The organism is Pseudomonas sp. ZL2, from assembly GCF_054788455.1.
On sequence record NZ_JBGOGX010000021.1, the window covers coordinates 53,214 to 98,838 of the forward strand.

Consider the following 45,625-nt stretch of genomic DNA (forward strand, 5'->3'; position numbering starts at 1 on the left):
TAACCACATCCCACGGAATAAGTTGTAGTGGGGTCGGTACTTCGTGTTATGTCCCATTGCTTGATATAACAACTTCTCCGCGCCCTTATTGGCAAATGAAGTCAATCGATTAGTTTGATTGCTTTGCAGGCCTATTATCATGAAAAGTTTATTTGCACTTGCCCTGGTTGCCATGTCGTCGTTCGCCATGGCGGATGAAATCAATAGTGCTGCTGCGCAACCTGTTGTTGAGCAGTATGACTACAGCACTAACCTGGATATTGCCAAAGTCATCAGTTTGTCGACCATTCCCAATGTCTGTGAAGTGGTACCGGCAACCATGACCTACGAAGACCATCAGGGTCAGCGCCACACCATCGCATACCGCGCCATGGGCGACGGCTGCAGCAACGGTTGATACCGTTTGGCGCCTCTGGGTTGCGCATTGCAGGGCTTGAGCTAGGGTGAATCGTGTCCAGGGTGGACAGGTTTTTCTATCTCACAAGGAGTGAATGCAATGAACAGCCCTGAAAAGAATCTGCGTCACGGTCGGGTCATTTCACCGGCCAGCCGTGGTTCCAAGACTGTCGAACTGGGATTGCTCGGCAACTGGCAAGTCAACGAAATGGAAGGCGGTAAAAACTTCCCCAGCCTGGTGGGTGGGCCGGTACCCGCGCCCTTCCAGTCGGATGTCGCCAGTGTCGTGCCACCGGCGGATGGATATATTCTAAGTGGCGGCAAAGAGGATGCTCGCGACGTCGTCAATTACACCAATGCCGAAATGTCCGCCAAACTGGGCTCGCCCTTTACCTGGCCGTTGTTGAATGTCACGCCAGGCCAGACCTTTCATGTGAAGTGGGAATACACGGCCCCGCACACCACCCGTGGCTATCGCTGGTTTATTACCAAAGATGGATGGGATGTGAACAAACGCATCAGTCGTGCCCAGCTCGAGACGGCGCCGTTTGCCGACGACCTCTATCCGTATACGCCGTATTTCGATCATAAGGACAAGCTCAAGGCCAAGGTCGAACACGAGGTCAAGCTACCCGGCAACAAGCGCGGCCATCACGTCATCGTGCTGCTGTGGCTGGTCGCTGATACCGGCAACGCCTTCTACCAGGCCTTCGACGTCAACTTCCAGTAACCCGCCTCACTGGCTCTCGCGCGCCAGCAGTTCACGCTTGCGCTCCACGCCCCAACGGTAGCCCGAGAGGTTGCCGTCGCTGCGCACCACCCGGTGACACGGGATGGCCACAGCCAGGGCGTTGGCCGCGCAAGCCTGGGCCACGGCGCGCACCGCCCTGGGAGAGCCGATCCGCTGGGCGATCTCGGCATAGCTGGCCGTACAACCAGCCGGGATCGCCCGCAAGGCCTGCCAGACGCGTTCCTGAAAGGCTGTGCCGCGCAGGTCCAGCGGCAGGTCCAGGCCGATGCCCGGTGCCTCGATAAAACCCACGACCCTGGCAATCAGGCTTTCGAAGCCTTCGTCGCCGCCGATCAGGTTGGCCTTGGGGAATTTGTCCTGCAGGTCATTGAGCAGCGCCTGCGGATCGTCACCGAGCAGGATTGCGCAAATCCCCCGTTCACTCTGCGCCACCAGAATTGCCCCCAACGTGCACTGGCCGATGGCAAAGCGGATGTCGGTATTGGCACCGCCGTCACGATAGGCGCCCGGGGTCATGCCCAGGCGTGCATTGCTCGATTCGTAGAAGCGGCTGTTGGAGTTGAACCCGGCCTCGTACAAGGCGTCGGTGACCGTTGCCGACTGCTGCAGTTGAGTGCGTACCTTGCGCGCACGGTGAGCCGTGGCATAGGCCTTGGGCGTCAGCCCGGTCACGGCTTTGAACACCCGGTGAAAGTGGAACGGGCTCATCTTCAGTTGTTCAGCCAGCTGGTTCAGGCTGGGCGCCGGGTCGGCGCTTTCGATCAAGGTGCAGGCGCGGGTGACCTGGGCCCGGTGCTGTTCGGCGACATCGGTCTGGTTGGCGCCGCGGCGCTTGCTCGGCCGGTAGCCGGCGGCTTCGGCCAGTTCGGCAGTGTCGAAGAATTCGACGTTGTCGATGCGCGGCAGGCGCGAGGTGCTGCTCGGCCGGCAATAGACGCCCGTGGTACGCACGGCATAGACGAAGGCCTGGTCCGCAGCCGGGTCGCGGGCCAGGATGGCCTGCCAGCGCGGGTCGGATTCGCTGATCCGTGGTTTGCCTGTACTCATGACGGTTTGCTCCTGGCGGTGATCGATGGGTTCAGGCTACGGGGTCGGGCTACAGGAATAACTCCGGGTCTTGCGTTCAAACTCGCTTGGCCGGTACGCGCCAGAGGTACCAGGCGGCAACGGTCCGGTAGGGGCTCCAGCGCTTGCCCAGGTCGATCATTTGCCGGCGCGTCGGCTGCGTCTCCAGGCCTTGCAAGCGGCGGTAGCCCTCGCGCACACCGAAGTCGTCGGCCGGCAGGATGTCCATGCGTTCCAGGGTATAGATCAGCAGCATCTCGACGGTCCAGCGGCCTACGCCACGCAGGTTGATCAGGCGCTCGACCAGCGCTTCATCTTCCAGTACCGAGGCCTGTTGGTAGTCTGGCACCCGCCCTTCGACACGTGCCCTGGCGATACCCTGGATGGTTGCCAGTTTGCTCGCCGAGAATCCGCAGCCGCGCAATTGCTCCGGGGTGGTCGCCAGCACCTGCTCGGGGCTGGGAAACCCGCACCCCGGGTAGAGCGCCAGAAAGCGTCCGAGAATCGCATCGCCCGCCTTGGCATGCAGTTGCTGGTAGGCAATGGCCCGCACCAGTGCCTGATACGGGTCACGGGTGGGTTTGGGTTGATGCAGGCAAGGGCCCACCGCCTCGATGTGTGCGGCCCACTGCGGGTCCATCGCGGCGAGGTAGGTTTGCGCCTCGGTATAGAAAGCGTGCTTGCTCATCAGGCCTCCAGCGCCTTTGCCACGTGCTCCAATGCCTGCTTGAGTTCGGCCCGGCTGGCAGCCGCCGACAGGCTGATGCGGATCGCTGCCAGGTCATGCTGTTTTACCGCGAACACCTCGGCTGGCACCACCGCCACGCCATTGGCCCGGCAAGCCTCGGTCAAGCGTGCGGCGCTGTGCCCGGCCTTGACCCAGATGTGTGGGGCAGGCTGGCTGCTGTTGACCAGGTAGCTGCCCAGAATCCTGCAGGCCAGGCGCCAGCGTTGGCGGACTTCCTCGCGCTGCCAGGCCAGACGCCTTTGCGCCGTGCCATCGGCAATCCAGCGACAGGCAATCTGCAGGTTCAGCGGCGACACCTGCCAGTGAGTGGCCTGGGCATGGGGATCGACCTGCGCCAGTAACGCCGGGTCAGCCACGATCCAGCCCAGGCGCAGGCCGGCGCCGACGGTTTTCGACAGGCTGCTGATCAACAGGCCGCGCCGCCCGAGCAACCGCCACAGCGGTGGCTGGTCGGTCAGCGCACCGTAGACATCGTCTTCGATCACCAGCAGGTCATGCCGCTCGACCACCTCGGCAATCGCCTGCTGGCGAGCGCTGCTCATGCATGCACCGGTAGGGTTGTGCAGGCTCGGGGTCAGCACCATGACGCGCGCGCCGGTGGCACGGGCGACCCGATCCAGATCATCGGCAACAATGCCCTGATCGTCCAGGGCGATGCCATGCAGCGGCAGGCGCAATTGCCGGCAGGCGGCCTTGATGCCGGGGGCCGTGAGGGCTTCGACCAGCACTGCTTCGCCCGGTTGGCACAGTGACAGCAAGGTCGTGAACAAGCCCTGCTGGGCGCCGCCGCACAGCAGCAGTTGCCGGTCGTTCAGTTGCAGGCCGCGATTGGCCAGCCAGGCGGCGCCGTGCACACGGCCGCGCAGCAACTCTTCGGCGCTCAGGTAATGGTCCAGGCAGCCCGCCTGACCGTCCTGCAACAACGCCTGCAAGGTCGTTTCGCTGTCGCGGTTGGCCGGGTCGATCACGGGCACATTGGTCGACAGGTCGATCAGGCTTGATTGCACGTCGCGCTGCTTGAGGCGAAACAGCGTAGCCTCCTTGCTGCCGGCCAGCACATAGGTGCCACGCCCGACTTCGCCCGAGACCAGGTGCCGTGCCGCCGCCTCGCGGTAGGCCTGCTGAGTGGTGCTGGGGTTCAGCCCCAGGTTCCAGGCCAGGCGCCGTTGTGGCGGCAGACGTTCGCCGACTTTCAGCTCGCCGCGCTCGATGGCGGCGGCAATAGCGTCGACCAGGGCCAGGTAGCGCGGCTGGGCATCCTCGGTGAGGGCAGGGGTCCACATTTATTGTTGGCCATGCAATATAAGAATTTACCCATACAATGCGCGGCGACTAGGATCAGGTCAAATCCGATCCTGCCGAGGTGCTTCATGTTCGATCTGCCTGCCCTGCGCGATGCTGCCCGCCTGGTTCATGCCAGCGTACCCGCCACCCCGCAATATGCCTGGCCGCGCCTGGCGCAACGGCTGGGCTGCGAGGTCTGGGTCAAACATGAAAACCATGCACCGACCGGCGCCTTCAAGGTGCGCGGCGGGCTGATGTATGTGCAGTGGTTGCTGGCGCAAAAGCCGACGGTTCGCGGCCTGGTCACCGCGACCCGTGGCAACCACGGCCAGAGCATGGCGCTGGCCGCACGCAATGCCGGGCTGCCGATCATCATCGTGGTTCCCGAAGGCAACTCACAGGAGAAGAACGCGGCGATGCGTGCCCTTGGCGCCCAGTTGATCGAGCACGGCGCCGACTTTGACCAGTCCCGCGAAGAGGCCGCGCGCCTGGCCCAGCTGCACGGCTACGAGAGCGTCCCGCCGTTTCACCCCGAGTTGATCCGCGGCGTCGCCACCTATGCGCTGGAGCTGCTGGAAGCGGTACACGAGCTGGATTGCGTCTACGTACCGATCGGCATGGGCTCGGGCATATGCGGCCTGATCCAGGCGCGCAACCTGCTTGGCCTGCGCACCGAGATCGTCGGCGTGGTGTCCAGCGCCGCGGACGCTTTTGCCCAGAGCCTGGAGCAGGGCCGCATCGTCACCACCGCCACGGCCAACACCTTCGCCGACGGCATGGCCTGCCGTATGCCGTTGCCCGAAGCCTTCGAAATCATCCGCCAGCACGCCGCGCGCATCGTGCGCGTCAGCGATGAGGAAATTGCCCAGGCGATGCGCATCTACCACGAAGACACCCACAACACCGCCGAAGGCGCAGGCGCCGCCGGGCTTGCCGCGCTGATCCAGGAGCGCGAGCGTCAGCAGGGGTGCAAGGTGGCGGTGATTCTCAGTGGGGCGAATGTTGATCGGCAGCGGTATGCGCAGGTGTTGGCGGGTGATTGAAAAATCCTGAATTGAAGCATTGGAAAAAGTGCTATCTTATTTTGATAGCATTTTCCGATGAACAATCGATATTGAACGATCCTCGACAGCATCTTCCGCACACCGACCAGCGCCAGCCTGGGGTTTACCGACATCGAGGCGCTAGTGCTGTACCTGGGCGGGCAAGTGCAGGAACGTGAGGGCTCCAGGGTCAAGTTGATCCTGGGTGATCAGCTTTGGCGCTGTCACCGGCCGCACCCGGGCAAAGAGGCCAAGCGATATCAGGTGGAAGAAGCCCGCGAGTTTCTTCTACGGGCAGGAGTTCAACCATGAACACTATGAGCTACAAGGGCTACACCGCCCGAGTCGAATACGACCCACGGGACGATATTTTCGTCGGTCGTGTCCTGGGTGTGCGTGACATCATCAGCTTCCACGCCAGCGCCGTCAGGCAGTTGCACGAGGCGTTTCACCTGGCGCTGGATGACTACCTGGCCGATTGCGCCGAGCGTGGGGTCAAGCCGGAAAAACCCGCTTCCGGCAAGGTCATGCTGCGTATCAGGCCAGAAGTCCACGCCGCGGCGACCATCGCAGCTCAGTCGGCAGGCAAGAGCCTCAACCAATGGGCCGATGAAGTTTTTGAGCGTGCAGCACAAGCCTGAATAAAGGCAATTTCTTCCAATACAGCCCGGCGAAAAACCGTTTAAATAGCGCCTGCCCTCAACAGCGGTTACGGAACGTCGATGCCTTTTTCAAATGGATTTCTGCTGAGTTTGTCGTTGTGCCTGGATATCGGCATTGCCAATATCGCCATGATCACCCTGGCCATGCAGCGGGGGTTCCTGCAGGGCTTCTGGCTGGGGCTGGGCACCTGTGTCGGTGATCTGCTGTATGCCATTGCGGCGTTGGCGGGGATGACCGTGTTGCTGCAATTTGAAACGGTACGCTGGGTGCTGTGGTTGGGCGGGTCGGTGTTGCTGGTGTGGTTTGCCATCAAGATGCTGCTGGCGGCGCTGCGCGGCAACGCCCACCTGGAGACCCGTGGCGAGGTGGTCGTGGAATCGGGCTGGCGCGAGTTCATGCGCGGGATCTTCCTGGCCATGTCGTCACCCAGCGCCATTCTCTGGTTTGCCGCGGTCGGCGGGGTGCTGATTTCCCGTTCCGGTGGCGGCAGCCTGTTCGAAGCCGGGCTGTTTCTCTCCGGCTTCTTTGCCGCCGGGCTGATCTGGTGCCTGTCGTTGTGCGGCATTGCCAGCCATGGCGGGCGGTTGTTGGGTGACCGCTTGCTGACCTGGTCGTACCTGCTGTCGGCGGGCATCTTCTGTTATTTCGCCGGCTACGTGGTTCTTTCCGGTTACCGCGAGTTCATCCTCGCCGTGCCTGCGGCCACCCCGGGTCTATAATGATTCGAGACACCGGTGCGCAGGTGCCGTCAGGCAGGAGGATCTTCGATGAAAGGTCTTGATGCGAAAAAGATGACGAAGAAAAAACCACTGAAAACCGCCAAAGAAAAACACGCCGCCAAACGCGCCAAACGCTCCGGCGACAGTTTTCTTCCGCAATAAGGCCAAGAGCTCCGCAAGGGGCTCTTTTCGTCCGGGGCAGAACCTCAAGCAGATTACGAGAATGGGTAATTGCCGCTACTCTAGCGGTGGGTACGGATGCGCTGTGCCCATTACCCTGGCGAACGAGGCAAAGGACATGACTCTGCAGACTCCCCCGATCAAACCCGCGCGTTTCGAAGATGGTCGTACCTTCACGGTTGCCGGACTTGGTAAGCGCTATGGCCAGGCCACCCTCCAGCAAATCCCCACCCTGTGGCAACGCTTCGAGCAGCACATTGGCCGGGTACCCGGGCAGGTGGGCGAGGAAGCCTACGGGGTGTGCTGCAACGGTGATGGCAAAGGCAATTTCGACTATATCGCCGGGGTTGAAGTGCAGGGCACTGAGCCGCTGCCTGCAGAGTTTCGGCATGTCGAGCTCAAGGCCCGGCGTTATGCGGTGTTTGAGCACCACGGTAGCCTCGACAATCTCAAGGCTACCTTTCAGGCGATCTGGCAGGACTGGGTGCCGGTGTCCGGCGAAACCGTGGCCAACGCGCCTGAGTTCGAGCGTTATGGCCGGGACTTCAACCCCAACGACAGCCACAGCGTGATGGAAATCTGGTTACCTTTGGAAGACAAATGATCGAACGCTGTAGCGCTGCACAACAAGCCAGGCGCTTTGGCCCGATTGCCCGCTGGAGGACCACCGTCAGTCTTTTCTGGTTCTTCGCGTATGTGATCCTTGGGTTGGGTTTCTGAGGCTCGCAATCAGTTTCCCCAGTCTGTCGATTTCAGCCGCTGCCATTCGACCATCTGTGAACGCGCCGAGTTGTTCGGCGCCTGATCGCGCAGAGGACACGACCATGAACAGTGCCGCCGAGAACGAAATCCGCCAACTCATCGAACAATGGCTTCCCGCAGTACGCTCGCGGGATGTCGAGGCCATTACCGCGCCTTACGCCGAGAACATTCGCGCTTTCGATGCGATCCAGCAATTGCAGTTCCAAGGCAAGGCCGCCTATCGCGCCCACTGGCAGGCCTGCATGGATCACTGCCCCGGCGAAATGATCTTCGAAATCGAGCAATTGCAGATCCAGGCCACCCCGGAACTGGCTTTGGCCCACTGGCTCAATCGCTGTGGCCCGGCCAGCAGCGAAGGGGGTGAGGATCAAGGCTGCTACATGCGCGCGACCGTGGGCTACCAGCGGATCGACGGGCAATGGAAGGTGATTCATGAGCACTGGTCAGCGCCGTTCGACATGGAATCAGGTGCCGCGCTGTTCTCGCTCAAGCCTTGAGCTTAGAACCCCGAGAGTTATGCCGAATCGCGCTTTCTAAGGCGGTGTGATCTACCGCCATAGTATCCCCAGCTGTGGAGACGACGATGAAATACCTGTGCCTGGTCTACTGTGACGAAAGTCTGCTGCATAGCCTGCCCGAAAGCCCGGCCGACGCCGAGTGCATGGCCTACGCCGAATCGATCCAGGGCAGCGGCCGAATGCTCGCCGCGGAGGCGCTCCAACCGGTGCAGACCGCAACCACCGTGCGTGTGCGCGGCGGGCAGATGAGCCTGACCGACGGCCCTTTCGCCGAAACCAAGGAGCAACTGGCCGGCTTCTATCTGGTTGATGCGCGGGACTTGAACGAGGCCTTGAACATTGCCCGCGGCATTCCCGCTGCGCGGGTCGGCAGTGTCGAGGTGCGGCCAATCCGCGAGTTGCAACCCTGAAACCAAGGAGAACAACACGATGAGCCTTCTACACCCCGAGCAGCCCAAGGCGCAGCATGAGCTGTCGTTGACGCGCCTGATCGACGCGCCGCGGACCAAGGTGTTTCGCGCCTGGACCGAGCCGCAACTGCTTGCCCGGTGGTGGGGCCCCAACGGCATGACTACGCCGGAATGCGAAATGCAGCTGTGGGTGGGCGGCTTGTTTCGTACTGTGATGCGTGCACCTGACGGCAGCGAGTATCCGAATCAGGGGGTGTTTCTGGAGATCGTGCCGCCGGCGCGGATCGCCTTTACCGATGCTTTCGGCCCGGGTTGGGTCCCGTCGAACAAGGCTTTCATGACCGTTGTCGTGACCTTCGACGACATTCACGGCAAGACCCAGTACACCGCCCGCGCCTGGCACTGGAGTGCCGCCGATTGCCAGGCCCACGAAGAGATGGGCTTTCACCGTGGCTGGGGTGAGAGCCTGGATCGCCTGGTGGCGCTGGTGACTACGCAGATGCCCGACTGATGGCCACGCTTGCTACGGTACGGGCACAACTGGAGACGGTCTATCGCCAGGAGTCGCGGCGCATCCTGGCGACACTGATTCGCCTGCTGGGCGACTTCGACCTGGCTGAAGAGGCCATGCACGAAGCATTTTTCATTGCCGTCGAACGCTGGCAGCGTGACGGTATTCCTGCCAGCCCCAGGGCCTGGCTGGTGTCCACCGGGCGCTTCAAGGCGATCGACAGCCTGCGCCGGCGTGCGCGTTTCGACCGTTCCCAGGCGCAGTTGGTGCAGGCGCTGGAGTCGCTCGAGGAGGCTCAGGTGAATGACGAAGAGCTGGAGGACGACCGCCTGCGCCTGATCTTCACCTGCTGTCACCCGGCGCTGGCCGCCGATGCCCAGGTGCCGCTGACCTTGCGCGAAGTCTGTGACCTGACCACCGAAGAAATCGCCCGCGCGTTTTTGCAGAGCCCGGCGACCATCGCCCAGCGCATCGTCCGCGCCAAAGCCAAGATCCGCGATGCGCGAATTCCCTATCAGGTGCCGTCTCTGGCCGAACTGCCGGAGCGTCTTGATAGCGTGTTGCGGGTGATCTACCTGGTGTTCAACGAAGGCTACTCGGCGTCTTCGGGGGAGAGCCTGATGCGCCACGACCTGAGCGATGAAGCGATCCGCCTTGGGCGTTTGCTCCAGCAATTGCTGCCCGATCCGGAAGTGCTCGGCCTGCTGGCGCTGATGCTCCTGCAGGCTTCGCGGCAGCAGGCGCGCAGCGATGCCCAGGGCGAGCTTGTGCTGCTGGATGAGCAGGACCGCAGGCTGTGGAACCGTGAACTGATTGCCGAAGGCTGCCAGCTGGTGCAGCAGGCCCTGCGTAGCCAGCAGTTTGGCGTCTATAGCTTGCAGGCAGCGATTGCCGCCGTGCATGCGCAAGCGGCCAGTGCCGAGGACACGGACTGGGCAGAAATCGTCGGTCTGTACGATGTACTGTGGCAGCGCTGGCCGTCGCCGGTGGTCGAACTCAACCGCGCCGCTGCCCTGGCCCGGCGCGATGGCGCCCAGGCGGGGTTGGCGGCGGTGGAGGCGATTCTGGCCCGCGGTCAGTTGCAGGACTACCACCTGGCCCATTCGGCCCGCGCTGAACTGTGCCGCCAGCTAGGCCTGCTGGATCAAGCCCGCGAGGCCTATTGCAGAGCTCTCGAACTGACCCGTCAGGGCCCCGAGCGGCGCTTTATCGAGCGCCGCCTGAGCGAGTTGTGACACTCAGCCGATGGTGATCGGCGGCGGGCTGACCAGCTCGACGGTCTGTTGCTTGCGCGGGGCGAGAATCTCGGCCTCGCCGTCAACCACCAGCTCGTCGTTCTGGTTGAACACGCGGGTGGCGATGCGCACCTTGAACTTCGGCAGTTTCTCGAGGATTTCCAGGCGCACGGTCAGGGTGTCGCCGAACTTGACCGGCTTCTGGAAGCTCATGGTCTGGCCCAGGTAGATGGTGCCCGGTCCAGGCAGTTCGCAGGCCACCGCGGCGCTGATCAGCGCGCCACTGAACATGCCGTGGGCGATGCGCTCCTTGAACATGCTCTTGGCCGCGAACTCGGCATCCAGGTGCACCGGGTTATGGTCACCGGACATTGCAGCGAACAGCTGGATGTCACGTTCTTCGACGGTCTTGCTGAAGCTGGCGGTCTGGCCGACTTCGAGGGCTTCGTACGGGGTGTTGGTGACCTGGGTCATCGCTTGGCTTTCCTTCTATCGTACGGGGCGGTCGTCATTCGCTGCGGGCGGGGCGGCCAATAGCCAGGGCCTGGTCCAGCCAGTCGATGATGGCGGCCGTGACCTCGTCACGGTTGGTTTCGTTGAGCAGCTCATGCCGCGCCTGGGGGTAGAGCTGCAGCTGCACATGCTGATTGCCGGCCAGGCGCAAGGCACCCGCCAGATCCTTGAGACGCTTGCCGGCACTGACCGGATCACATTCACCGCCCATCACCAGGATCGGCAGGTTCGGATCGATCTGCGCCAGGTTACGCGGCTGGCTGATTTGCTCCAGGCCCATCAGCAGGTCGATCCACAAACGGTTGCTGCAGCGAAAGCCGCACAACGGATCGGCAGCATACTTGTCGACTTCGTCGTTGTCGCGGCTGAGCCAGTCGAAGGCGGTGCGGTTGGGCTTGAAGGCCTTGTTGAACGAGCCGAACGACAACCACTCGATCAGCGCGCTGTGCCCCAGCGGACCCTGGCGCCAGGCTTCGAAGCGGGCAATCAGGCAAGCCGTTCGGTACAGGGCAGGGGGTTGGAAGTTCGAGCCGCTGAGAATCGCGCCTTGCAGGCTGGCGCCATGGTGCATCAGGTAAGCCTGGGCGATGTAGCTGCCCATGCTGTGGCCAAACAGGAATACCGGTGTGCCCGGAAACTGCTGGCCGATGTGCTGGCTGAGCGGGCCCAGATCGTTGACTACGCTGTTCCAGCCATTGTGTCGGGCGAACAGGCCTAAAGTGCCAAGTTCGGCGGTGCGCCCATGGCCGCGCTGGTCATGGGCGAACAGGGCGTAGCCGGCCTTGCTGAGCGCCTCGCCCAGGCGTTGATAGCGCCCGGCATGCTCGGCCATGCCGTGGGCCAGCAGCACCACCGCCTTGATCGGCGTGGCCGGCAGCCATTGATAAACGTAGAGGCTGCAGTGATCGCTGGCCGGAAGCCAGAACGCGTCGTGGTGCATGGCGGGTCCTTGTGCACGCAAGTCGGTGAGTCAGCACAGTGTATAACCCAGGCACACAATCGCAGGGTCATCAGCAATAAGATTCACAATGTTAATGACAGCGCTTGGCGTATTTGCCACCTGCGACATACCTGCTAACGTCGGCAGAGCACCTTCTTCGCCAAGCAGGCAAGGGGGCCGGAACGGCTCAGGTATGAGGACAAGAATAAATGCAAGCTGATTTCTGGAATGACAAGCGCCCGGCAGGCGTTCCTTCGCAAATTGACATAAACGCTTACAAGTCAGTGGTCGAAGTGTTCGAACGCTCCTGCAAGAAGTTTGCTGACCGCCCGGCGTTCAGCAACCTCGGGGTGACCCTGAGCTACGCCGAACTCGAACGCTATTCCGCGGCCTTCGCCGCTTACCTGCAGCAGCACACCGACCTGGTGCCGGGCGACCGCATCGCGGTACAGATGCCCAACGTGCTGCAGTACCCCATCGCCGTATTCGGCGCCATGCGCGCCGGGCTGATCGTGGTCAACACCAACCCGCTGTACACCGCCCGCGAGATGCGCCACCAGTTCAAGGACTCCGGCGCCAGGGCGCTGGTGTACCTGAACATGTTCGGCAAGCTGGTGCAGGAGGTGCTGCCGGACACCGGCATCGAATTCCTCATCGAAGCGAAGATGGGCGACATGCTGCCGACGGCCAAGGGCTGGCTGGTCAATACCATCGTCAGCAAGGTCAAGAAGATGGTCCCGGACTACCGCCTGCCACAGGCTGTGCCATTCAAGAGCGCCCTGGCCCAGGGCCGTGGCCAGTCGCTCAAGCCGGTATCGCTGAGCCTCGACGACATCGCCGTGTTGCAGTACACCGGCGGCACCACGGGCCTGGCCAAGGGCGCGATGCTGACCCACGGTAACCTGGTGGCCAACATGCTCCAGGTGCTGGCGTGTTTCTCCCAGCATGGGCCTGATGGCCAGCGCCTGATCAAGGAGGGGCAGGAGGTGATGATCGCACCGCTGCCGCTCTACCATATCTATGCCTTCACCGCGAACTGCATGTGCATGATGGTCACCGGCAACCACAACGTGCTGATCACCAACCCGCGGGACATCCCCGGCTTCGTCAAGGAGCTGAAAAAGTGGAAGTTCTCTGCACTGCTGGGGCTTAACACCCTGTTCGTGGCGCTGATGAACCACCCCGAGTTCAAGAACCTCGACTTCTCGGCGCTGAAAGTGACCAATTCCGGTGGTACCGCACTGGTCAGCGCCACCGCCGAGCGTTGGGAGAGCATCACCGGTTGCCGCATTGTCGAAGGCTACGGCCTGACCGAGACCTCGCCGGTGGCCAGTACCAACCCTTATGGCCAGCTGGCGCGCCTGGGGACCGTGGGCATTCCGGTGCCGGGCACGGCGTTCAAGGTCATTGACGATGAGGGGGAGGAGCAACCCTTTGGAGAGCGCGGCGAGCTGTGCATCAAGGGCCCGCAGGTAATGAAGGGCTACTGGCAGCACCCCGAGGCGACCGCCGAGGCGCTGGACAGCGAAGGCTGGTTCAAGACTGGCGATATTGCCGTGATCGACCCGGATGGCTTTACCCGTATCGTCGACCGCAAGAAGGACATGATCATCGTCTCGGGTTTCAACGTGTATCCGAACGAGATCGAAGAAGTGGTGATGAGCCATCCGCAAGTGGCCAGTTGCGCGGTGATCGGCGTCCCTGATGAGCGTTCGGGCGAGGCGGTGAAGCTGTTCGTGGTGCCGCGCGAGGGTGGGGTGAGCCTTGAAGAGCTGAAGGCTTATTGCAAGGCCAACTTCACTGGCTACAAGGTGCCCAAGCACATTGTGTTGAGGGACTCGTTGCCGATGACGGCGGTGGGCAAGATTTTGCGCAGGGAGCTTCGGGATATAGCCTGACGGCGGCGATGAGTCATTGTGGGAGCGGGCTTGCCCCGCGATGTGCCGTGCCAGACAGGGCGCTATCGCGGGGCAAGCCCGCTCCAACAGTGTGCTTTAGAATTTTTACTCTAAAAATGACTACGGCATAATCAAGAGTCATTTCCGTGACTGTTCGGGCTACTTTAGCTCTAGGCGGCCCTTGGCAAAGCTGCTACTCTCGGCCCGCTTCGGATTATCAGGTTTGCAATAAACCGTAATCTTATATCAATAATAATCGCATCGACTGCGGTGAAGAATTCGCTGCTGCTGGAGGAGTGGGCTTCCATGATCGAAAATTTTTGGAAGGATAAGTACCCAGCCGGGATTGCCTCGCAAATCAATCCTGATGAGTATCCGAATATTCAGGCGGTATTGAAGCAGTCTTGCCAACGCTTTGCCGATAAACCGGCCTTTAGCAACCTGGGCAAAACCATTACATACGGCGAGTTGTATGAGTTGTCGGGGGCCTTTGCCGCTTACCTGCAACAGCATACCGACCTGCAGCCGGGTGATCGTATTGCCGTGCAGCTGCCCAACGTTCTGCAATACCCCGTTGCCGTCTTCGGTGCCCTGCGTGCGGGCCTGATCGTGGTCAACACCAACCCGTTGTATACCGCGCGGGAATTGGAACACCAGTTCAACGATTCCGGCGCCAAGGCGCTGGTCTGCCTGGCGAACATGGCGCACCTGGCCGAGAAGGTGGTGCCCAAGACCCAGGTCAAACACGTTATTGTCACCGAAGTGGCCGACTTGTTGCCACCGGTTAAACGCTTGTTGATCAACAGCGTGATCAAGTACGTGAAGAAAATGGTCCCGGCGTACAACCTGCCCAAGGCGGTCAAGTTCAACGATGTGTTGAGCAAAGGTCGTGGCAAGGCTGTTCAGGAAGCCAATCCGGACAGTAACGACGTCGCCGTGTTGCAGTACACCGGCGGTACTACCGGGGTGGCCAAGGGCGCAATGCTGACCCACCGCAACCTGGTGGCCAACATGCTGCAATGCCGGGCGCTGATGGGCTCGAACCTCAACGAAGGTTGCGAGATCCTGATCACCCCTCTGCCGCTGTACCACATCTACGCGTTCACCTTTCACTGCATGGCGATGATGCTGATCGGCAGCCACAACATCCTGATCAGCAACCCGCGCGACTTGCCGGCGATGGTCAAGGAACTGGGCAAGTGGAAGTTCAGCGGCTTTGTCGGTTTGAACACCTTGTTCGTCGCCCTGTGCAACAACGAGAATTTCCGCAAGCTGGATTTCTCCGGCCTGAAGATCACCCTGTCGGGCGGTATGGCGCTGCAGATGAGTGTCGCCGAGCGCTGGAAGGCAGTGACCGGATGCGCCATCTGCGAAGGTTACGGCATGACCGAAACCAGCCCGGTGGCAGCGGTCAACCCGGCCGAGCAGAACCAGATCGGCACCATCGGTATTCCGATGCCCTCGACCCTGTGCAAGATCATCGACGACGCCGGTGTCGAACTGGCCCTGGGCGAAATCGGCGAGTTGTGCGTGAAAGGGCCGCAGGTGATGAAGGGCTACTGGCAGCGTGAAGACGCCACCAACGAGATCCTCGACAGCGATGGCTGGCTGAAGACCGGTGACATCGCCCTGATCCAGACCGACGGCTACATGCGCATCGTCGATCGCAAGAAGGACATGATCCTGGTCTCCGGTTTCAACGTCTATCCGAACGAACTCGAAGATGTGCTGGCGGCCTTGCCGGGCGTGCTGCAGTGCGCAGCCATCGGCGTGCCGGACGAGAAGTCCGGTGAAGTGATCAAGATCTTCATCGTGGTCAAGCCGGGCATGACGGTGACCAAGGAGCAGGTGATGGAGCACATGCGTGCCAATGTCACCGGCTACAAGGTACCGCGCTTTGTCGAGTTCCGCGATGCGCTGCCGACCACCAACGTTGGCAAGATCCTGCGCCGTGAACTGCGTGATGAAGAGCTGAAGAAGCTGGGCCTGAAGAAGATCGCCTGAGTTTCAGGCGAACGCTTCGCGCTCGATCGCTGGCAAGCCAGCTCCCACAGGTACGGTGTAATTAGACCTTGTGGGAGCTGGCTTGCCAGCGATGGTTTCAGCGCAGTTTTTCGAGCATCTGGTAATACCACATCCCCGCCGCCAGCAACGGATTGCCCAGCACATCGCCCATCGGCACCTTGATGTGTTTGCAGCCGGCAAAGGTATCGAATTTCTCCAGTGTCCCGGTCAGTGCTTCGGCCATGATTTCGCCCATGATATGGCTGGTGGCGATGCCGTGCCCGGAATAACCCTGGCAGTACCAGACGTTATCCGAAAGCTTGCCCAGCTGCGGGATGCGGTTGACCACGATACCCATCGCGCAACTCCACTGGAACTCGATCGGCACGCCCTTGAGCACCGGAAACGTGCGCTCGATGCACGGGCGCAGTTCACCGGCGATATCCCGTGAATCGCGCCCGGAATAGTTGGCACCACCGCCGAACAGCAGGCGGCCATCGGCGGTCAGCCGGTAGTAGTCGAGGACGAAGCGGCAGTCGTACACCGCCAGGTCGTGGGGGTTGATCTGCGCGGCCAAGTCACCCAGTGGTGCGGTGGTGACGATGCCGCCCATGGCCGGGAAGATCTTGCCCTTGAGCTGGCGCTTTTCCAGTTTGTGATAGACGTCGCCGGCCAGCAGGATCTGCTTGGCCTCGACCCGCCCGTGGGCAGTCACCAGCGCCGGCTGATCGCCATGAACGATGTCCAGCACCTCGGAGTTTTCGAAGATCAGTGCGCCCAGGCTGTGCGCGGCACGGGCTTCACCGAGGCACAGGTTGAGCGGGTGCAGGTGCAGGTTGCGGCGGTTCTTCAGGGCGCCGAGGTACAGCGGGCTTTGCAGGTGTTCGCGCATGGCGCTCTGGTCGAGCAGCTCGACCTGATCAGCCATGCCGCGGCGCTCGGCCTCGGCGGCGAAGGCGCGTAGTTCGCCCATGTGCGAAGCTTTCATCGCCGCGTGCAGGTGGCCGCGCTTGAGGTCGCAGTCGATGCCGTAGCGTTCAACCCTTTGCTCGATGATCTGGTGGCCGCGCCAGCGCAGGTGCCAGATGAAGTCATCGACCTCGTCCCCGAGCTTGTCGCGCATCTGCTTGCGCATCGCTTCATCGCCCGAGAGGCTGCCGGTGACCTGGCCGCCGTTGCGCCCGCTGGCGCCCCAGCCGATGCGATTGGTTTCGACAATGGCGACCTTCAGGCCGCGTTCGGCCAGCTCCACGGCGCTGGCGACCCCGGTAAAGCCACCGCCGATGATTGCCACATCGACCTTCACCGTGCCCTTGAGGGTCGGATACTGGGTGGCGTCGTTGAGGCTTGCGGTGTAGTAGGAGGCACTGCGCTGGGCAGGGCCGGCATTCACGGCTGCATTCATGACAAAAAATCCTTGGCGCAAAAATAAAGAGTCAGGCCTGGGTCAGGTACCAGCGCCAGTCCTGTTCGCCGACCTCGGCCATGAACTGGCGGTACTCGGCACGCTTGACCGCCAGATAAACACCGAGGAATTCGGCGCCGAAGGCCTCGCGGGCCCAGCTCGAGCGCTCCAGGGCGGTGAGCGAAGTCAGCCAGTCGGTGGGCAGCAGTTCGGTGGCCTGGGCGTAGCCATTGCCCTCGACCGGCGCGCCCGGGTCGAGCTGTTGGCGGATGCCGTGATGCAGGCTGGCAAGGATGGCTGCGGCAGCCAGGTACGGGTTGGCGTCGGCGCCGCAGATGCGGTGCTCGATGTGTCGGCTGTTGGCCGGGCCGCCTGGCACTCGCAGGCTGACGGTACGGTTGTCGACCCCCCAGGTCGGTGCCAGCGGCGCATAGCTGTTGGCCTGGAAGCGTCGGTAGGAGTTGGCATTGGGGCAGAACAGCAGCAGCGAATCGAGCAGCAGCTTGAGCATGCCGGCCACCGACTGGCGCAGCAGCGGCGTGCCGGCCTTGTCTTCACTGGCGTAGAGGTTGTTGCCCTGGGCATCGGCCAGGCTCACGTGCATGTGCATGCCGGTGCCCGCCAGGTGATCGAACGGCTTGGCCATGAAGCAGGCCTGCATCCCGTGCTTGTGCGCCACGCCCTTGACCAGGCGCTTGTAGCGCACCGCCTGGTCCATGGCCAGCAGCGCATCGCCATGTTCCAGGGTGATTTCCACCTGGCCCGGGGCATATTCGGAAATCGCCGTGCGCGCCGGAATGCCCTGGGCTTTGCAAGCGGCATAGAGGTCGGCGAGAAACGGCTCGATCTGTTCCAGCTCGCGCAGGCCATAGACCTGGGTGCCCCGCGGCCGGCCGCCGTCGCTGTCCAGTGCCGGTTGCGGCCGGCCATGGCTGTCGCGCTTCTGGTCGAGCAGGTAGAACTCAAGCTCGCAGGCCATTACCGGGTAGTAACCTTCGGCCTTCAGTGCATCGATGACCTTGACCAGCAGGTGGCGCGGGTCGGCAATGCTTGCCGGCAGGCCTTCGCTGGGGTGCATGCTGACCTGCAGTGCCGCCGTGGGGATTTGCCGCCAGGGCAGGCGCACCAGGCTGTGTTCCAGCGGGTAGGCGCGGCAGTCGATATCGCCGACATCCCAGACCAGCCCGGAGTTTTCCACATCGTCGCCGTTCAGGGTCAGGCCGAGGATGGTGCTGGGCAATGGCCGACCGCTTTCGTACACCGCCAGCAGCTCTTCGCGGTGCAGCAGCTTGCCGCGCGGCACGCCATTGGCGTCGAGGATGAACAGCTCGATCATCTCGATATCGGGGTTGGCGGCCAGGAACGTTCGGGCCTGCTCGATGGGGGCAAATTGCATGGTGCTCTCGCTCGCGCCGTCAGGCGCACAGGACTGCCTAGCCGGTCAGGCGGCAGTCTTCGACAAGGAAGGTCGGCCAGAAACTGGCCGCACGGTTCAGTGCAGGGCGAGGCGGGCGTCCGGTGGGCGGGCATGGCGGCAGTGCCACAAGGCCCAGAAGGCGAGAATGATGTGCACCAGCGGATTTTCCCCGCAGCATGCCCGCACCTTCGGGAACGAAGGGCGCAGCAGCGGACGGGGCAAGCCGGGAGACGAAGTCATGCCTGGATACTCCCATGCCGGGGAAGGTTCATTAAATAAGCCTTTGTACAACTTCAGGTAAGTCTTGGCTAAACAATGGCTCGCCAGCCCGCAACCGTGCCGAGCGTCGGCAAATCTGCGACAATCGCAGCCCTTGAAAAGCCGATCATGCAAAAGCAGGCTCACCTGCACGACTAAAAAGCCCCCATGACTGACCACGCGATTGATCAACTGCTGAAAAACCTCGACCACGCCATGATTTCCGAGCGTCACCGCCTGCGCCGGCAGCTGCACGAGCTGCGCAAGCGCCCGGATGAGGCGAAGCTTGCGCAGTGGGTCGACAAGGTGCAGGCCTCCTGCGCCCAGGTCACTGCGCGCAAGGCCAGCGTGCCGAGCATCCGTTACGATGACAGCCTGCCGATTGCGGCCAAGCGTGACGAGATCAAAAAGGTCCTGGCCGAGCATCAGGTGTTGATCATTGCCGGCGAAACCGGCTCGGGCAAAACCACCCAGTTGCCGAAGATCTGTCTGGAACTGGGCCGCGGCCAGCACGGCCTGATCGCCCATACCCAGCCACGGCGGATTGCCGCCCGCAGCGTCGCCACCCGGGTCGCCGAAGAGCTCGGCACGCCACTGGGGGCGCTGGTCGGCTACCAGGTGCGCTTTGAAGACCAGAGCGACGCCAACACCCTGGTCAAGCTGATGACCGACGGCATCCTCCTGGCCGAGACCCAGCACGACCGTTTTCTTGAGCGCTACGACACCATCATTGTCGACGAAGCCCACGAGCGCAGCCTGAACATCGACTTTCTGCTCGGCTACCTGAAGACCCTGCTGCCACGCCGCCCTGATCTCAAGGTCATCATCACTTCCGCGACCATCGACCTTGAGCGCTTTTCCAAGCACTTCAACGATGCGCCGATCATCGAAGTGTCGGGCCGCACCTATCCGGTGGAAACCTGGTATCGGCCGTTAACCAGTGAGCAGGACGAGGAGGGCAACCGCGTCGAGGACGACCTCACCGTTGACCAGGCAATCCTCGCCACCCTCGACGAGATCGCCGCCTTCGAGCGCAGCCAGGGCAAGGGCCCGGGTGACGTGCTGGTGTTCCTGCCGGGCGAGCGCGAGATTCGCGACGCCGCCGAGATGCTGCGCAAGGCCCAGTTGCGCCACACCGAGATCCTGCCGTTGTACGCGCGCCTGTCGCCGGCCGAGCAGCAAAAGATCTTCCAGTCCCATCCCGGGCGGCGTGTGGTGCTGGCCACCAACGTCGCCGAAACCTCGCTGACGGTGCCGGGCATTCGCTATGTGATCGACAGCGGCACCGCACGCATCAGCCGCTACAGCTACCGGGCCAAGGTCCAGCGCCTGCCGATCGAAGCGGTGTCCCAGGCCAGTGCCAACCAGCGCAAGGGCCGCTGCGGGCGGGTCGAGCCGGGCATCTGCGTGCGCCTGTACAGCGAAGAGGATTTCAACGCGCGGCCGGCCTTTACCGACCCGGAAATCCTCCGTACCAACCTTGCTGCGGTCATCCTGCAGATGCTGCACCTGCGCCTGGGCGAGATCGACGCGTTCCCGTTCATCGAGCCGCCGGATGGCAAGGCCATCAGCGACGGCTTCAATCTGTTGCAGGAGCTCTCGGCGGTCAACCGCGAGAACCAGCTGACCCCCCTGGGCCGGCAACTGGCGCGCTTGCCGGTCGACCCGCGGCTGGGCCGCATGCTCCTTGAAGGCGCCAAGCAGGGAAGCCTCAACGAGCTGTTGATCGTCGCCAGTGCGCTGTCGGTACAAGACCCGCGCGAGCGTCCGCCGGAGCGCCAGCAAGCGGCCGACCAGGCCCATGCGCAATGGAAGGACGTCGACTCCGATTTCGCCGCGCTGGTCAATTTGTGGCGTGGGTTCGAAGAGCAACGCCAGGCCCTGACCGCCAGCCCGCTGCGCAACTGGTGCCGGAAGAACTTCCTCAACTACCTGCGTTTGCGTGAGTGGCGCGATGCTCACCGTCAGTTGAGCCTGATCTGCCGCGACCTGCAGCTGAGCATCAATAAAGAGCCTGCTGACTACCCGCGCCTGCACAAGGCGATTCTTTCCGGCCTGCTCAGCCAGATCGGCCAGAAGACCGAAGATGGTGACTACCTCGGCGCCCGTCAACGGCGCTTCTGGGTGCACCCGTCGTCCGGCCTGGGCAAGAAGCGTCCACAGTGGCTGATGACCGCCGAGCTGGTGGAAACCACCAAGCTCTATGCGCGCATGGTGGCCAAGATCGATTCGGACTGGATCGAGCCGCTGGCCGGGCACCTGATCAAGAAGAACCATTTCGAACCGCACTGGGAAAAGAAGCGCGGCCAGGTGGTGGCCTTCGAGCAGGTCACCCTCTATGGCCTGATCGTGGTCGGCCGGCGGCCAGTGCATTACGGCCCGGTCGACCCGGTGATGTCCCGCGAGCTGTTTATCCGCGAGGCACTGGTGGGTGGCGAGATCCAGTCCAAAGCCAAATGCCTGACCGCCAACCGGCGCTTGCTGGAGCAACTCGACGAGCTGGAAGCCAAGGCCCGTCGGCGCGACATCCTCGCCGATGAAGAAACCCTGTACGGCTTCTATGAAGCGCGCTTGCCGGCGGAGATCCACCAGACCGCAACCTTCGACAGCTGGTACCGGGTCACCAGCCAGAAAGACCCGCAGTTGCTGATCATGCGCGAGGAAGACGTGCTGGCCCGCGAAGCCAGTGAAGTCACCGCCGCGCAGTACCCGGACACCCTGCGCCTGGGCGACCTGAGCCTGGCCCTGAGCTACCACTTCGAGCCTAACCATCCGCGCGACGGCGTCACCGTGCGGGTGCCGGCGCCACTCTTGCCAAGCCTGCCGGGCGAGCGCCTGGAGTGGCTGGTGCCGGGCCTGCTCGAAGCCAAGTGCATCGCCCTGGTGCGCAACCTGCCCAAGGCGCTGCGCAAGAACTTCGTGCCGGTGCCGGACTTCGTCAAGGCCGCGCTGCAACGCATGAGCTTCGGCGAAGGTTCGTTGCCCCAGGCGCTGGGCCGCGAGCTGCTGCGCATGACCGGTGTGCGGGTCAGCGATGAAGCCTGGGCCGAAGCCGCCGCGCAGGTCGACAGCCATCTGAAAATGAACCTGGAAGTGGTCGATGGCCAGGGCAAGTTCCTCGGCGAAGGCCGCGACCTGGCTGAGCTGACTGCACGCTTTGCCGCTGCCAGCCAGGCCGCTCTGGCGGTACCGCAGACCGCACAAAGCCAGCAGCCGGTGCAGGCCAAGGCCTTCACCCAGGTGGCCGAGACCGCGCAGCAGAAGTTTGCCGGGCTGTCGATGACGGTCTATCCGGCCCTGGTGGAAGAAAACGGCACGGTCAAGGAAGGGCGTTTCTCGACCCAGGCCGAAGCCGAATTCCAGCACCGCCGCGCCTTGCAGCGCCTGTTGCTGCAGCAACTGGCGGAGCCGGCCAAGTTCCTGCGTGGCAAGCTGCCGGGGCTGACCGAGCTGGGCCTGTTGTACCGTGAACTGGGCCGGGTCGAGGCGCTGGTCGAAGATATCCTGCTGGCCAGCCTGGACAGCTGCATCCTTGAAGGCGAAAGCACCCTGCCGCGTGATGGCGCAGGCCTGGCCTCGCTAGCCGAGCGCAAACGCGGTAGCTGGGCCGAGCACGCCGAACGCCTGGCGCGCCTGACCCTGGAGATCCTCAAGCTCTGGCACGGCCTGCAAAAGCGCTTCAAGGGCAAGATCGACCTGGCCCAGGCCGTGGCCCTCAACGACATCAAGCAGCAGCTGGGCAACCTGGTCTACCCGGGCTTTGTCCGCGAAACCCCGGGGCTCTGGCTCAAGGAGCTGCCGCGCTACCTCAAGGCGATCGAGCTGCGCCTGGAGAAACTCGGCGCCCAGGTGCAGAAGGACCGGGTCTGGAGCAGTGAACTGGGCAACCTCTGGAGCCAGTACCAGACCCGCCTCGACAAGCACGCCCAGGAAGGCAAGCGCGACGAGCAGCTGCAGCTGTACCGCTGGTGGCTGGAGGAGTACCGGGTGTCGTTGTTCGCCCAGCAGTTGGGCACCAAGGTGCCGGTTTCCGACAAACGACTGAGCAAGCAGTGGAGTCAGGTGGAAGCCTAAACCCCCGCAGTTGTGGCACACTTGGCTGATATACGCCGCGCACCCCGGAATTACCTGCCGGGCCTGCGCGGCTCACGCATGCAGCACTGCGCAGTGGCCCGGCAAGCCAGGGTCATTGCCAGTCAAAGTTGGTACTTTGGTACCAATTCAAACCGACCGAACAGGCCGTTGCCGGGCTGGCAATGGCCCCGAACAGAGGAACGACCGTGCATAACGTCGTCATCAGCGGCACCGGCCTGTACACCCCGGCCAACAGCATTTCCAACGAAGAGCTGGTGGAATCCTTCAACGCCTACGTGCAGCAGTTCAACCGCGACAACGCCGCCGCCATCGAGCGCGGTGAGGTCCAGGCCCTGGCCGAGTCCAGCGCCGCCTTCATTGAAAAGGCCTCGGGCATCAAAAGCCGCTTCGTCATGGACAAGGACGGCATCCTCGACCCGCAGCGCATGAAGCCGCGCCTGCCAGAGCGCTCCAATGACGAACCGTCGATCCTCTGCCAGATGGCCGTGGCTGCCGCCGAGCAGGCCCTGCAACGCGCCGGCCGCACAGCCGCAGACGTCGATGCGGTCATCGTTGCCTGCTCCAATCTGCAGCGCCCGTACCCGGCCATTGCCATCGAAGTGCAACAGGCCCTGGGCATCAACGGCTTTGGTTTCGACATGAACGTGGCCTGCTCGTCGGCCACCTTCGGCATCCAGACCGCCTGCAACAGCGTGCAACTGGGCCAGGCCCGCGCGGTGCTGGTGATCAGCCCGGAAATCTGTACCGGCCACCTGAACTTCCGTGACCGCGACAGCCATTTCATCTTTGGTGATGCAGCGACGGCCGTACTGGTGGAGCGCGCCGACCTGGCCACCTCCAAACACCAGTTCGACATTGTCAGCACCAAACTGCTGACCCAGTTCTCGAACAACATCCGCAACAACTTCGGCTTCCTCAACCGTGCTGCCGAAGAGGGCATCGGCGCCCCCGACAAGTTGTTCGTCCAGGAAGGCCGCAAGGTGTTCCGCGAGGTCTGCCCGATGGTTGCCGAGCTGATCGGCCAGCACCTGGCCGAGAACAACCTCAACGTCAGCGACGTCAAGCGCTTCTGGCTGCACCAGGCCAACCTGAGCATGAACCACTTGATCGTCAAGAAACTGCTCGGCCGTGATGCGCTGGAAGAAGAGGCACCGGTGATCCTCGACAGCTACGCTAACACCAGTTCGGCCGGCTCGGTGATCGCCTTGCACAAGCATCAGGATGACCTGCCACAGGGTGCCCTGGGCGTGCTCAGCTCGTTCGGCGCCGGTTATTCGATCGGTAGCGTGATCCTGCGCAAGCGTTAAGCTTCAGTTGCTTACGAAGTGTCCTACTGTGCTGGGACACTTGGCTGATGGCTTTAGCTGTAACAAATCCGCCTAATCGGACTCTACCCGCAGAACGATGGATGGATGGCGATGACTGGCGAACAACAAGCCCGCTTGCTGGAGCGGCTGCTCAAGGGTGAGCAACAAGCGTTCAAGGAACTGGTCGACACCTATCAGGGCGCCATGCGCGCCGTCGCCTACGCGATTGTCGGCAGCCGGCATGCCGACGAAGCGGTACAGGACGCCTGGCTGGCGGTGGTACGTAACCTCAAGGGATTCGAGCAGCGCTCGAGCCTCAAGACCTGGTTGCTTACCATTACCGCCAACGCAGCCAAGACCCGCTACAAACAGAACCGTCGCGAAGTGCTCCTGGATGACCTGCCAGGCCCCCATGGCACGATCGGTGACGAGCGCTTCGCCACCGACGGCCACTGGTTGCAAGGACCTTCGGCCTGGCATGAAGACACGCCAGAGGCCATGCTCAGTCGTGAGCAGATGCGTGAATGCCTGGAGCACACCCTGCTGAGCCTGTCGCAGCTGCAACGCAGTGTGCTGGTGCTGCGCGAGCGACAGGGCCTGGAGCTGGAGCAGATCTGTAATCTTCTCGAGATTTCCCTCTCCAATGTCCGCGTGCTGCTGCATCGGGCGCGCCTGAAGGTCTTCGCCACCCTGGAACATTTCGAGGAAACCGGCCAATGCTGAGCTGCAAGGAACTCGTCGCCCGCTCCAGCGACTATCTCGATGAGCAACTGACCCTGGGCGAGCGTCTGATGGTCCGCCAGCACCTGATGTTCTGTCGCCATTGCCGCCGCTTTCTCAAGCAGATGCGCATGGCCCAGGCCACGGTACGGGCCTTGCCGGAAGAACCGGTGGTCGACAGCGATGCCCTGGCCGAGCGTCTGGCCCGTGAACTGAAAAACTCCTGAATCACGCTTGGGAGGCTCTGCAACGGAGCTTTCCGGCTTATTTCCTTTCGAAGTAAAAAAGTTCCCCTGTCACAAAACATTTATCTAAAAGCCACTGATCTGACATACACCCCCGCCAAGATTCCTCCCCAGCACAAGTGGCCTGAGCCGCGTGTTTTTTCAACATTATCAAGACCATAAAGTAGGGGAGCTTCTTCGATGATCCGTAAGCACTTCGCAGGTTTCGTAGCCAGCGCCTTGGCCATGGCCGTTACCGCCCAGGCTTTTGCGGGTACCGTGACCACCGACGGCGCCGATATCGTAGTCAAGACCAAGGGTGGCCTCGAGGTCGCTACCACCGACAAGGAATTCAGCTTCAAGCTGGGCGGTCGGATCCAGGCTGACTACAGCCGTTTCGACGGTTTCTACACCAACAACGGCAACACCGCCGACGCCGGTTACTTCCGCCGCGCCTACCTGGAACTGGGCGGCGTGATGTACACCGACTGGGCCTACCAGATCGCCTACGACTTCTCGCACAACTCCGGTGGTGACAACCGTTCCGAAGACGGCTACTTCGACGAAGCGTCGCTGGCCTACAACGGCTTCAAGCCGGTGTCGATCAAGTTCGGTCGTTTCGACCCTGAATTCGGTCTGGAAAAAGCCACCAGCTCCAAGTGGGTGACGGCGCAGGAACGTACCGCTGCCTACGACCTGGTCGACTGGACCAACTCGCACAACGGCGGCCTGGGTATCCAGGCGTCGGGTAACGCCGGCGATTCGCTGTATGGTTCGGTCGGTGCCTTTGCCAAGGACGCCACCAACCAGGACAAGGACGGCGACAGCACCAAGCAGTTCAACCTGCGCGGCGTCTTCGCGCCGATGCACGAAGCCGGCAACGTCCTGCACTTCGGTATCAACTACGCCCAGCGTGACCTTTCCGACACCGCTTTCGATGGTCGTATCCGCAGCCGTCTGGGCATGCGCGGGGTGAGCACCGACGGTGGTCAGGATGCCGGTACCAATGGCAACCGCCTGACCCTGGGTGGCCAGAACAACACCCCGGCCGGTGCCTACGACACCGACCAGGCCTGGGGCCTGGAAGCGGCCTGGGCCATGGGCCCGTTCTCGGTACAGGGCGAATACATCAAGCGTGAGGTCGAAGCCGACAGCGCCGCGTTCTCCGACATCAAGGCTGACGGCTACTACGGCCAGCTGGCCTACACCATCACCGGTGAGGCCCGTGGCTACAAGCTCGGCAAGTTCGACAGCATCAAGCCGTCGAACAAGCAGATCGGTGCCTGGGAAGTGTTCTACCGCTATGACCACCTGAGCGTCGATGACGACAACGGCGCGTTTGCCAACGTCAGCGATATCGAAGGCAAGGTCCACAACGTCGGCCTGAACTGGTACGCCAACGAGTCGATCAAGCTCAGCGGCGTGTACGTCAAGGCCAAGGTCGACAATGCCCAGAACGCCGCCGGCGACGACAGCGGCGACGGTTTCGTAATGCGCGCGCAGTACGTGTTCTAAGCAACACCGCTCCTCATCCGTTAGATCTTCAGCCCCGCTTGCGCGGGGCTTTTTTTCGCCTGCGCGACGAGGCAGACTGCGTCAATGCCCAAGCTTATCCTGCAACACCTTGCCGAACTCACGCCTGCCACCTGGGATGCCCTGGTGCCGGACGAACAACCGTTCCTGCGCCACGCGTTTCTGTCCAGTCTGGAGGACAGCGGCAGCGTCAGCCGCAACACCGGCTGGAGCCCGGCGCACCAGTTGCTGACCGACAGCGCCGGGCAGTTGCGCGCCGCCTTGCCCGCCTATGTGAAAACCCATTCATTCGGCGAGTACGTATTCGACCACGGCTGGGCCGACGCCTGTGAGCGGGCAGGCATTGCCTATTACCCCAAGCTGCTCTGCGCCGTGCCGTTCTCGCCGGTGACCGGCCCGCGCTTGCTTGGCGACCCGCAGGCGGCGGCCGAGCTGGTGGATCAACTGACCGACGAGCTGTTCGAACAGGGGATGTCCGGCGCCCACATCAACTTCACCGATGCGCAGGCGGATGCGCTGATGCGCGAGCGCGAAGGCTGGATGGAGCGCCTGGGATGCCAGTTTCATTGGCGTAACCAGGGCTACCGCGACTTCCAGGATTTTCTCGACACCTTGAGCTCACGCAAGCGCAAGCAGATGCGCAAGGAGCGCGAACAGGTGGCGGGGCAGGGCATCGAGTTTTATTGGTTGCGCGCGGATGAACTGAGCGAGGCACAGTGGGATTTCGTCTTTGCCTGTTATGCCAATACCTATGCCGTACGCCGTCGCGCGCCTTACCTGACCCGGGAGTTCTTCAGCCTGTTGGCTGAGCGCATGCCCGCTGCGATTCGTGTGGTGATGGCTCGTCAGGGCGGCCGTGATGTCGCCATGGCCTTCAGCCTGGTCGGTGGTGGCAGCCTGTATGGCCGTTACTGGGGGTGCCTGGACGAATTCGACCGGCTGCACTTCGAGACCTGTTTCTACCAGGGCATGGACCTGGCGATTGCCGAAGGCCTGCAGCGTTTCGATGCCGGGGCGCAAGGTGAGCACAAGTTGATTCGCGGGTTTGAACCGGTGATCACCCGCTCCTGGCATTACCTGCTGCACCCGGGCTTGCGCCGGGCGGTGGAGGAATTCCTGGAGCAGGAGCGGGCAGGGGTGTTGGCGTATGCCGGGGAAGCGCGTTTGGCTTTGCCTTATCGGCAAGGTTGAGGGCCTCATCGCGGGGCAAGCCCGCTCCCACACTGGTCCTGTGTGGGAGCGGGCTTGCCAGCGATGAAGACACCACGGTGTTCAGTCGATCCCGACAAACCCCCCGGTCTGGTGATGCCACAACCGTGCATACAGCCCTTGATGCGTGAGCAATTCCGAATGGCTGCCCATTTCGGCAATCCGGCCTTTCTCCAGCACCACCAGACGGTCCATGCGGGCAATGGTCGACAGCCGGTGGGCAATGGCGATCACGGTCTTGCCTTGCATCAGGGTTTCCAGGCTCTCCTGGATTGCTGCTTCAACTTCCGAGTCCAATGCTGAAGTCGCCTCGTCCATGATCAGGATCGGCGCATTCTTGAGCAGCACCCGGGCAATGGCGATGCGTTGACGCTGGCCGCCGGAGAGCTTGACCCCACGCTCACCCACATGGGCATCGAAGCCGGTACGGCCCTGGGCGTCGGACAGTTGCGGGATAAACTCGTCGGCACGCGCCCGGCGTACGGCTTCCCACAGCTCTTCTTCGGTGGCGTCGGGCCGGCCATACAGCAGGTTTTCGCGAATCGAGCGGTGCAGCAGCGAGGTGTCCTGGGTGATCATGCCGATCTGCGCACGCAGGCTGGCCTGGGTCACCTGGGCGATGTCCTGGCCATCGATGAGGATGCGCCCGCTTTCCAGGTCGTAGAGGCGCAGCAGCAGGTTGACCAAGGTCGACTTGCCCGCGCCGGACGGGCCAATCAGGCCGATCTTCTCGCCAGGGCGGATGTCCAGGTTCAGGCTGTCGATGATGCGGCTGCCCTTGCCATAGTGAAAACTGACGTTGTCGAACTTCACCCCGCCGCGATCGACCTTGAGCTTGGGTGCGCTCGGCGAGTCGGTGACGCTCACCGGCTGGGCGATGGTCTGCAGACCGTCCTGGACCATGCCGATGTTCTCGAAGATGCCGTTGACCACCCACATGATCCAGCCGGACATGTTGACGATGCGGATCACCAGGCCGGTGGCCAGGGCGATGGCGCCGACCGTGATCAGCGACTGGGTCCACAGCCACAGCGCCAGGCCCGTGGTGCTGACGATCAGCAGGCCGTTGAGGCTGGTGATGACCACGTCCATGCTGGTGACCACGCGGGCGGCCAGTTGGGTTTTTTCGGTCTGTTCGCTGATCGCTTCGCGGGCGTACTGTTGCTCGAAGTCGGTGTGGGCGAAGAGTTTCAGGGTGGCGATGTTGGTGTATCCATCGACGATGCGGCCCATGAGCTTGGAGCGGGCATCGGAGGAGATGACTGCCCGGGCCTTGACCCGTGGCACGAAGTAGCAAAGTGCGCCGATGTAGCAGGCAATCCAGGTAATCAGCGGCAGCATCAGCCGCCAGTCGGCCTCGGCAAACAGCACCAGCGAGCTGATCGCATAGATCAGCACGTGCCACAGCGCGTCCACCGCCTGCACCGCCGAGTCGCGCAGCGAGTTGCCGGTCTGCATGATGCGCTGGGCGATGCGCCCGGCAAAATCGCTCTGGAAGAAGTTCAGGCTCTGCTTGAGCACGAAGGTATGGTTCTGCCAGCGGATCATGCTGGTCATCCCCGGGCTGATGGTCTGGTGTACGAGAAGGTCGTGCAGGCCGAGAAACACCGGGCGCAGAATCAGCGCCACCACCAGCATCCATAGCAGTTCGGCAGCGTGATCGCTGAAGAAATCAGGCGAAGGGGTGCCTTGAGCCAGGTCGATGATCCGGCTCAAGTAACTGAAAAGGGCCACTTCGATCAATGCGCCGATGAATCCGATCACCAGCAGCGCGGCAAAACTCGGCCAGACCTGGCGCAGGTAGTACACATAGAACGGCCATACCGTGGTGGGCGGCGCCGCAGTAGGCGCCTCACGGAAGATGTCGATGAGCTTTTCGAAGCGGCGAAACAGCATGAAAACGGTAACTCCTGTTCAGTTCGACCCTCGGGCCTGGTTCACGTCCCTGTGAAGCCCAAGGTCAGTCGATACGTTTGGCCGACTTGATGAACACCGGGTCGACCGGCACATCGCGCATGCCTTTTTTCATTGTGGTTGGCGAGTTGACGATCTGGTCGACCACTTCCATGCCTTTGACGACCTTGCCGAACACCGCGTATCCACGGTCGCGGCCCGGGTCGAGGAAGGCATTGTCGGCGACGTTGATGAAGAACTGGCTGGTGGCCGAGTTCGGGTCGGAGGTGCGCGCCATCGACAGGGTGCCACGGACGTTCTGCAGGCCATTGCTGGCTTCGTTGCGGATCGGGTCCTTGGTGGGTTTTTGCACCATCTGCTCGGTGAAACCACCGCCCTGGACCATGAAGCCCGGGATCACCCGGTGAAAGACGGTGTTGTTGTAGAAGCCGCTGTCCACATATTGCAGGAAGTTCTTGCTGCTGATCGGCGCCTTGGTTTCGTTCAGTTCGATTTCGATCTGGCCGAAGCTGGTATCCAGCAGTACATGAGGCGCTTTTTCGGCGGCCATCAGGCTGGTGGCGAAGACGACTGAACAGGTGGCGAGCAGGAGTTTTTTCAGCATGGGCTCAATGATCCTTGAGAGGTGGTGGACGCCGCCAGGAACTGCAGCAGCGTCTGATTGAATACGTGAGGTTGATCCAGGGGCGTAGCGTGCCGGGAATCTTCGATGACCGCCAGCCGTGCCTGTGGAATCAGGGCAACGTAGCGCTCTTTAAGTTGTACCGGGGTGTAATCCTGGTCGGCGCTGATGACCAGGGTAGGACAGCGAATCTGCCCCAGGCGTTCCGCCACGCCCCAGCCGACAATGGCGTCGAAACTGGCCAGGTACGCGCGTTTGTCGTTCTTGGCCCAGCGCTCGGCCATCTTGCGCCGCAAATCGGCCTGCTGCGGCTTGGGGAACAACCGCTCGGCCAGGCCCTTGCCGATGGTTTCGAGGCTCAACACCCGGGCCAGGGCCCAGCGCTTGGCCCACCAGATCCAGTCGCTGCGGCTGCGGCGCTTGACCTCCGGGGCGCTGTTGACGATGCACAGGCTGCGCAGCCACTCGGGGTGATCGACGGCAAACTGGAAACCGATCATGCCGCCCATGGACAGGCCGACCAGGTGCACCGGGCCGGTCTGCAACTGCTCGAGCAGGGCCAGCAGGTCGGCGCTGAAGCTGGCGATGCTGTAGCGCTCGCGCGGCTTGTCGGAGCGGCCGTGGCCACGGATGTCCATGAGGATCACCCGGTAGTGGTGGGCAAGCGTCGGCACCTGCATCTCCCAGTCCAGGCAGCTGGAGCCCAGGCCGTGCAGCAGCACCAGCGGCTCGCCCTGGCCGTATTCCTCGTAGTGCAGCGAGCAACCTTCATGTTCGAAGTAGGCCATCGGCGTGATTCCTGTCAGGCTTGGGCGGGCGCGGCGAAGGGCACATCCAGCGGTGCGGTGTCGAAGTTGCGCAGCAACTCGACGAGGATCTGCGTCGCCGGGCCCAGGGGTTTGTCCTTGTTCGAGTAAAGGTAGAACAGTGGGTGGCGACTGCCACCCTGATCGAGCGGTAACGGCTTGAGCAGGCCTTCACGCAGCTCGCGTTCGATCAGGTGGCGCGGCAACCAGGCAAAGCCCAGACCGCTGCTGACGAAGGTGGCGGCGGTGGCCAGGCTGCCGACGGTCCAGCGCTGTTCGGCGCCCAGCCAGCCGACATCGCGGGGCTGCGCGCGGCCGGAGTCGCGGATCACCACCTGCAACTGGCTTTCCAGGTCCTGGAAGTTCAGCTCCCGACCCAGGCGGTGCAGGCTGTGTTCGGGGTGGGCAACGGCAACGAACTCGACCGAACTGAGCTCCGTGCCCAGGTAGCCGGAAATATTGAAGCCGCTGATGGCAAGGTCGGCGACGCCTTCATGCAGGACTTCCTCGACCCCGGACAGTACCTCTTCACGCAGGCGCACCCGGCAGCCACGGCTTTGCGGCATGAACGCACTCAAGGCGCGGACCAGGCGGGCGTTGGGGTAGGCGGCATCGACCACCAGGCGCACTTCGGCTTCCCAACCCTGTTCCATATGGTGGGCCAGGTCTTCAAGCTGGCTGGCCTGCTTGACCAGTTGCCGCGAGCGGCGCAGCAGCACGTTGCCGGCCTCGGTGAGTACCGCCTTGCGCCCGTCGATGCGCAGCAGCGGTACGCCGAGCTGGTCCTGCATGCGTGCCACGGTATAGCTCACCGAGGATTGCGAGCGGTGCAGGGCCTCCGCGGCCTGGGCAAAACCACCGTGGTCGACCACCGCCTGCAGGGTCCGCCACTGATCCAGGGTTACGCGCGGCGCTTTCATCTTCGGCTCCTGTTGTCCTAAGCTGGCGCTCTTTCATGGAGAGCGTCGTATGAAGAAATGTTGTGCTGTATTGCTGGCCCTGCTTCCGCTCACGGCCCTGGCCTATCCCATCGACGTGGAAAAGGACATCGACGGCGTCAAGGTCGACTACACCACCTACGACACCGACCGTGATATCGGTTCGATCACCGTCAATAACTATGGCGACGTCGATGCGCAGTGCAAGGTGACTTTCCGCAACGGCCCGGAAGCGCCTCGGGTGCGCCGTGTGCTGGTGCCGGCGAAAAAAAGCGTCGATGCCACCGCCAAGTTCAACCGGGAAATCATCAAGCTGCGCATTGCCTTGAGCTGCAAACCGCAATAAAACAATTTAACTGATAGATTGGACCCAGTTTTTACGCTTTTTTATCGATAGGTCAATCATTAATCTTGCCTCCATCGACTTACCGAACTCGCCGATGGAGGCAAGCCCCATGTCCCGTGTACTCGTCATCGAAAGCAGCGCCCGCCAGCAGGACTCGATCTCCCGGCAACTGACCCGTGACTTCGTCAGCCAGTGGCAAGCCGCCCACCCGGCCGACCAGGTCACCCTGCGCGACCTGGCCGTCAACCCGGTGCCGCACCTGGATGGCAACCTGCTCGGTGGCTGGATGAAGCCCGAAGCCCAGCGCAATGCCGAAGAGCTGCAGGCCCTGGCCCGCTCCAACGAGTTGACCGATGAAGTGCTGGCGGCCGATGTACTGGTCCTGGCTGCGCCGATGTACAACTTCACCATCCCCAGCACCCTCAAGGCCTGGCTGGACCATGTACTGCGCGCCGGCATCACCTTCAAGTACACCGAAACCGGACCGCAGGGCCTGCTGACCGGCAAGCGCGCCTACATCCTCACTGCCCGCGGTGGCATCCATGCCGGCGCCAGCAGCGATCACCAGGAACCCTACCTGCGCCAGGTCATGGCCTTTATCGGTATCCATGACGTGACCTTCATCCACGCCGAAGGCCTGAACATGGGCGGTGATTTCCACGAGAAGGGCCTGAACCAGGCCAAGGCGCAGCTCGCCGCGGTGGCATGAGCCGGCAATGAATTTTCCCGCCTGACACCTGTTGCTCCTTTGGGTGTACCTGCCCGGTCACTGCCTTGTGCATGACCGGGCTTTTTTATGGTGATTACTGTGGGAGCGGCGGTGCGACGACTCGACGTGACCCGCGATGAGGCCAGTACCACCAACACATCAGGCGGCGTCTGGATTGCGACCGCTTCGCGCTCGATCGCAGGCAAGCCAGCTCCCACAGGTCCGCAGGGGCTTCAGCAGTTGCTGGGTGTGCTGCTAACCGCTAAGGTCGCCGCCTCCACAGCAAGGGGCCAACATGGGCTATTTATTGATCGTCGCGCTGATCCAGGCGTTTTCCTTCAGCCTGATCGGCGAGTACCTGGCGGGGCATGTCGACAGCTATTTCGCAGTGCTGGCGCGGGTGCTGCTGGCCGGGCTGGTGTTCCTGCCGCTGACCCGCTGGCGTCAGGTCGAACCACGCTTCATGCGTTCGATGCTGCTGATCGGTGCGCTGCAATACGGCATCACCTATGTCTGCCTGTACCTGAGCTTCCGGGTGTTGACGGTGCCGGAGGTGCTGCTGTTCACCATCCTCACGCCCTTGCACGTGACCCTGATTGAAGACGCCCTGAACCGGCGCTTCAACCCCTGGGCGCTGGTGGCGGCGCTGGTGGCGGTTGCCGGTGCGGCGGTGATTCGCTTCGACAGCATCAGCCCGGACTTCTTCATCGGCTTTTTGCTGCTGCAACTGGCCAACTTCACCTATGCCGCCGGGCAGGTACTGTACCGCCACCTGATCGCGCGCAACCCCAGCGACCTGCCGCACTACCGGCGGTTCGGCTATTTCTACCTGGGCGCCTTGCTGGTGGTGCTGCCGGCCTTCCTGCTGTTCGGCAACACCCAGCACCTGCCGAGCACCGACGTGCAATGGCTGGTGCTGCTGTTTCTGGGCCTGTGCCCGACGGCTCTGGGGTTGTACTGGTGGAACAAGGGCGCCTGCCTGGTTTCAGGCGGCACCCTGGCGGTGATGAACAACCTGCACGTGCCGGTCGGCTTGCTGCTCAACCTGCTGATCTGGAACCAGCACGAGCCGCTGGGCCGGTTGTTCATCGGCGGGGCGGTGATCCTGGCATCGCTATGGCTCAGTCGTCTCGGCACTCAGCGCCCGCTGCTGGCTGGGCAAGGTCGAGGGTAACAGGCCGGCGCGCAGGTCGTTGCCGCTGGGCTGCTGGTACAGGCTCAGGCCGAACTCCGGCAGCACTGCCAGCAGATAGTCGAAGATGTCGCCCTGGATACGCTCGTACTCGGCCCACACCGTGGTGCGGGTGAAGCAGTAGATTTCCAGCGGCACGCCCTGGGCGGTGGTCTGCATCTGGCGGACCATGCAGGTCATGTTCGGCTGGATGTCCGGGTGGCTCTTCAAATACGCCAGGGCATAGGCGCGGAAGGTGCCGACGTTGGTCAGCTTGCGGCGGTTGGCCGACAGTTCCGCCACCGGGCCCTGGGCCTCGTTCCAGCTGTGCAGTTCATTGCGTTTGCGGGCGATGTAGTCGGTCAGCAGGCGCACCTCGGACAGGCGCTGCTCTTCGGCGGTGGTCAGAAAACGCACGCCGCCGGCATCGATGAACAGGCTGCGCTTGATCCGCCGCCCGCCCGATTGCTGCATGCCGCGCCAGTTCTTGAACGACTCGGACATCAAGCGCCAGGTGGGGATGGAGACGATGGTCTTGTCGAAATTCTGCACCTTGACCGTGTGCAGGGTAATGTCCACCACATCGCCATCGGCGCCGACCTGGGGCATCTCGATCCAGTCGCCGACCCGCAGCATGTCGTTGCTGGTCAGCTGCACGCTGGCGACGAACGACAGCAGGGTGTCCTTGTAGACCAACAGGATGACTGCCGACATGGCACCGAGACCTGAGAGCAGCAACAGCGGCGAGCGGTCGATCAGGGTGGCGACGATGACGATCGCGCCGAACACGAACAGGACCATCTTGGCCAACTGCACATAGCCCTTGATCGAGCGGGTGCGGGCATGTTCGGTGCGTGCGTAGATGTCCAGCAGGGCGTCGAGCAGGGCGCTCAGGGCCAGGGTCAGGAACAGGATGGTGAAGGCCAGGGCAACGTTGCCGAGGAAATGCTGGCTGGTGGCGCTCAGCTCCGGCACCAGCTTCAGGCCGAACTGCACCACCAGCGACGGGGTGGTCTGGGCCAGGCGCTGGAATACCTTGTTCTCGCGCAGGTCATTGACCCAGTGCAGGGCTGGCTGGCGGCCGAGCAGGCGGGCGGCGTGCAGCACCAGAAAGCGCGCCACACGGCCGAGCAGCAGGGCGATCACCAGCAATACGCCCAGGCCGATACCGGCGTGCAGTATCGGGTGTTGATCGAGGGTGCCCCAGAGGTCCAGGGTGTTTTGCCACAGCTGTTGAATGTCCATAACGGTGTCGTAGAGGGTCCGCAAGTCGAAAACAAGGCCATTAGAGCGCGGATCGGCAAGAAGTTGCCAAAAGAAATTCGGCTCCGACGCCGGAAAACGTTACCCTATGCAACTGAATTTTTTGCACATGCCCGAGGTACACCCGTGTTTTCCCAATTCGCCCTGCACGAACGCCTGCTCAAAGCCGTGGCCGAGCTGAAATTTGTCGAGCCGACGCCGGTGCAGGCAGCGGCCATCCCTTTGGCGTTGCAAGGGCGTGACCTGCGGGTGACGGCGCAAACCGGTAGCGGCAAGACCGCAGCCTTCGTCCTGCCGATGCTCAACCGCCTGGTGGACCTCAAGCAGAAGCGTGTCGAGATTCGTGCCCTGGTGCTGTTGCCGACCCGCGAGCTGGCGCAGCAGACCCTCAAGGAAGTCGAGCGTTTCTCCCAGTTCACCTTCATCAAGGCTGGCCTGATCACCGGTGGTGAAGACTTCAAGGAACAGGCCGCGATGCTGCGCAAGGTGCCGGACGTGCTGATCGGCACCCCGGGCCGCCTGCTCGAGCAACTCAATGCCGGCAACCTGCACCTGGAGCATGTCCAGGTGATCGTTCTCGACGAAGCCGACCGCATGCTCGACATGGGCTTTGCCGAAGACGTCGAGCGTCTGTGCAACGAGTGCCCGAACCGCGAGCAAACCATGCTGTTCTCCGCCACCACTGGCGGTGCCGGCCTGCGCGACATGATCGGCAAGGTGCTGAAAACCCCTGAGCACCTGATGCTCAACAGTGTCAGCCAGTTGGCCGAAGGTACCCGCCAGCAGATCATCACTGCCGACCACAACCAGCACAAAGAGCAGATCATCCAGTGGCTGCTGGAAAACGAGACCTACGACAAAGCGATCATCTTCACCAACACCCGGGTGATGGCTGACCGCATCTACGGTCATCTGGTGGCCAAGGACTACAAAGCGTTCGTCCTGCACGGTGACAAGGATCAGAAAGACCGCAAGCTGGCCATCGAGCGCCTGAAACAGGGCGGCGCCAAGATTCTGGTTGCCACCGACGTCGCCGCGCGCGGCCTGGACGTCGACGGCCTGGATCTGGTGATCAACTTCGATATGCCGCGCAGCGGCGACGAGTACGTACACCGTATTGGCCGTACCGGCCGTGCCGGTAACGAAGGCCTGGCGGTGTCGCTGATCTGCCACGGCGACTGGAACCTGATGTCGAGCATCGAGCGCTACCTGAAGCAGAGCTTCGAGCGCCGGGTGATCAAGGAAGTCAAAGGCACCTATACCGGGCCGAAGAAGGTCAAGGCCTCGGGCAAGGCTGCCGGTGTGAAGAAGAAAAAGGCTGACAAGAAAGGCGACAAGAAGGTCGTTGCCAAGCGCAAGCCGACCGCCAAGCCGAAGCCTAATGCCCCACTGGCCAGCGCCGATGGCCTGGCACCGCTCAAGCGCCGCAAGCCGGCGCCGGCTGCGGAGTAAGCGCCGGCCTCATCGCCGGCAAGGCCGGCTCCCACAGGTTTTCTACAGACCTTGTGGGAGCTGGCTTGCCAGCGATAGCTTCACCCCGATTTCAGGTCTTTTTCTCCGCTGCCTTCAGCTCCTGCAACCGCTTGTCGATCAGCTGGCACTTGTCCGGCAAGTCCTTGCTGGCACTCTCAAGCTTCATGCCTTGCAACTCATCGTTGATCTCCTTGGCCTTCTGCGGATTCTGCTCGGTAAGCTTGCTCACTTCCTTGGCCAGTTCTTCGCGTTTCTCCGTCGCTTCTTCCAGCGTGCAGGCCCAGCTGGGCAAGGCCAGCAACAGGCTGGCGGCGGCGGCAATGTTCATCAGGGTCTTCATGGGCAGGCTCCTGTGCAATCAGGGTGAAGTCTTGCGGTTGAGCCTGGCCGGGCCGCGAAAGTTCAGTCGAACCGCAGCCTCGCGCACCGGTCACAATCTTACCGACCCCTGATTGAGGCTATGCCGATGACCACCTACGACTGGGACCTGATCGAACGCCTGTTGCATGAAGCGCAGAACAGCGCCGGACACAGTTTCACCCCCAGACCCTATGCCGAGCAGCATGCTGCCCAGCTTGCGGCTGAAGGTGCGGCACCTGGCGATCTCGATCATCTGAAAACGCTGGCCTGTGAGTACGAAAAGTTACTGTTCGAGCGCGGTTACTTTGCTTCACGCCCGGAAGATGAGGGCGGCAACGGTGAGAATTTTGTCCTCACCGAGCGTGGCTCGCGGCTGCTGAGCCTGCTGGACAGCAGCATTCCGGGCAACGATCACCCGCGTCAGGTACTGGATGAGCAGGACGACCCGCTGGACGAGGCTACCTTCGATCAGGTGGCTTCCAAGGCACAGATTGCCTGACGCAGGCAACACAAGGCTGGCATTGAGCGCCTGCCGCCGCTGATAATCGGCACTGGATCCACTTCTGCCGAGAACCTGCCATGTCGTTGCCTGATACCGGGAGCGCCCGATGAGCGCCACCCGCCGCAATACCGATGCCTTCGCCCTGCAAGTGATGCTGGTGCTGTGCCTGATCTGGGGCATCCAGCAGGTGATGATCAAGTGGGCCGCGCCGGATATCGCGCCGGTGATGCAGCAGGCCATGCGTTCAGGCATGGCGGCGGTTCTGGTCGGGCTGCTGATGTGTTTTCGCGGCGGTTGGGATCAGGTGGCCAGCACCTGGCGCGGAGGCCTGCTGGCCGGCGCGCTGTTCGGCCTGGAGTTTCTGTTCATTGCCGAAGGCCTGAAGCTGACCTCGGCCGCGCACATGTCGGTATTCCTCTACACGGCACCGGTGTTCACGGCCCTGGGCCTGCACTTCATGCTGCCAAGCGAGCGGCTCAGGCCTCTGCAATGGCTGGGTATCCTGCTGGCGTTCTGCGGCATTGCCTTTGCCTTTGCCGGCGGCGTTTCGTTGGAGCAACTGGACGGGCGCATGCTGCTGGGCGATGCCTTTGGCGTATTGGCGGGCCTGGCCTGGGGGGCGACGACGGTAGTGGTGCGTGCTTCGCGGTTGTCTGAGGCACCGGCAACCTTGACATTGTTCTACCAACTGGCGGTCGGTTTCGTCGGCTTGCTGTTGATTGCCGTTGCCAGTGGCCAGGTCACCCACGTGCAGTTCACCCCGCTGGCGATCGGCAGCCTGCTGTTCCAGGGCCTGATCGTGTCGTTCTTCAGCTACCTGACCTGGTTCTGGCTGCTGCGTCGCTACCTGGCCTCGAACCTTGCAGTGTTCTCCTTTATCACGCCCTTGTTCGGGGTGACCTTCGGCGTACTGCTGCTCGGCGAGCCGTTGAGCCTGAACTTCGTACTCGGGGCCGTCATGGTGCTGCTTGGGGTAACGCTGGTCAGCGCTGAGCAGTGGGTGCGCCGGCGCTTGCGCAGCCTGCTCGGCTAGTCGACCACACGCATGCAGAACGGGCGCATTTTCGGCGACACTTGGTCTGTGTTGTGCGCGCGACTACGGCCTATTTCCGTAAAAAAGGCTAAAAGCGGGCTCGACAGCCTGCCGGGCAGGGAGCGGGTGGCGGTGCATCGCCTGCAGGCGCCGTTCGATCAGGCCACCACCTGGCTGATGTGGCGCAAGGGCATGCGCGGGGCAAACTTGAGCGCCTGGATCGATTTGCAACAAGGGGAAACAGTTGCACAGGCGACGGAACTGGCGGTCAGTGCTTGATCAAGATCAAACTTGGCTTTGGTCGTATGTTTTCGACATGCGCAATGTAAGACATCGGGCTATGATCTGTATGAAGCATCGCAGGATTTATTCGCCGTGCAGGCTGACCCGTAAGGGGGAGTTATGAGAAACCATCTGTTCAACTGGCTCCACGACCTGGCCGTTGCCCTGGGCCTGATCCCGCCACCGCTGCAGCCGGTGCCGATCCCTACCGACGAAGAACAGCGCAAGCGCCAGCAACGTCGCTAAAACACATTGGCCGCCGCATCATTGCTGATGCGACGGCCGTGGTGCACCTGCCTGTCAGGCCAGGTTGACGGCGCCTACCGGGCGGCGCGACATCAGGCTGATTACCACAAAGCTCACCAGGCCGATCGCCAGGCTGTAGTAGATCGGCGTGTTGGCATCCATCCCATCCTTGATCATGAACGCCAGGGCAGTGACAAAGCCCAGGGTCATGCTGGTGATCGCCGCCGCAGTGGTGGCGCGTTTCCAGTAGATGGCGCCGATCAGCGGAATCAACATGCCGCCCACCAGCAGGTTGTAAGCCAGGGTCAGGGCGCTGATGACATCGGTTACCACCAGGGCGATGCCCAGTACGGCAATGCCGGTCAGCAGGGTGAACAGGCGGTTGATGCCCAGGCTCGACTGCTTGCCGCCGCGCAGTTTCGGCAGCAGGTCTTCGGTCAGAACGGTGGAAGCTGCCAGCAGGCCGGCACTGGCGGTCGACATCATCGCGGCCAGCGCAGCGGCAATCACCAGGCCGCGGATGCCATCAGGCAGGGCGGATTTGACGATCGCGGCAAAGGCGTTGTTGGCGTTGTCCAGGTCCGGCAGGAGGACATGCGCGGCCATGCCGATCAGCGCGCACACCAGGCCGTAGATCACGCAGTAGACACCTGCGGTGGTGCCAGCGTACTTGGCGACCTTCTCGTCACGGGCGGTGAACACCCGTTGCCAGATGTCCTGGCCGATCAGGATGCCGAAGAAGTAGATCAGGAAGTAGGTGATGATGGTGTCCCAGCCGATGGTGGTCAGGCTGAAGTTGCTCGCTGGCAGCTTGGCCACCAGTTGATCCCAGCCACCGACCTTGTACAGGCAGATGGGCAGCAGGACGAACATCAGGCCGACGGTCTTGATCACGAACTGGACGATGTCGGTCAGGGTCAGCGACCACATGCCGCCGATGGTCGAATAGACCACTACCACGCCACCACCGAGCAGGATCGCGCCCCAGAACGGCAGGTCGAACAGCACTTGCAGGACGGTGCCGATAGCCAGGGTCGAAGTCACCGCGATCATCAGCGCGTAGGCAAGCATGATCACTGCACTGGCCTGGCGGGCCATGGGGTTGTAGCGTTTTTCCAGCACCTGGGTGACGGTGAAAATCTTCAGGCGCAGCAGCGGCTTGGCCAGGAACAGGTTCAGGGCGATGATGCCCAGGCCCAGTGCCGCGCACAGCCAGAAACCGGAAATCCCGTGGACATAGCCCAGGCGAACGGTGCCGACGGTAGACGCGCCGCCCAGTACCGTGGCGGCCATGGTGCCCATGTACAGGCTTGGGCCGAGGTTGCGCCCGGCTACCAGGTAATCTTCATGGGTTTTTGCCCGGCGCATGCCGAACCAGCCGAGCGCGAGCATGCCGGCCGCATAGATCAGAACAACGAATATGTCCAAGGCCATGGGTGTCTCCAATTATCTTTATTATGGTGAGATCGACCCCGGCGCCAGGCAAGCCTGACGCCAGGTCATTCGTCTACTCAGTGGGCCGTCGTTGCGGCCCGACTGTCATGGCTCCTGCCCTGTTGCAACTCCTGGTGTACAACCGTTAGCGGCGAACCACGCCCGGCAGTGCACAGAGCATTTCGTACAGCAGGTTGGCACCCAGCAGCGAGGTGTTGCCGGTGGTGTCGTAAGGTGGCGAGACTTCCACCAGGTCGCAGCCGATCAGGTCCAGGCCCTGGCACCCGCGGATGATTTCCATCGCCTGGATGGTGGTCAGGCCGCCGATTTCCGGGGTGCCGGTGCCGGGTGCCCAGGCCGGGTCGATACCGTCGATGTCGAAGCTCAGGTACACCGGGCCGCCGCCGACTTTCTCGCGCACTTCTGCCATCAACGGCTCCAGCGATTTGTGCCAGCACTCTTCGGCCTGGACCACACGAAAGCCCTGCTTGCGGCTCCAGTTGAAGTCTTCAGCGGTGTAGCCCTGGGCGCGCAGGCCGATCTGCACCACACGGTCGCAATCCAGCAGGCCTTCTTCGACGGCGCGGCGGAAGGTGGTGCCGTGGGCGATCTTCTCGCCGAACATGTGATCGTTGACGTCGGCGTGGGCATCGATGTGCACCAGCCCGACCTTGCCGTGCTTCTTGTGGATCGCCCGCAGGATCGGCAGGGTGATGGTGTGGTCACCACCCATGGTCATGGGGATGACATTGTGTTCGAGGATCTCGTCGTAGGCTTCTTCAATGATCCGCACGGCGTCGAGCAGGTTGAAGGTGTTGATCGCCACGTCGCCGATATCGGCAATCGACAACGAATCGAAGGGCGCAGCGCCAGTGGCCATGTTGTACGGGCGGATCATCACCGATTCAGCGCGGATCTGCCGTGGGCCGAAGCGGGTGCCGGAGCGCAGCGAAGTACCGATGTCCAGGGGAATACCGATGAACGCGGCATCCAGGCCTTCGGCGCTAGGCAGGTGAGGGAGACGGAGCATGGTGGCGATGCCGCCGAAGCGCGGCATTTCGTTGCCGCCCAGTGGTTGGTGCAGAATCTTGTCCACGGTCGGGCCTCATCGATTCGATTGTTGTAGTTGTTGGAACCTGTCTGGCTGGCCCGGGACAAACCCTGAAATGCCGGCAAGCAGGTGCATTGCGGCAGAGTCTGCAAAAGGTAGTGGGTGAAAAGAATCGCTACAGGCAAATACTTAGTTCAGGTTTTTCTGAACTAATGCCGGGGATGGCGTTAGAATCCGGCCACCTGTTGCCCTGCGGACCGCGATCAAATGGCCTCTGCCTTGCCTGACCTGAAACTCCTGCGCATCTTCGTCAGCGTCGTGCGTCATCAGGGGTTTGCCAATGCCCAGCGCGAGCTGAACCTGTCGACCTCGGCCATCAGTACCTACATGAGCCAGCTGGAGGCGGCGCTGGGCATCGTCCTCTGCCATCGCGGCCGCGGCGGCTTCAGCCTGACCAGCAAGGGCGAACTGTTCCATCAGGAGACCTTGCGCCTGCTGGCGGAAATGGACGGCTTCGAGCAATACGCGGCGGCGCTCAAGGGCGAATTGCGCGGCACCCTCAACCTGGGGGTGATCGACTCCACCGTGGGTGATCGGGCCCTACCCCTGGCCGAGGCGATCGGTGCCTACAGCCAGGAACACCCGGCAGTGCATTTGCACTTGTCGGTATCCAGCCCCTACGAGCTGCAGCTGGGGGTGCAGGACAACCGTCTGGACCTGGCCATCGGTGCCTTTTCCACACGTATGAGCGGGCTGGTGTACCAGCCGTTGTACCGTGAACAGCATTGGCTTTACTGCAGCAACCGCCACCCGCTGTTCAACGAGCGGCGCATTCCCGAGCAGGTGATTACCCAGCAGCGCATGGTCGGTCGTGGCTACTGGAGCCAGGCGGAGCTTGCCCGCCACGGCTTCAAGCACAGCGCGGCGACAGTGGAAAGCATGGAGGCGCAACTGATCCTGGTGTTGTCGGGCGCCTACATTGGCTACCTGCCGGAACACTATGCCCAGGCTTGGGTCGACAAGGGGGATTTACGGGTGCTATCGCCGGCGACCTTCGGCTATCAGGCGCCGTTTTCCATGATAATTCGCCGTGGCCGCAGCCGCGAACCCTTGATCCAGACCTTCCGCGACTTGCTCAAGGCGCAACTCACTCCTGCCTAAACGAAACGGCCACTGAAAAATTTAGTCGCGGCTGCAAAAAATCCTGAAAATATCGGCCGCAACCCCGTAATCGCTCTGCTAAACCTGTATTGGCTTGATGAAATTTCCCATCATTTCCTAAGCAGGGATCGCCCAGATGCGCATGAATTTGCCCGTCACTGAGCATGAAAGAGTCTTTCCGAGCGAACAGCGGCTGATTTCCACGACAGACCTCAACAGCCGCATCACCTATTGCAACGACGCCTTTGTCGCCATCAGCGGTTTTACCTACGAAGAATTGCTCGGTCAGCCACACAATCTGGTGCGTCATCCGGACATGCCTCCCTCAGTGTTCGGTCATATGTGGGAAACCATCAAACAGGGCAAACCCTGGATGGGCGTGGTGAAAAATCGTTCAAAGAATGGCGATTTCTATTGGGTCAGCGCCTACGTCACGGCGATTTACGAGAACGGCCGGATCAGCGGCTATGAGTCAGTGCGTTCGGTTCCGACCCGCGAGCAGATCCGCCGGGCCACGGCCCTGTATGCACGACTGCGCCAGGGTCGTGGCCCGGTTCCGCTGGCGGCGCGGCTGGGGGCCGCCCTGGAACAGGGCTGGCCGCTGGTGGGCGCCGCTGTTCTTTCTGCTATCAGTTACCTATGGCTGCCGCAATACGCTGCCCTGGGCGTATTGATGGCCAGTTTGCTCAGCGCCTGGTACCTGATCGAAGCGCGGCACAACCGGGTGATCCGTCGTACCCTGGACGAACACCCGAAAGCCTTCACCAGCCCCTTGGTGGCCCTGACCTATAGCGACAACAGCGGCCTGCAGGGCCAGCTGGACCTGGCAATCCTCAGTGAAGAAGCGCGCCTGCAAACCGCGCTGACCCGCCTGGTGGATGCCGGCGTGAGCGTGAAGGCGCGTGCCGCGCAGTCTTCCGACTTGTCGGGCGCCCAGGCGCAGTTGCTCGATCGCCAGCGCAGCGAAACCGACCAGTCGGCCACGGCCATTGCGCAAATGGCAGCGACCATCCAGGAAGTTACCCACAACGTGCAGAGCACCGCCACGGCGGCTTCCGACGCTGATCATCTGGCCCAGCAGGGCAGCGACCTGGCGCAGCAAAGCCTGCGCGCCATGGGCAGCATGGCCGAGGCGGTCAGCGACATCGGCCAGGCGGTCAATGCCCTGGCGGACCAGACCCAGTCGATCGGCAGCGTGGTCGATGTCATCACCTCGATTGCCGAGCAGACCAACTTGCTCGCGCTCAATGCGGCGATTGAAGCGGCGCGGGCCGGTGAGCAGGGTCGGGGCTTTGCCGTGGTCGCCGATGAGGTGCGCTCGCTGGCCCAGCGTACCCGCACTTCGACCGAGGAGATCCACCAGATCATCGCCTCGTTGCGCGCCGGAGCCGAGCGGGCGGTGTCCAGTGCCAGCAAGGGCGAGCAAATCTCTCGCGACAGTGTGCACAGCGTCGAGGCGGTGCAGTCGGCGTTGGTGGGGATTACCCAGGCGGTCAGCCGCATCACCGGCATGAGCCAGCAAATGGCGACCGCCTCGGAACAGCAGAGCCATGTTGCCGAGGACATCAACCAGCAGATCACCCGCATTGCCCAGCTCTGCGATCACAGCGCCGGGCAGGCCAAGCAGGGCGCGGAGATCAGCCAGGACCTCGAACGCATGGCCGACTATCTGTACGGTCTGGCAGAGCGCTTCAACCGCTGAAGCTTTATCGTCTCTCCCACAGGGAAGTGGGCTTTTTTCGGGACTGCTGTGGCACACTTTGCCCGCTCAGGAGAACCCGATGTCCAGAATCCACTGCGAGCGCTGTTTGCGCCCACAAGCTCATTGCCTTTGCCCGTTGATCCCGTCGCTCGACAGCCGCACCCGTGTGCTGTTGCTGCAGCACCCCAGTGAAGTGCGCCATGCCCTCAATACCGCGAAGCTGGCAGCGCTTGGCTTGCGCAATGCGCAGTTGCAGGTGGGGGAAGTGTTCGAGGATCTGGCTGAGCTGCTTGAGGCGCCGGGGTATCGCAGCGCCTTGCTGTTTCCGGGGGATGAGGCGCAGCCCTTGGTCGCTTATGGTGATGACCAGGATGATCGACCGTGGCAGCTGGTGGTGCCTGATGGTACCTGGCGTAAAGCGAGCAAATTGCTGCATTTGAATCCGTTGCTGGGCGCATTGCCGCGGGTGACCCTGGCCCAGGTCCAGCCTTCGCGCTATCGCCTGCGCAAGGCGCCGCAGCCGGGCGCGTTGTCGACCCTGGAGGCGGTGGTGCAGGCGTTGAACGTGCTGGAGGCGCCGCAGAACTTTGATGCGCTGTTAAAGCCGTTCGAGGCACTGATCGAGGGGCAGATCGCGGCGATGGGGCGCGAGACGTACGAGCGTAATCATCTACGTTGAGCCACTGCGAGCGCTTCGCGCTCGATCGCTGGCAAGGCCAGCTCCCACATTGGATCTGCAGGCGGCAATTCTGTGGGAGCAACTGTCTTGATCAGGCTGTTTGCACTCGCCAAGGGGTATTGTCC

Annotated in this window: 44 protein-coding genes and 3 pseudogenes; 31 read left to right on the forward strand and 16 right to left on the reverse strand. The window is 62.4% G+C overall.

All coding sequences use genetic code 11. The features are described from left to right. Positions 1 to 139 precede the first annotated feature (139 nt). Positions 140 to 397 carry a DUF2790 domain-containing protein gene (locus ABM562_RS15980; RefSeq protein WP_134063769.1) on the forward strand — a complete coding sequence of 86 codons (258 nt, stop codon included), beginning with the start codon at positions 140 to 142 and terminating at the stop codon, positions 395 to 397. A 99-nt stretch (positions 398 to 496) separates the two neighbouring features. Further along, complete coding sequence (locus ABM562_RS15985; RefSeq protein ID WP_115088216.1) at positions 497 to 1,126, forward strand: lytic polysaccharide monooxygenase auxiliary activity family 9 protein; 630 nt, start codon at positions 497 to 499, stop codon at positions 1,124 to 1,126. Between the two features lie 6 nt (positions 1,127 to 1,132). Here the strand turns inward: ABM562_RS15985 and ada are convergent, their stop codons facing one another. The 3 genes from ada to ABM562_RS16000 form a co-directional block, all read right to left on the reverse strand. Further along, positions 1,133 to 2,194, reverse strand: a complete 1,062-nt coding sequence (gene ada, locus ABM562_RS15990) for a bifunctional DNA-binding transcriptional regulator/O6-methylguanine-DNA methyltransferase Ada (RefSeq protein ID WP_258578883.1) — start codon at positions 2,192 to 2,194, stop codon at positions 1,133 to 1,135. Positions 2,195 to 2,270: 76 nt separating this feature from the next. Beyond that, a complete protein-coding gene (locus ABM562_RS15995) occupies positions 2,271 to 2,900 on the reverse strand; it encodes a DNA-3-methyladenine glycosylase family protein (RefSeq protein WP_233673373.1) in 630 nt (209 codons plus the stop codon). After that, a complete protein-coding gene (locus tag ABM562_RS16000; protein ID WP_233673374.1) occupies positions 2,900 to 4,243 on the reverse strand; it encodes an aminotransferase-like domain-containing protein in 1,344 nt (447 codons plus the stop codon). Before ABM562_RS16000 ends, ABM562_RS15995 begins: the two co-directional genes overlap by 1 nt. Before the next feature lie 87 nt (positions 4,244 to 4,330). On the opposite strand from ABM562_RS16000, the gene ABM562_RS16005 reads away from it, so the two are divergent. The 9 genes from ABM562_RS16005 (at position 4,331) to ABM562_RS16045 (ending at position 10,285) form a co-directional block, all read left to right on the forward strand. Next, positions 4,331 to 5,287: a threonine dehydratase gene (locus tag ABM562_RS16005; protein ID WP_233673375.1), complete on the forward strand. Its 957-nt coding sequence runs from the start codon at positions 4,331 to 4,333 to the stop codon at positions 5,285 to 5,287. Positions 5,288 to 5,419: 132 nt separating this feature from the next. Next, the gene (locus ABM562_RS16010; RefSeq protein ID WP_275670890.1) at positions 5,420 to 5,599 is read left to right on the forward strand and encodes a type II toxin-antitoxin system HicA family toxin; all 180 of its coding nucleotides are present in this window, start codon (positions 5,420 to 5,422) and stop codon (positions 5,597 to 5,599) included. Continuing rightward, positions 5,596 to 5,928: a type II toxin-antitoxin system HicB family antitoxin gene (locus ABM562_RS16015; RefSeq protein ID WP_010223090.1), complete on the forward strand. Its 333-nt coding sequence runs from the start codon at positions 5,596 to 5,598 to the stop codon at positions 5,926 to 5,928. The genes ABM562_RS16010 and ABM562_RS16015 overlap by 4 nt, the downstream gene beginning before the upstream one ends. Positions 5,929 to 6,009: 81 nt before the next feature. Next, on the forward strand, positions 6,010 to 6,669 hold the full coding sequence (locus ABM562_RS16020) for a LysE family translocator (RefSeq protein WP_233673377.1): 660 nt from the start codon (positions 6,010 to 6,012) through the stop codon (positions 6,667 to 6,669). Between the two features lie 298 nt (positions 6,670 to 6,967). After that, positions 6,968 to 7,453, forward strand: a complete 486-nt coding sequence (locus tag ABM562_RS16025; protein WP_134063758.1) for a GyrI-like domain-containing protein — start codon at positions 6,968 to 6,970, stop codon at positions 7,451 to 7,453. 220 nt (positions 7,454 to 7,673) lie between these two features. Beyond that, on the forward strand, positions 7,674 to 8,108 hold the full coding sequence (locus tag ABM562_RS16030; protein ID WP_115088209.1) for a YybH family protein: 435 nt from the start codon (positions 7,674 to 7,676) through the stop codon (positions 8,106 to 8,108). Positions 8,109 to 8,194: 86 nt separating this feature from the next. Further along, complete coding sequence (locus ABM562_RS16035) at positions 8,195 to 8,539, forward strand: YciI family protein (RefSeq protein ID WP_460422585.1); 345 nt, start codon at positions 8,195 to 8,197, stop codon at positions 8,537 to 8,539. A 19-nt stretch (positions 8,540 to 8,558) separates the two neighbouring features. Further along, positions 8,559 to 9,050 carry an SRPBCC family protein gene (locus ABM562_RS16040; protein ID WP_460422586.1) on the forward strand — a complete coding sequence of 164 codons (492 nt, stop codon included), beginning with the start codon at positions 8,559 to 8,561 and terminating at the stop codon, positions 9,048 to 9,050. Beyond that, the gene (locus tag ABM562_RS16045) at positions 9,050 to 10,285 is read left to right on the forward strand and encodes an RNA polymerase sigma factor (RefSeq protein WP_460422588.1); all 1,236 of its coding nucleotides are present in this window, start codon (positions 9,050 to 9,052) and stop codon (positions 10,283 to 10,285) included. The genes ABM562_RS16040 and ABM562_RS16045 overlap by 1 nt, the downstream gene beginning before the upstream one ends. A gap of 3 nt (positions 10,286 to 10,288) precedes the next feature. Here the strand turns inward: ABM562_RS16045 and ABM562_RS16050 are convergent, their stop codons facing one another. Both ABM562_RS16050 and ABM562_RS16055 read right to left on the reverse strand, forming a co-directional pair. Next, positions 10,289 to 10,759 carry a MaoC family dehydratase gene (locus ABM562_RS16050; RefSeq protein WP_045187560.1) on the reverse strand — a complete coding sequence of 157 codons (471 nt, stop codon included), beginning with the start codon at positions 10,757 to 10,759 and terminating at the stop codon, positions 10,289 to 10,291. 34 nt (positions 10,760 to 10,793) lie between these two features. Then, the gene (locus ABM562_RS16055) at positions 10,794 to 11,738 is read right to left on the reverse strand and encodes an alpha/beta hydrolase (protein ID WP_134063754.1); all 945 of its coding nucleotides are present in this window, start codon (positions 11,736 to 11,738) and stop codon (positions 10,794 to 10,796) included. Positions 11,739 to 11,947: 209 nt separating this feature from the next. Here ABM562_RS16055 and fadD2 point away from each other — a divergent pair, with 209 nt between their 5' ends. Both fadD2 and fadD1 read left to right on the forward strand, forming a co-directional pair. After that, positions 11,948 to 13,636 carry a long-chain-fatty-acid--CoA ligase FadD2 gene (gene fadD2 / locus ABM562_RS16060; protein WP_115088204.1) on the forward strand — a complete coding sequence of 563 codons (1,689 nt, stop codon included), beginning with the start codon at positions 11,948 to 11,950 and terminating at the stop codon, positions 13,634 to 13,636. 306 nt (positions 13,637 to 13,942) lie between these two features. Beyond that, positions 13,943 to 15,640 (forward strand): long-chain-fatty-acid--CoA ligase FadD1, encoded by a 1,698-nt coding sequence (fadD1, locus tag ABM562_RS16065; RefSeq protein ID WP_115088203.1) that lies wholly within the window; start codon positions 13,943 to 13,945, stop codon positions 15,638 to 15,640. Between the two features lie 97 nt (positions 15,641 to 15,737). Here the strand turns inward: fadD1 and ABM562_RS16070 are convergent, their stop codons facing one another. The 3 genes from ABM562_RS16070 to ABM562_RS16080 all read right to left on the reverse strand — a co-directional run bounded on the left by ABM562_RS16070 (position 15,738) and on the right by ABM562_RS16080 (position 18,702). Further along, a complete protein-coding gene (locus tag ABM562_RS16070; RefSeq protein WP_134063750.1) occupies positions 15,738 to 17,045 on the reverse strand; it encodes an NAD(P)/FAD-dependent oxidoreductase in 1,308 nt (435 codons plus the stop codon). A gap of 31 nt (positions 17,046 to 17,076) precedes the next feature. Beyond that, the gene (locus ABM562_RS16075; RefSeq protein ID WP_134063748.1) at positions 17,077 to 18,441 is read right to left on the reverse strand and encodes a glutamine synthetase family protein; all 1,365 of its coding nucleotides are present in this window, start codon (positions 18,439 to 18,441) and stop codon (positions 17,077 to 17,079) included. 96 nt (positions 18,442 to 18,537) lie between these two features. Then, positions 18,538 to 18,702 (reverse strand): hypothetical protein, encoded by a 165-nt coding sequence (locus ABM562_RS16080; protein ID WP_166675713.1) that lies wholly within the window; start codon positions 18,700 to 18,702, stop codon positions 18,538 to 18,540. Between the two features lie 186 nt (positions 18,703 to 18,888). Between ABM562_RS16080 and hrpA the strand changes: the two genes are divergently transcribed. The 6 genes from hrpA (at position 18,889) to ABM562_RS16110 (ending at position 27,790) form a co-directional block, all read left to right on the forward strand. Continuing rightward, the gene (gene hrpA, locus ABM562_RS16085; protein WP_460422592.1) at positions 18,889 to 22,794 is read left to right on the forward strand and encodes an ATP-dependent RNA helicase HrpA; all 3,906 of its coding nucleotides are present in this window, start codon (positions 18,889 to 18,891) and stop codon (positions 22,792 to 22,794) included. A 206-nt stretch (positions 22,795 to 23,000) separates the two neighbouring features. After that, positions 23,001 to 24,122, forward strand: a complete 1,122-nt coding sequence (locus ABM562_RS16090; RefSeq protein ID WP_115088199.1) for a beta-ketoacyl-ACP synthase III — start codon at positions 23,001 to 23,003, stop codon at positions 24,120 to 24,122. A gap of 111 nt (positions 24,123 to 24,233) precedes the next feature. Next, entirely contained in the window at positions 24,234 to 24,845 is a 612-nt protein-coding gene (locus ABM562_RS16095; protein ID WP_115088198.1) for an RNA polymerase sigma factor, read from the forward strand. Further along, complete coding sequence (locus tag ABM562_RS16100) at positions 24,839 to 25,069, forward strand: anti-sigma factor family protein (protein ID WP_115088197.1); 231 nt, start codon at positions 24,839 to 24,841, stop codon at positions 25,067 to 25,069. Before ABM562_RS16095 ends, ABM562_RS16100 begins: the two co-directional genes overlap by 7 nt. 198 nt (positions 25,070 to 25,267) lie before the next feature. After that, positions 25,268 to 26,581, forward strand: coding sequence for an OprO/OprP family phosphate-selective porin (locus ABM562_RS16105; RefSeq protein WP_115088196.1), 1,314 nt, complete (start codon positions 25,268 to 25,270; stop codon positions 26,579 to 26,581). An 84-nt stretch (positions 26,582 to 26,665) separates the two neighbouring features. Then, complete coding sequence (locus ABM562_RS16110) at positions 26,666 to 27,790, forward strand: GNAT family N-acetyltransferase (RefSeq protein ID WP_134063744.1); 1,125 nt, start codon at positions 26,666 to 26,668, stop codon at positions 27,788 to 27,790. Positions 27,791 to 27,871: 81 nt separating this feature from the next. On the opposite strand, the gene ABM562_RS16115 is transcribed toward ABM562_RS16110, so the two are convergent. The 4 genes from ABM562_RS16115 to ABM562_RS16130 all read right to left on the reverse strand — a co-directional run bounded on the left by ABM562_RS16115 (position 27,872) and on the right by ABM562_RS16130 (position 32,070). After that, a complete protein-coding gene (locus ABM562_RS16115) occupies positions 27,872 to 29,704 on the reverse strand; it encodes an ABC transporter ATP-binding protein (protein ID WP_115088194.1) in 1,833 nt (610 codons plus the stop codon). Between the two features lie 64 nt (positions 29,705 to 29,768). Further along, complete coding sequence (locus ABM562_RS16120) at positions 29,769 to 30,326, reverse strand: peptidylprolyl isomerase (protein WP_115088193.1); 558 nt, start codon at positions 30,324 to 30,326, stop codon at positions 29,769 to 29,771. After that, positions 30,320 to 31,132: an alpha/beta fold hydrolase gene (locus tag ABM562_RS16125; protein WP_134063743.1), complete on the reverse strand. Its 813-nt coding sequence runs from the start codon at positions 31,130 to 31,132 to the stop codon at positions 30,320 to 30,322. The genes ABM562_RS16120 and ABM562_RS16125 overlap by 7 nt, the downstream gene beginning before the upstream one ends. Positions 31,133 to 31,146: 14 nt before the next feature. Continuing rightward, entirely contained in the window at positions 31,147 to 32,070 is a 924-nt protein-coding gene (locus tag ABM562_RS16130; RefSeq protein ID WP_038996518.1) for a LysR family transcriptional regulator, read from the reverse strand. Between the two features lie 49 nt (positions 32,071 to 32,119). On the opposite strand from ABM562_RS16130, the gene ABM562_RS16135 reads away from it, so the two are divergent. The 3 genes from ABM562_RS16135 to ABM562_RS16145 all read left to right on the forward strand — a co-directional run bounded on the left by ABM562_RS16135 (position 32,120) and on the right by ABM562_RS16145 (position 34,317). Then, on the forward strand, positions 32,120 to 32,434 hold the full coding sequence (locus ABM562_RS16135) for a 3-phosphoglycerate kinase (protein WP_115088191.1): 315 nt from the start codon (positions 32,120 to 32,122) through the stop codon (positions 32,432 to 32,434). Between the two features lie 109 nt (positions 32,435 to 32,543). Continuing rightward, on the forward strand, positions 32,544 to 33,143 hold the full coding sequence (locus ABM562_RS16140; RefSeq protein WP_010223065.1) for an FMN-dependent NADH-azoreductase: 600 nt from the start codon (positions 32,544 to 32,546) through the stop codon (positions 33,141 to 33,143). Between the two features lie 295 nt (positions 33,144 to 33,438). Continuing rightward, positions 33,439 to 34,317, forward strand: coding sequence for a carboxylate/amino acid/amine transporter (locus tag ABM562_RS16145; protein ID WP_038996515.1), 879 nt, complete (start codon positions 33,439 to 33,441; stop codon positions 34,315 to 34,317). On the opposite strand, the gene ABM562_RS16150 is transcribed toward ABM562_RS16145, so the two are convergent. Beyond that, positions 34,258 to 35,559, reverse strand: coding sequence for a mechanosensitive ion channel family protein (locus ABM562_RS16150; RefSeq protein ID WP_460422598.1), 1,302 nt, complete (start codon positions 35,557 to 35,559; stop codon positions 34,258 to 34,260). The genes ABM562_RS16145 and ABM562_RS16150 overlap by 60 nt on opposite strands. A 144-nt stretch (positions 35,560 to 35,703) precedes the next feature. Here ABM562_RS16150 and ABM562_RS16155 point away from each other — a divergent pair, with 144 nt between their 5' ends. Beyond that, the gene (locus tag ABM562_RS16155; RefSeq protein ID WP_115088189.1) at positions 35,704 to 37,029 is read left to right on the forward strand and encodes a DEAD/DEAH box helicase; all 1,326 of its coding nucleotides are present in this window, start codon (positions 35,704 to 35,706) and stop codon (positions 37,027 to 37,029) included. Between the two features lie 91 nt (positions 37,030 to 37,120). Here ABM562_RS16155 and ABM562_RS16160 read toward each other — a convergent pair whose 3' ends face one another. Beyond that, on the reverse strand, positions 37,121 to 37,390 hold the full coding sequence (locus ABM562_RS16160; RefSeq protein ID WP_115088188.1) for a hypothetical protein: 270 nt from the start codon (positions 37,388 to 37,390) through the stop codon (positions 37,121 to 37,123). A 126-nt stretch (positions 37,391 to 37,516) separates the two neighbouring features. Here ABM562_RS16160 and ABM562_RS16165 point away from each other — a divergent pair, with 126 nt between their 5' ends. The 4 genes and pseudogenes from ABM562_RS16165 to ABM562_RS16180 all read left to right on the forward strand — a co-directional run bounded on the left by ABM562_RS16165 (position 37,517) and on the right by ABM562_RS16180 (position 39,473). Continuing rightward, positions 37,517 to 37,909, forward strand: coding sequence for a transcriptional regulator (locus ABM562_RS16165; RefSeq protein ID WP_460422600.1), 393 nt, complete (start codon positions 37,517 to 37,519; stop codon positions 37,907 to 37,909). Positions 37,910 to 38,018: 109 nt separating this feature from the next. Next, on the forward strand, positions 38,019 to 38,945 hold the full coding sequence (locus ABM562_RS16170; RefSeq protein ID WP_460422602.1) for a DMT family transporter: 927 nt from the start codon (positions 38,019 to 38,021) through the stop codon (positions 38,943 to 38,945). A gap of 87 nt (positions 38,946 to 39,032) precedes the next feature. Beyond that, positions 39,033 to 39,224 (forward strand): annotated as a pseudogene (locus ABM562_RS16175) (LysR family transcriptional regulator); the annotation flags it as partial. 123 nt (positions 39,225 to 39,347) lie between these two features. Continuing rightward, the gene (locus ABM562_RS16180) at positions 39,348 to 39,473 is read left to right on the forward strand and encodes a PA1414 family protein (RefSeq protein WP_460422604.1); all 126 of its coding nucleotides are present in this window, start codon (positions 39,348 to 39,350) and stop codon (positions 39,471 to 39,473) included. Between the two features lie 54 nt (positions 39,474 to 39,527). On the opposite strand, the gene ABM562_RS16185 is transcribed toward ABM562_RS16180, so the two are convergent. After that, entirely contained in the window at positions 39,528 to 40,907 is a 1,380-nt protein-coding gene (locus tag ABM562_RS16185; protein WP_115088185.1) for a sodium:solute symporter family protein, read from the reverse strand. Positions 40,908 to 41,052: 145 nt separating this feature from the next. Next, a complete protein-coding gene (gene speB / locus ABM562_RS16190; protein WP_115088184.1) occupies positions 41,053 to 42,003 on the reverse strand; it encodes an agmatinase in 951 nt (316 codons plus the stop codon). A gap of 222 nt (positions 42,004 to 42,225) precedes the next feature. On the opposite strand from speB, the gene ABM562_RS16195 reads away from it, so the two are divergent. The 4 genes and pseudogenes from ABM562_RS16195 (at position 42,226) to ABM562_RS16210 (ending at position 45,500) form a co-directional block, all read left to right on the forward strand. Then, on the forward strand, positions 42,226 to 43,119 hold the full coding sequence (locus ABM562_RS16195) for a LysR family transcriptional regulator (RefSeq protein ID WP_115088183.1): 894 nt from the start codon (positions 42,226 to 42,228) through the stop codon (positions 43,117 to 43,119). A 142-nt stretch (positions 43,120 to 43,261) separates the two neighbouring features. Then, positions 43,262 to 43,567, forward strand: a pseudogene (locus ABM562_RS16200) (PAS domain-containing protein); the annotation flags it as partial. A gap of 279 nt (positions 43,568 to 43,846) precedes the next feature. Further along, positions 43,847 to 44,821: pseudogene (locus tag ABM562_RS16205) on the forward strand (methyl-accepting chemotaxis protein); the annotation flags it as partial. Positions 44,822 to 44,900: 79 nt separating this feature from the next. Beyond that, entirely contained in the window at positions 44,901 to 45,500 is a 600-nt protein-coding gene (locus tag ABM562_RS16210) for a tRNA-uridine aminocarboxypropyltransferase (protein WP_460422607.1), read from the forward strand. Positions 45,501 to 45,625: the final 125 nt, after the last annotated feature.

Coding starts and splice junctions, on each gene's coding strand:
- ABM562_RS15980 (WP_134063769.1), top strand. CDS start 140: ATGAAAAGTTTATTTGCACTTGCCCTGGTTGCCATGTCGTCGTTCGCC.
- ABM562_RS15985 (WP_115088216.1), top strand. CDS start 497: ATGAACAGCCCTGAAAAGAATCTGCGTCACGGTCGGGTCATTTCACCG.
- ada (WP_258578883.1), bottom strand. CDS start 2,194: ATGAGTACAGGCAAACCACGGATCAGCGAATCCGACCCGCGCTGGCAG.
- ABM562_RS15995 (WP_233673373.1), bottom strand. CDS start 2,900: ATGAGCAAGCACGCTTTCTATACCGAGGCGCAAACCTACCTCGCCGCG.
- ABM562_RS16000 (WP_233673374.1), bottom strand. CDS start 4,243: ATGTGGACCCCTGCCCTCACCGAGGATGCCCAGCCGCGCTACCTGGCC.
- ABM562_RS16005 (WP_233673375.1), top strand. CDS start 4,331: ATGTTCGATCTGCCTGCCCTGCGCGATGCTGCCCGCCTGGTTCATGCC.
- ABM562_RS16015 (WP_010223090.1), top strand. CDS start 5,596: ATGAACACTATGAGCTACAAGGGCTACACCGCCCGAGTCGAATACGAC.
- ABM562_RS16020 (WP_233673377.1), top strand. CDS start 6,010: ATGCCTTTTTCAAATGGATTTCTGCTGAGTTTGTCGTTGTGCCTGGAT.
- ABM562_RS16025 (WP_134063758.1), top strand. CDS start 6,968: ATGACTCTGCAGACTCCCCCGATCAAACCCGCGCGTTTCGAAGATGGT.
- ABM562_RS16030 (WP_115088209.1), top strand. CDS start 7,674: ATGAACAGTGCCGCCGAGAACGAAATCCGCCAACTCATCGAACAATGG.
- ABM562_RS16035 (WP_460422585.1), top strand. CDS start 8,195: ATGAAATACCTGTGCCTGGTCTACTGTGACGAAAGTCTGCTGCATAGC.
- ABM562_RS16040 (WP_460422586.1), top strand. CDS start 8,559: ATGAGCCTTCTACACCCCGAGCAGCCCAAGGCGCAGCATGAGCTGTCG.
- ABM562_RS16045 (WP_460422588.1), top strand. CDS start 9,050: ATGGCCACGCTTGCTACGGTACGGGCACAACTGGAGACGGTCTATCGC.
- ABM562_RS16050 (WP_045187560.1), bottom strand. CDS start 10,759: ATGACCCAGGTCACCAACACCCCGTACGAAGCCCTCGAAGTCGGCCAG.
- ABM562_RS16055 (WP_134063754.1), bottom strand. CDS start 11,738: ATGCACCACGACGCGTTCTGGCTTCCGGCCAGCGATCACTGCAGCCTC.
- fadD2 (WP_115088204.1), top strand. CDS start 11,948: ATGCAAGCTGATTTCTGGAATGACAAGCGCCCGGCAGGCGTTCCTTCG.
- fadD1 (WP_115088203.1), top strand. CDS start 13,943: ATGATCGAAAATTTTTGGAAGGATAAGTACCCAGCCGGGATTGCCTCG.
- ABM562_RS16070 (WP_134063750.1), bottom strand. CDS start 17,045: ATGAATGCAGCCGTGAATGCCGGCCCTGCCCAGCGCAGTGCCTCCTAC.
- ABM562_RS16075 (WP_134063748.1), bottom strand. CDS start 18,441: ATGCAATTTGCCCCCATCGAGCAGGCCCGAACGTTCCTGGCCGCCAAC.
- ABM562_RS16080 (WP_166675713.1), bottom strand. CDS start 18,702: ATGACTTCGTCTCCCGGCTTGCCCCGTCCGCTGCTGCGCCCTTCGTTC.
- hrpA (WP_460422592.1), top strand. CDS start 18,889: ATGACTGACCACGCGATTGATCAACTGCTGAAAAACCTCGACCACGCC.
- ABM562_RS16095 (WP_115088198.1), top strand. CDS start 24,234: ATGACTGGCGAACAACAAGCCCGCTTGCTGGAGCGGCTGCTCAAGGGT.
- ABM562_RS16100 (WP_115088197.1), top strand. CDS start 24,839: ATGCTGAGCTGCAAGGAACTCGTCGCCCGCTCCAGCGACTATCTCGAT.
- ABM562_RS16105 (WP_115088196.1), top strand. CDS start 25,268: ATGATCCGTAAGCACTTCGCAGGTTTCGTAGCCAGCGCCTTGGCCATG.
- ABM562_RS16110 (WP_134063744.1), top strand. CDS start 26,666: ATGCCCAAGCTTATCCTGCAACACCTTGCCGAACTCACGCCTGCCACC.
- ABM562_RS16115 (WP_115088194.1), bottom strand. CDS start 29,704: ATGCTGTTTCGCCGCTTCGAAAAGCTCATCGACATCTTCCGTGAGGCG.
- ABM562_RS16120 (WP_115088193.1), bottom strand. CDS start 30,326: ATGCTGAAAAAACTCCTGCTCGCCACCTGTTCAGTCGTCTTCGCCACC.
- ABM562_RS16125 (WP_134063743.1), bottom strand. CDS start 31,132: ATGGCCTACTTCGAACATGAAGGTTGCTCGCTGCACTACGAGGAATAC.
- ABM562_RS16130 (WP_038996518.1), bottom strand. CDS start 32,070: ATGAAAGCGCCGCGCGTAACCCTGGATCAGTGGCGGACCCTGCAGGCG.
- ABM562_RS16135 (WP_115088191.1), top strand. CDS start 32,120: ATGAAGAAATGTTGTGCTGTATTGCTGGCCCTGCTTCCGCTCACGGCC.
- ABM562_RS16140 (WP_010223065.1), top strand. CDS start 32,544: ATGTCCCGTGTACTCGTCATCGAAAGCAGCGCCCGCCAGCAGGACTCG.
- ABM562_RS16145 (WP_038996515.1), top strand. CDS start 33,439: ATGGGCTATTTATTGATCGTCGCGCTGATCCAGGCGTTTTCCTTCAGC.
- ABM562_RS16150 (WP_460422598.1), bottom strand. CDS start 35,559: ATGGACATTCAACAGCTGTGGCAAAACACCCTGGACCTCTGGGGCACC.
- ABM562_RS16160 (WP_115088188.1), bottom strand. CDS start 37,390: ATGAAGACCCTGATGAACATTGCCGCCGCCGCCAGCCTGTTGCTGGCC.
- ABM562_RS16165 (WP_460422600.1), top strand. CDS start 37,517: ATGACCACCTACGACTGGGACCTGATCGAACGCCTGTTGCATGAAGCG.
- ABM562_RS16170 (WP_460422602.1), top strand. CDS start 38,019: ATGAGCGCCACCCGCCGCAATACCGATGCCTTCGCCCTGCAAGTGATG.
- ABM562_RS16180 (WP_460422604.1), top strand. CDS start 39,348: ATGAGAAACCATCTGTTCAACTGGCTCCACGACCTGGCCGTTGCCCTG.
- ABM562_RS16185 (WP_115088185.1), bottom strand. CDS start 40,907: ATGGCCTTGGACATATTCGTTGTTCTGATCTATGCGGCCGGCATGCTC.
- ABM562_RS16195 (WP_115088183.1), top strand. CDS start 42,226: ATGGCCTCTGCCTTGCCTGACCTGAAACTCCTGCGCATCTTCGTCAGC.
- ABM562_RS16210 (WP_460422607.1), top strand. CDS start 44,901: ATGTCCAGAATCCACTGCGAGCGCTGTTTGCGCCCACAAGCTCATTGC.